At 69.5% G+C, this 56983-nt stretch carries 50 protein-coding genes; 26 read left to right on the top strand and 24 right to left on the bottom strand.

The features are described from left to right. The first annotated feature begins 82 nt into the window (after positions 1-82). The 6 genes from ACPEH1_RS12805 (at position 83) to ACPEH1_RS12780 (ending at position 4868) form a co-directional block, all read left to right on the top strand. Positions 83-1090: a zinc-binding alcohol dehydrogenase family protein gene (locus ACPEH1_RS12805; RefSeq protein ID WP_136006829.1), complete on the top strand. Its 1008-nt coding sequence runs from the start codon at positions 83-85 to the stop codon at positions 1088-1090. A 35-nt stretch (positions 1091-1125) separates the two neighbouring features. After that, entirely contained in the window at positions 1126-1779 is a 654-nt protein-coding gene (locus tag ACPEH1_RS12800) for an oxygen-insensitive NAD(P)H-dependent nitroreductase NfsB (protein WP_017355185.1), read from the top strand. Between the two features lie 91 nt (positions 1780-1870). Next, positions 1871-3454 carry a DNA recombination protein RmuC gene (rmuC, locus tag ACPEH1_RS12795; protein ID WP_017355186.1) on the top strand — a complete coding sequence of 528 codons (1584 nt, stop codon included), beginning with the start codon at positions 1871-1873 and terminating at the stop codon, positions 3452-3454. 11 nt (positions 3455-3465) lie between these two features. Then, complete coding sequence (locus ACPEH1_RS12790; protein ID WP_166473611.1) at positions 3466-3849, top strand: hypothetical protein; 384 nt, start codon at positions 3466-3468, stop codon at positions 3847-3849. Positions 3850-3904: 55 nt separating this feature from the next. Beyond that, entirely contained in the window at positions 3905-4465 is a 561-nt protein-coding gene (locus tag ACPEH1_RS12785) for a glutathione peroxidase (RefSeq protein ID WP_017355188.1), read from the top strand. A gap of 112 nt (positions 4466-4577) precedes the next feature. Next, on the top strand, positions 4578-4868 hold the full coding sequence (locus tag ACPEH1_RS12780) for a DUF6916 family protein (RefSeq protein WP_017355189.1): 291 nt from the start codon (positions 4578-4580) through the stop codon (positions 4866-4868). Here ACPEH1_RS12780 and ACPEH1_RS12775 read toward each other — a convergent pair. Genes ACPEH1_RS12775 through ACPEH1_RS12760 form a run of 4 tightly spaced genes read right to left on the bottom strand, consistent with a single transcriptional unit; the run spans position 4861 to position 7066 of the window. Next, entirely contained in the window at positions 4861-5412 is a 552-nt protein-coding gene (locus ACPEH1_RS12775; RefSeq protein WP_287252641.1) for a GNAT family N-acetyltransferase, read from the bottom strand. The genes ACPEH1_RS12780 and ACPEH1_RS12775 overlap by 8 nt on opposite strands. Beyond that, complete coding sequence (locus ACPEH1_RS12770; protein WP_017355191.1) at positions 5409-5942, bottom strand: phage tail protein; 534 nt, start codon at positions 5940-5942, stop codon at positions 5409-5411. Before ACPEH1_RS12770 ends, ACPEH1_RS12775 begins: the two co-directional genes overlap by 4 nt. 32 nt (positions 5943-5974) lie before the next feature. Then, entirely contained in the window at positions 5975-6505 is a 531-nt protein-coding gene (locus ACPEH1_RS12765) for a phage tail protein (RefSeq protein ID WP_017355192.1), read from the bottom strand. A 21-nt stretch (positions 6506-6526) separates the two neighbouring features. Continuing rightward, positions 6527-7066 carry a phage tail protein gene (locus tag ACPEH1_RS12760; RefSeq protein WP_136006839.1) on the bottom strand — a complete coding sequence of 180 codons (540 nt, stop codon included), beginning with the start codon at positions 7064-7066 and terminating at the stop codon, positions 6527-6529. Positions 7067-7357: 291 nt separating this feature from the next. Here ACPEH1_RS12760 and ACPEH1_RS12755 point away from each other — a divergent pair, with 291 nt between their 5' ends. Further along, entirely contained in the window at positions 7358-14275 is a 6918-nt protein-coding gene (locus tag ACPEH1_RS12755; RefSeq protein WP_423715878.1) for a putative Ig domain-containing protein, read from the top strand. 81 nt (positions 14276-14356) lie between these two features. Here ACPEH1_RS12755 and ACPEH1_RS12750 read toward each other — a convergent pair whose 3' ends face one another. The 6 genes from ACPEH1_RS12750 to ACPEH1_RS12725 all read right to left on the bottom strand — a co-directional run bounded on the left by ACPEH1_RS12750 (position 14357) and on the right by ACPEH1_RS12725 (position 18501). Further along, positions 14357-15373, bottom strand: a complete 1017-nt coding sequence (locus tag ACPEH1_RS12750; RefSeq protein WP_313243223.1) for an MlaA family lipoprotein — start codon at positions 15371-15373, stop codon at positions 14357-14359. 1 nt (position 15374) lies between these two features. Continuing rightward, on the bottom strand, positions 15375-15686 hold the full coding sequence (locus ACPEH1_RS12745) for an STAS domain-containing protein (RefSeq protein ID WP_287252653.1): 312 nt from the start codon (positions 15684-15686) through the stop codon (positions 15375-15377). After that, a complete protein-coding gene (locus tag ACPEH1_RS12740; RefSeq protein ID WP_136006851.1) occupies positions 15676-16338 on the bottom strand; it encodes an MlaC/ttg2D family ABC transporter substrate-binding protein in 663 nt (220 codons plus the stop codon). The genes ACPEH1_RS12745 and ACPEH1_RS12740 overlap by 11 nt, the downstream gene beginning before the upstream one ends. Next, entirely contained in the window at positions 16335-16862 is a 528-nt protein-coding gene (mlaD, locus tag ACPEH1_RS12735) for an outer membrane lipid asymmetry maintenance protein MlaD (RefSeq protein WP_136006853.1), read from the bottom strand. The genes ACPEH1_RS12740 and mlaD overlap by 4 nt, the downstream gene beginning before the upstream one ends. A 101-nt stretch (positions 16863-16963) precedes the next feature. Next, the gene (locus ACPEH1_RS12730; protein WP_136006855.1) at positions 16964-17713 is read right to left on the bottom strand and encodes an MlaE family lipid ABC transporter permease subunit; all 750 of its coding nucleotides are present in this window, start codon (positions 17711-17713) and stop codon (positions 16964-16966) included. Further along, positions 17713-18501, bottom strand: a complete 789-nt coding sequence (locus ACPEH1_RS12725) for an ABC transporter ATP-binding protein (protein WP_136006856.1) — start codon at positions 18499-18501, stop codon at positions 17713-17715. The genes ACPEH1_RS12730 and ACPEH1_RS12725 overlap by 1 nt, the downstream gene beginning before the upstream one ends. Positions 18502-18723: 222 nt before the next feature. Here ACPEH1_RS12725 and recC point away from each other — a divergent pair, with 222 nt between their 5' ends. From recC to recD, 3 genes are read left to right on the top strand one after another with little or no spacing between them, the layout of a single operon-like run. After that, entirely contained in the window at positions 18724-22071 is a 3348-nt protein-coding gene (recC, locus tag ACPEH1_RS12720) for an exodeoxyribonuclease V subunit gamma (protein ID WP_287252661.1), read from the top strand. Then, the gene (recB, locus tag ACPEH1_RS12715; RefSeq protein WP_423715877.1) at positions 22068-25712 is read left to right on the top strand and encodes an exodeoxyribonuclease V subunit beta; all 3645 of its coding nucleotides are present in this window, start codon (positions 22068-22070) and stop codon (positions 25710-25712) included. Before recC ends, recB begins: the two co-directional genes overlap by 4 nt. Next, a complete protein-coding gene (gene recD / locus ACPEH1_RS12710; protein ID WP_423715876.1) occupies positions 25709-27616 on the top strand; it encodes an exodeoxyribonuclease V subunit alpha in 1908 nt (635 codons plus the stop codon). Before recB ends, recD begins: the two co-directional genes overlap by 4 nt. A 9-nt stretch (positions 27617-27625) precedes the next feature. On the opposite strand, the gene ACPEH1_RS12705 is transcribed toward recD, so the two are convergent. Then, a complete protein-coding gene (locus ACPEH1_RS12705; protein WP_423715875.1) occupies positions 27626-28021 on the bottom strand; it encodes a hypothetical protein in 396 nt (131 codons plus the stop codon). Between the two features lie 479 nt (positions 28022-28500). Between ACPEH1_RS12705 and ACPEH1_RS12700 the strand changes: the two genes are divergently transcribed. The 7 genes from ACPEH1_RS12700 to ACPEH1_RS12670 all read left to right on the top strand — a co-directional run bounded on the left by ACPEH1_RS12700 (position 28501) and on the right by ACPEH1_RS12670 (position 32118). Continuing rightward, on the top strand, positions 28501-29088 hold the full coding sequence (locus tag ACPEH1_RS12700) for a helix-turn-helix transcriptional regulator (protein WP_017355686.1): 588 nt from the start codon (positions 28501-28503) through the stop codon (positions 29086-29088). A gap of 120 nt (positions 29089-29208) precedes the next feature. Then, positions 29209-29715 carry a DUF2589 domain-containing protein gene (locus ACPEH1_RS12695; RefSeq protein ID WP_423715874.1) on the top strand — a complete coding sequence of 169 codons (507 nt, stop codon included), beginning with the start codon at positions 29209-29211 and terminating at the stop codon, positions 29713-29715. Positions 29716-29747: 32 nt separating this feature from the next. After that, a complete protein-coding gene (locus ACPEH1_RS12690; RefSeq protein WP_017355688.1) occupies positions 29748-30380 on the top strand; it encodes a DUF2589 domain-containing protein in 633 nt (210 codons plus the stop codon). A gap of 89 nt (positions 30381-30469) precedes the next feature. Next, positions 30470-30727, top strand: coding sequence for a hypothetical protein (locus ACPEH1_RS12685; RefSeq protein WP_017355689.1), 258 nt, complete (start codon positions 30470-30472; stop codon positions 30725-30727). Between the two features lie 19 nt (positions 30728-30746). After that, the gene (locus ACPEH1_RS12680) at positions 30747-31169 is read left to right on the top strand and encodes a hypothetical protein (RefSeq protein WP_037591072.1); all 423 of its coding nucleotides are present in this window, start codon (positions 30747-30749) and stop codon (positions 31167-31169) included. A 2-nt stretch (positions 31170-31171) separates the two neighbouring features. Beyond that, a complete protein-coding gene (locus tag ACPEH1_RS12675) occupies positions 31172-31351 on the top strand; it encodes a hypothetical protein (RefSeq protein ID WP_136006864.1) in 180 nt (59 codons plus the stop codon). Between the two features lie 29 nt (positions 31352-31380). After that, complete coding sequence (locus ACPEH1_RS12670; protein WP_154081208.1) at positions 31381-32118, top strand: hypothetical protein; 738 nt, start codon at positions 31381-31383, stop codon at positions 32116-32118. Positions 32119-32166: 48 nt separating this feature from the next. On the opposite strand, the gene ACPEH1_RS12665 is transcribed toward ACPEH1_RS12670, so the two are convergent. From ACPEH1_RS12665 to ACPEH1_RS12625, 9 genes are all read right to left on the bottom strand, one after another. After that, positions 32167-32667 carry a lysozyme gene (locus ACPEH1_RS12665; RefSeq protein WP_017357512.1) on the bottom strand — a complete coding sequence of 167 codons (501 nt, stop codon included), beginning with the start codon at positions 32665-32667 and terminating at the stop codon, positions 32167-32169. Positions 32668-32728: 61 nt separating this feature from the next. Then, positions 32729-33814: a hypothetical protein gene (locus ACPEH1_RS12660; RefSeq protein WP_423715873.1), complete on the bottom strand. Its 1086-nt coding sequence runs from the start codon at positions 33812-33814 to the stop codon at positions 32729-32731. Between the two features lie 92 nt (positions 33815-33906). Next, complete coding sequence (locus ACPEH1_RS12655; protein WP_312706835.1) at positions 33907-34722, bottom strand: hypothetical protein; 816 nt, start codon at positions 34720-34722, stop codon at positions 33907-33909. Beyond that, positions 34719-35630 (bottom strand): 2OG-Fe dioxygenase family protein, encoded by a 912-nt coding sequence (locus tag ACPEH1_RS12650; protein WP_165699851.1) that lies wholly within the window; start codon positions 35628-35630, stop codon positions 34719-34721. Before ACPEH1_RS12650 ends, ACPEH1_RS12655 begins: the two co-directional genes overlap by 4 nt. A 135-nt stretch (positions 35631-35765) precedes the next feature. Further along, on the bottom strand, positions 35766-37811 hold the full coding sequence (locus tag ACPEH1_RS12645; RefSeq protein WP_312706831.1) for an FUSC family protein: 2046 nt from the start codon (positions 37809-37811) through the stop codon (positions 35766-35768). 3 nt (positions 37812-37814) lie between these two features. Beyond that, a complete protein-coding gene (locus ACPEH1_RS12640) occupies positions 37815-39284 on the bottom strand; it encodes an efflux transporter outer membrane subunit (protein WP_423715872.1) in 1470 nt (489 codons plus the stop codon). Beyond that, positions 39281-40189 (bottom strand): HlyD family secretion protein, encoded by a 909-nt coding sequence (locus tag ACPEH1_RS12635; protein WP_017354741.1) that lies wholly within the window; start codon positions 40187-40189, stop codon positions 39281-39283. Before ACPEH1_RS12635 ends, ACPEH1_RS12640 begins: the two co-directional genes overlap by 4 nt. Continuing rightward, a complete protein-coding gene (locus ACPEH1_RS12630) occupies positions 40186-40395 on the bottom strand; it encodes a DUF1656 domain-containing protein (RefSeq protein WP_423715871.1) in 210 nt (69 codons plus the stop codon). Before ACPEH1_RS12630 ends, ACPEH1_RS12635 begins: the two co-directional genes overlap by 4 nt. 85 nt (positions 40396-40480) lie before the next feature. Continuing rightward, positions 40481-40936, bottom strand: a complete 456-nt coding sequence (locus ACPEH1_RS12625; RefSeq protein WP_017354739.1) for a MarR family winged helix-turn-helix transcriptional regulator — start codon at positions 40934-40936, stop codon at positions 40481-40483. Between the two features lie 160 nt (positions 40937-41096). On the opposite strand from ACPEH1_RS12625, the gene folE reads away from it, so the two are divergent. From folE to ACPEH1_RS12605, 4 genes are all read left to right on the top strand, one after another. Beyond that, the gene (gene folE, locus ACPEH1_RS12620) at positions 41097-41699 is read left to right on the top strand and encodes a GTP cyclohydrolase I FolE (protein WP_017354738.1); all 603 of its coding nucleotides are present in this window, start codon (positions 41097-41099) and stop codon (positions 41697-41699) included. 94 nt (positions 41700-41793) lie between these two features. Next, positions 41794-43263, top strand: a complete 1470-nt coding sequence (locus tag ACPEH1_RS12615) for a DUF3375 domain-containing protein (RefSeq protein WP_017354737.1) — start codon at positions 41794-41796, stop codon at positions 43261-43263. Then, entirely contained in the window at positions 43250-43951 is a 702-nt protein-coding gene (locus ACPEH1_RS12610) for a DUF4194 domain-containing protein (RefSeq protein ID WP_017354736.1), read from the top strand. Before ACPEH1_RS12615 ends, ACPEH1_RS12610 begins: the two co-directional genes overlap by 14 nt. Positions 43952-43969: 18 nt before the next feature. Continuing rightward, entirely contained in the window at positions 43970-47341 is a 3372-nt protein-coding gene (locus ACPEH1_RS12605; RefSeq protein ID WP_017354735.1) for an ATP-binding protein, read from the top strand. A 79-nt stretch (positions 47342-47420) separates the two neighbouring features. Here the strand turns inward: ACPEH1_RS12605 and ACPEH1_RS12600 are convergent, their stop codons facing one another. Further along, positions 47421-48197: a sulfite exporter TauE/SafE family protein gene (locus ACPEH1_RS12600; protein WP_423715870.1), complete on the bottom strand. Its 777-nt coding sequence runs from the start codon at positions 48195-48197 to the stop codon at positions 47421-47423. A gap of 130 nt (positions 48198-48327) precedes the next feature. On the opposite strand from ACPEH1_RS12600, the gene ACPEH1_RS12595 reads away from it, so the two are divergent. Beyond that, entirely contained in the window at positions 48328-48717 is a 390-nt protein-coding gene (locus ACPEH1_RS12595) for a YchJ family metal-binding protein (protein WP_017354733.1), read from the top strand. On the opposite strand, the gene ACPEH1_RS12590 is transcribed toward ACPEH1_RS12595, so the two are convergent. Beyond that, positions 48696-50003 (bottom strand): GGDEF domain-containing protein, encoded by a 1308-nt coding sequence (locus tag ACPEH1_RS12590; protein ID WP_153165506.1) that lies wholly within the window; start codon positions 50001-50003, stop codon positions 48696-48698. The genes ACPEH1_RS12595 and ACPEH1_RS12590 overlap by 22 nt on opposite strands. Before the next feature lie 170 nt (positions 50004-50173). Between ACPEH1_RS12590 and egtB the strand changes: the two genes are divergently transcribed. The 4 genes from egtB (at position 50174) to ACPEH1_RS12570 (ending at position 55466) form a co-directional block, all read left to right on the top strand. After that, on the top strand, positions 50174-51457 hold the full coding sequence (gene egtB / locus ACPEH1_RS12585) for an ergothioneine biosynthesis protein EgtB (protein ID WP_017355104.1): 1284 nt from the start codon (positions 50174-50176) through the stop codon (positions 51455-51457). Next, positions 51454-52428, top strand: a complete 975-nt coding sequence (gene egtD, locus ACPEH1_RS12580; RefSeq protein ID WP_287255307.1) for an L-histidine N(alpha)-methyltransferase — start codon at positions 51454-51456, stop codon at positions 52426-52428. Before egtB ends, egtD begins: the two co-directional genes overlap by 4 nt. Before the next feature lie 87 nt (positions 52429-52515). After that, on the top strand, positions 52516-54663 hold the full coding sequence (locus ACPEH1_RS12575; protein WP_423715882.1) for a lytic murein transglycosylase: 2148 nt from the start codon (positions 52516-52518) through the stop codon (positions 54661-54663). Positions 54664-54719: 56 nt separating this feature from the next. Continuing rightward, a complete protein-coding gene (locus tag ACPEH1_RS12570) occupies positions 54720-55466 on the top strand; it encodes a GYF domain-containing protein (RefSeq protein WP_312711299.1) in 747 nt (248 codons plus the stop codon). 6 nt (positions 55467-55472) lie between these two features. On the opposite strand, the gene ACPEH1_RS12565 is transcribed toward ACPEH1_RS12570, so the two are convergent. Both ACPEH1_RS12565 and ACPEH1_RS12560 read right to left on the bottom strand, forming a co-directional pair. After that, positions 55473-56663 (bottom strand): benzoate/H(+) symporter BenE family transporter, encoded by a 1191-nt coding sequence (locus tag ACPEH1_RS12565; RefSeq protein ID WP_026070633.1) that lies wholly within the window; start codon positions 56661-56663, stop codon positions 55473-55475. Positions 56664-56695: 32 nt separating this feature from the next. After that, positions 56696-56983: hypothetical protein (locus ACPEH1_RS12560; protein WP_423715869.1), on the bottom strand; the 288-nt coding region annotated here is incomplete at its 5' end.

Raw genomic sequence — 56983 nt, 5'->3', positions numbered from 1 at the left:
AAAGTGCTGAACGATTTTGCGCCTTTTCCGGCGCGCCGGTGAAGCGCACGCTGTGCGCCTCTTTCCAACGGACCGCGCTTCGATGAAAGCCGTCGCCTACACCCAACATGGCCTGCCGATCAGCGACCCGCGCGCGCTGGTGGACATCACCCTGCCGCTGCCCGAGCCGGGGCCGCGCGATCTGCGCGTGCAGGTCCGTGCGATCTCGGTCAACCCGGTCGATACCAAGGTACGCAACGGCGTGGCCGTGGACGGGCCGCGGGTGCTCGGCTGGGACGCGGTCGGCATCGTCGACGCGGTCGGCAGCGAGGTCCGCCTGTTCCAGCCCGGCGACGCGGTCTTCTATGCCGGGGCGATCGGCCGGGCCGGCAGCAATGCCGAGTACCAGCTGGTGGACGAGCGCATCGTCGGCCGCAAGCCGGCCAGCCTGGACGATGCCGCCGCCGCGGCGCTGCCCCTGACCGCGATCACCGCCTGGGAGCTGCTGTTTGACCGCTTGCGCATCGCCGAGGGCGATGGCGAGGGCCAGACCCTGCTGGTGGTCGGCGCGGCCGGTGGCGTGGGCTCGATCCTGGTGCAGCTGGCGCGCCAGCTGACCCGGCTCACGGTGATCGGCACCGCCTCGCGACCGGATACCCAGGACTGGGTATATGCACTGGGCGCGCACCATGTGATCGACCACACCCAGCCGCTGACCGAGGGCCTGGCGCGACTGGGCATCGCGGCGGTGGACCATGTGGCCAGCCTCACCCATACCGACCAGCACTACGACCAGATCGTGGCCGCGCTGGCGCCGCAGGGCCAGCTGGCCCTGATCGACGACCCCGGCCAACTGGATGTGATGGCGCTCAAGCGCAAGAGCCTGTCGCTGCACTGGGAGTCGATGTTCACCCGGTCCAGCTTCACCACGCCCGATCTGGAGCGCCAGCATGCGCTGCTCGACCGCGTGGCCGACCTGGTGGATGCCGGCGTGCTGCGCACCACCCTCGGTGAGCACTACGGCCGCATCAATGCCGCCAACCTGCGCCGTGCCCATGCCCTGATCGAGAGCCACCGCGCGCGCGGCAAGCTGGTCCTCGAAGGCTTCTGACCCCCCTTGCCGACCCTGTACCGGACCCTGTTCCCATGACCCTCGCGTCTGTTGCCCTTCGCCGGCACACCACCAAGGCCTACGACCCCACCCGCACGCTGCCGCCGGCGGTGCTGGAAGACCTGCTCGAGGTGCTGCACCACGCGCCGTCGTCGGTGAACGCGCAGCCGTGGCACTTCCTGGTGGCGGGCAGCGCCGAGGCGCGCGCCCGCATCGCGCGCGCCACCCAGCCCAACCAGCCGTACAACACCGCCAAGATCACCGATGCCTCGCACGTGATCGTGTTCGCCACGCGCACCGCCATTGACGATGCGTACCTGGCGCAGGTGATCGAGCAGGAAGCCGCCGATGGCCGCTACCCGACGCCGCAGGCGCGCGAGGGCCAGCGCGGCGCGCTGCACCACTACGTGGACCTGCACCGCCACACGCTGGGCGATGTGCAGCACTGGATGCAGAAGCAGACCTACCTGGCGGTGGGCACGCTGCTGCTGGCGGCGGGGGTGCACGGCATCGACGCCACGCCGATGGAAGGGTTCGATGCGGCCGTGCTGGATGCCGAGCTCGGCCTGGCCGAACGCGGTCTGACCAGTGTGGTGCTGGTGGCGCTGGGATACGGCAGCGAGGCCAACTTCAACGCCCACCTGCCGAAGTCGCGGCTGCCCCGCGACCAGGTGATCACCCACCTGTAACCCGGCCGCGCCTGCGGTGACGGCTGCGGCCCGGTTCGCCGGGTCCGCAGCGGCGCAGCCATTGAGACCGGCACGGCCTACACTTGCCGGCATGCAAACCGAATTCCTTCTGCTTGGCGGCCTGCTGTGCGCCGTCCTCATCCTGCAGCTGATCCTCCTGCTGCGGCGTTCCCAGCACGGCGGCCTGGAGCAGGCCCTGCGCGATGAAGCCCGGGTCGGGCGTGGCGAGCTGCGCGAGCAGCTCGAAGGGCTGGGCCGGCAACAGGATGCGCGGCTGGAGAGCTTCGCCCGCGCGCTGACCGATCTGTCCACCCGCACCGACCAGCGCCTGGACCTGCTGCGCGACGCGCTGGGCGAAGACGCGCGCAAGGCGCGCGAGGAACATGGCCTGGCCCAGCAGCGCACCGGCGATCTGCTGGCGCAGCGGCTGCACGACGTGCGCCTGCAGCTGGAAGCGTTCGGCCAGCAGCAGCAGGCGCGCATCGACGCGTTCGGCCAGCAGCTGCTGGAGCTGACCACGCGCACCGATGGGCACATGGCCGCGCTGCGCCAGACCCTGGCCGAGGACGCGCGCAAGGGCCGTGAGGAGAACGTGCAGTCGCAGCAGCGCCTCGGCGACACCCTGGGCCAGCGCCTGCAGGACATGACCCAGCGCAACGAACAGCGCATCGGCGAAATGCGTGCCACCCTGGAGCAGCAGCTCAGGAGCCTGCAGACCGACAATGCCGAGAAGCTCGACCAGATGCGCGTGACCGTGGACGAGAAACTGCAGACCACGCTCGAAGCGCGCCTGGGCGCATCGTTCCAGCTGGTCTCCGACCGGCTCGAGCAGGTCCAGCGCGGGCTGGGCGAGATGCAGCAGCTGGCCACCGGCGTCGGCGATCTCAAGCGCGTGCTGACCAACGTCAAGAACCGCGGCAGCTGGGGCGAAGTGCAGCTGGACAACATCCTCGAGCAGACCCTCACCCAGGAGCAGTACGCGCGTGGGGTGAAGGTGCGTCCGGACAGCGGTGAGATGGTCGACATCGCCGTGCGCCTGCCCGGCCGTGGTCATGAGGACACCCCGGTGTGGCTGCCGATCGACTCCAAGTTCCCGCGTGAGGACTACGAGCGCCTGCTTGATGCCCAGGAGCAGGGCGATGCCGAGGGCGTGCGCGTGCAGGGCGCGCAGCTGGAACGCGCGATCCGGGTCCAGGCCAGGTCGATCTGCGACAAGTACATCGTGCCGCCGCATACCACCGACTTCGCGGTGATGTTCCTGCCCACCGAAGGGCTGTATGCGGAGGTGATCCGCCGCCCGGGCCTGGTGGACCTGCTGCAGCGCGAGCACCGCGTGGTGGTGGCCGGGCCGACCACGGTCACCGCGCTGCTCAACAGCCTGCAGATGGGCTTCCGCACGCTTGCCATCGAACAGCGCTCCAGCGAGGTGTGGAGCCTGCTGGGCGCGGTGAAGAGCGAGTTCGGCAAGTTCGCCGGCATCCTGGAAAAGGCCGAAAAGCAGATCAGTACGGTCGGGCGCAGCCTGGGCGAAGCCAGCCGCAAGACCCGCACCATCGAACGGCGACTGCGCGGCGTGGAATCGCTGGGCAGCGAGCAGACCGACCTGCTGCTGGCCGATGCGGCCGGTGATGACGACGACACCGGCGTGGACGACACCACGTCGGCACCGACATGAGGAATGCGCCGATGCGCAGTGTGTTGATGATGTTCCTGCTGTGGGTGCTGGCCGGGTGCAGCAGTGCGCCACATGCCGCCGGTTCCGGCGTGCCTGCGGCCAGCGTGGAGACCGCCGCGACGACCGCCCAGCGTGCCGAATGCGAGGCCGCCGGCGGTGACGCCAGACCGCTCGGCCGCCTGCAGCATGTCCACTGCGTGGTGCCCTATGCCGATGCCGGCAAGGCCTGCGGCGGCAAGGCCGACTGCAACGGCCAGTGCCTTGCCCCGGAGGGCGCCGGGCTGGTGGCCGGTGCCACCGCGCGCGGTGTCTGCCAGCGCGACATCAGCCAGAACTTCGGCTGCCACCAGCGCATCGACAACGGCGTGGCGCAGGGCACGATCTGCGTCGACTGACCCGTCGCCGGCACGGGTATGCTGTGCCGCCAACCTGCCATTGCAAGGATCTCCCGTGAGCCAGACCGTCTACGACATTCCCGTCACCACCATCGAAGGCCAGCCGTCCTCGCTGGCCGATTACCGCGGCAAGGTGCTGCTGGTGGTCAATGTCGCCTCCAAGTGCGGCCTGACCCCGCAGTACGAAGGCCTGCAGGCGCTGTATGCCGAGAAGCAGCCGGCCGGCCTGGAAGTGCTGGGTTTCCCGGCCAACAACTTCCTGGCCCAGGAGCCGGGCAGCGAGTCGGAAATCCAGCAGTTCTGCCAGCTGGAATACAACGTCGGCTTCCCGCTGTTTGCCAAGATCAGCGTCGCCGGTGATGACATCCACCCGCTGTACCAGCAGCTCACCGCCGCCCAGCCGGCTGCCACGGGCGAAGGCCCGATGCGCGAGAAGCTGCAGGGTGCCGTGGCCAAGTACCCGGATCTGGTGGTCAATCCGGCGCCGGCCGTGCTGTGGAACTTCGAGAAGTTCCTGATCGGCCGCGACGGCCAGGTCATCGCGCGCTTCGCCCCGGATGTGCCGGCCGATGACGCCCGTCTGGTGGCGGCGATCGACGCTGCGCTGGCCGCGTGATGCCCCTGCGTGCAGGCGCACCACGCGCCTGCACGCACCTTGCGCGCGGCACGCGCAGCAACGAGGATGATCGCCGCCGCGACGCGCGCGGTGTGCCGACAGGGGACAGGGCATGGAACTGCTGACGCTGGAACATTTTGCAGGCTGCGTGGATGAAACGTTCGCCGTGGACCTGCAGGGCATGCAGGTGGACTTCGTGCTGGTCGAGGCGCGGCCGCTGAAACACGCACGCCCCGATGCGCTGCGCGTGCCGTTCTCGCTGCTGTTCCGCAATGCGGCCCCGATCGTGTTCCCGCAACAGATCTTCGCGATGCGCCATGCGCGCGTGGGCGAGGTGGGCATCTTCCTGGTTCCGATCGCGCAGGAGCGCGCCGGCTTTCTTTACCAGGCCGTGTTCAACTGAGGCCGGACCAGCGCATCGCCACATGGGTCTGCTGGCCTGAATCGTCGCCGGCAACGAAGCCCAGCCGTTCGTAGAGTCGGCGTGCCGCCGGATTGTGGACCTGCACATGCAGGCGCAAGCCGCGTCCCCGCATCGCCGCGGCCTGCTGCAGCCGCCGGATCAGCGCCGTGCCCAGCCCGCGCCCACGCCAGGCCGGCAACAGGCTGATGTCCACCAGCAGATCATCCTCACCGCATTCGTCGAGATACACACGGCCCACGGCCTGCCCGTCGACGTCGATGGCCAGATAGTGCGCCTGCGGGTACTGGCCCAGGTAGTGCTGGTGCTGAGCCACGAACTGCTGGGCCAGAAACTGCTGCTTGACCGTCTCCGGCCAAGGCACGGGCTGCAGTTCCTGCGCGCGGGTGGTGGCGTACAGCGCCACCAGCCACGGCAGGTCGGCGCGGCCCAGCGCGCGCCAGGCCCACGTCGTGTCGCCGGCGACGCCGGCCAGTGCAGGGCGCCGTTCCGGCGGGAACGGCGCCAGGGTGTCCGCCTGGATCATTCGAAGTAGGGGAACTGGCCTTCAAGGGCGATGCAGAAATTGACCGCCAGATACGGCTGCCGGTTCTCGTGTGCGCCACCGCCGCCGCTGGGCGCCAGCATGTTGGGCGCCATTGACGTATTCGGCGGCGCACTGCTGAAGGACTTGATCGCGTTTGAGCCAGGCATCGACAACGCGCCGTTGGCGACCGGCGTCGCCACGCGCTTCGCCGCGGCCTGCGCGTAAGCGACCAGGTCATGCGTGTGGGCGGGCAGCTCGTTGAGCGTCAGGCTGACGCCGGCAACGCCGAACGCCTCGCCCATGTCGCGCTGGCTCAACCCGGGGCCGCTGCCCTGCGAGGTGGCCGCGCGGGTGGTCAGGTTGGGCAGTTGGAACGTGTTCTGCCCATCGCCGCCGAAGCGGGTGCCGATCAGGGAGTACAGGGCCGGATTCTGCCGGAGCGGTACCATCGCACCGTTGCAGAAGGCCCAGCCACTGGGGTTGTAGGGGAATCCGAACATCTGGATTTCGCCGAGGAAGCAATCGCTCATGGTGTGATCTCTGCGCCTTGCGAAGGAGGAAGTCAGCTCTGCGTCGGGTAGATGCCGAGGGTGGCGATGAAGTACTGCACGGTGAGGGTGGGCATGCAGTTCTCATGCGGCAGGTTGCCGCCTGCAGCGGTCACCGACGCTGGCGCCAGTGTCATTGCCAAGCCGCCGGTGGTATCGCTGACGTAATAGGTTTCGCCGCTGACAGAGCCGGGTACCACGGAGGGCGAGGGCAGGTCGGCGGTGGCGGCTGCGGTGGTCAACGACAACGCATGGGTATGCGCGGGCATCTGCGCCTGGGTCAGAGTGACCTGCTCGGCGCCGCCCACCTGGCCGATGGAACGGGGCGTGAGACCGACACCGGTTCCCTGATGGAGGGGCAGGCGGCCACGCAGGTCGGGCAGGGCGAAGTTGGTGGAACCGTTGCCGCCGTAAGTGGTGCCCAGCAGCGTGTACAGCACTTCATTGTCCGCGATGGACAGGACGCGGCCATCGCAGGGCAGCCATCCGGCAGGAACGCGGTTGAATCCGAACATACGGATTTCGCCGACAAAAGGCGTGGTCATCGGTGCGTGCTCCTGGAAAGATCAGCTGCGCGGCGGATAGATGCCCGCCTGCGCGCAGATGAAGAAGTTGATGACCGCGAACGGCTGCATGTTCGTGTGCGGCTGGGTGCTGCCGGCCAAGCCCACCGTTTCCGGGGCCTGCGCAACCCGCGTGTTGCCTGGCGCGGCATACAGCTTGGGGCCGGTACCGGTGCCGGCATAGACGCCGCCGGTCGGATTGCGGACGGTACCGGGGGCGTTCACACCAAGGACCGGGTGCGAATGGGCCGGCATCTGGGTCGAGAGCAGGGTGATGTTCTCCGCGCCGCCGCTATTGCCGGCCTGGAGAGGTTGCGGTTGCCAGGTGGCATCGACGGAAGGACCTGCCGACACCGGCACGCGGCCGCGAAGATCCGGCAGGCCGAAGGTCGTGCGTCCATCTCCCCCGTACTGGACGCCAAGCAGCGAGAACAGGGCCTGATTGGTCGAGATCGGCAGCAGCTGGCCGTTGCAGGGCAAAAAGGACCTCGGTGCAAAATTGAAGCCGGCCATGACAATCTGGCCCAGATAGTATTCGCCCATCTATTCCCCCTTGGATGGTGAGCGCGCGGCGCCGGACTGGCGCCCGCGTACTCTGAACGCCATTCAGGTTGTTCACAAGTCCCTGCCGTTGCAGCGATGCGACCGTACGTTGCACCTATCTTCCACGCCGGGAGTCTGTTCCAATGGCGCCAACGGGGGAGGCGTGGATGGCCTACCGCTGGCAGCGCCGGGGATCGGCAGGGGATTGGGTTCTCCGGAAGCACGCCAGTTGGGACGCGCACCTCGATGTTGTTCCGCATCCAGGTGGGATTCTTCTAAGGGGGAAGAGTCATGTCGTTCCTTTCCGGTACCGCGCGTTCCGCGCGTCTGTTCGCCTTTGTCTCGTTGTTGTCCTGCCTGGCCCTGTTCTGGCCCGGCGCGGCGCGCGCGGCCCATACCTCGCTGTTGTGCGGACCGCAGACGGTCCATGTGCCCAGCGGCGGCAGCGTGGCGATCAACGTCACCGCCTGTGCAGGCAGCAACATCTTTCTCGCCGGCGACGGTCCCGTGGACGGGCCAGCGCTGCCACAGCGCGGCAGCGCCATCCTGCGCATCGACGATCCCAACTGGTATGTGGACTACAGCCACAACGGGGTGGACACCCAGGGCGACATCTTCGAGTTCTCCGATACGGCCAACCGTATCGTCCGGGTGACGATGATCGTCGACCCTCCCGCGTCGTCGATCGTGATCAGCCCGGCGACGCTGAACCCGATGACCGCCGGCACGGCGTTTGCGCAGACCTTGTCCGCCAGCGGTGGAACTGCGCCTTACACCTACACCACCAACCCAGCCCTGCTCCCGCCGGGGCTGGTGCTCAGCTCGACAGGCACGCTGTCGGGTACCCCGACCCGACGCGGCGCCTTCAGCTTCACCGTGCGCGTCACCGACAACGGGGGCGACGTGGTGGACAAGGCGTACGCGCTGACGGTCCAGAACCCCAGCCTGTCGCTCAGTCAGAGCGCGGCCACCGCCGTACAGAACCAGCCGTTCTCGCTGACCCTGATCGGCCAGGGCGGCGTTGCACCCTACACCTTCACACTGGAGACCGGTTCGCTGCCCACCGGGATCACGCTCAACGGCACCACCGGCCTGCTGTCCGGCACACCGACCAGTGCAGTACAGGCCTATCCGGTCACCCTGCGCGTCACCGACAGCAGCGCAGGCGCTGCACCGTACTATGAGCTGGAGAATTTCACGCTGACCGTCAGCACGGCGCCTGCGGTGAGCATTACCGTCTCGCCGGCCAGCGTACTGGAAGGCAGTGGCGTGCCGATGGTGTACACCGTGACCAGCAGCGCCAGCGTGGCAAGCGCGCTGACCGTCAACCTGACAACCTCGGGGACCGCCACCAGCGGAATCGATTACACCGGCGGCGCGTCCAGCATCGTCATTCCGGCCAACGCGACCAGTGCTTCGCTGAGCATCCTGCCGGTCGACGACACCGTCGTGGAGGCCGACGAAACGGTGATCCTGACGGTAGCCCCGGGGGCCGGGTACACGGTGGGGACACCGTCCAGCGCTACCGGCACGATCCTCAACGATGACAGGCCCGTGGCCACCATCGCCGTCGCGCCTGCCACGGTCGATGAAGACAGCGGCACGCCGCTGGTCTTCACCGTGACCCTGGACCGCACCAATCCCACCCCGCTGTCGATCCCGATCTCCATTGGCGGCACGGCCAGCTTCGGCGTGGACTACACCGGCGTGCTCGCATCGGTGGCGATCCCGGCTGGCGCCACCACCGGCACACTGTCGTTGGTGCCCATCGCCGACACCACGGTGGAGCCCGACAAGACCGTGGTGGTTACCCTGTTGTCGGGTACCGGCTTCTCCGTCGGCTCCCCGGCCAGCGCCACCGGCACCATCCGCGACGACGACCTGCCTGCCCTGAGCGTCAGCGATGTCAGCCAGAACGAAGGCAACAGCGGTACCACTCTCTTCAACTTCGTCGTGTCGCTGAATGCTCCGGCCGGCCCAGGGGGCGTCACCTTCGACATCGCCACCGCGGACAACACGGCCAACGCCGGCTCGGACTATGTGGCACGCGGCCTTGTCAGCCAGACCATTCCCGCCGGCAGCCAGACCTACAGCTTCGCCGTGCAGGTCAACGGCGACATCGTCTATGAGTTGAACGAGACCTTTACCGTCAACGTAAGCAACGTGGTGGGTGCCACCGTCGCCAAGGGGCAGGGGGTGGGCACGATCGTCAACGACGACGCGATGCCCGCGCTGTCCATTGGCGATGTCTCGGTCAACGAGGGCAACTCGGGTACCACCCCGGTGGTGCTGACGGTGACGCTGTCGTCGCCCAGCTCGCAGCCCATCCAGGTCCAGTACGCCACCGTCAACGGCACGGCCACCGCGCCCAGCGACTACACTGCCGCCAGTGGCACGCTCAACTTCCTGCCCGGCGTCACCACGCGGACGATCACGGTGCTGGTCAACGGCGATACCCAGGTGGAGCCCGATGAAACCTTCCTGGTCAACCTGAGCACGCCGATCAACGCGGTGCTGGGCGATGCATCGGCCACGGTGACCATACTCAACGATGACCAGCCGATGGGGCTGCTGCCGACCGCCCTGACCCCGCCGAAGGCAGGCATGGTCTACACGCAGACGTTCTCGGCGTCCGGCGGGACCGCGCCCTACACCTATTCCATTACCGCAGGCAGCCTGCCCCCGGGCCTGGTGCTCAATACCGGTGCAGGCGTGCTGAGCGGCATGCCGACCGTGGTGGGCACCTATCCGGTGTCGGTGACGGCTACCGACAGCGGTTCAACCCCCAACACGGTCACCCAGATGTACACGGTGGTCGTTGCGGCACCGACACTGCTGCTGCCCAGCCCGGCGCTGCCGGCGGCCATTCGTGGCCAGGCCTTCTCCAGTGCCCGCGGGCCGGCCAGTGGAGGCACCGCGCCGTATATCTTCAGCATCACCGCTGGCGCGCTGCCGCCAGGGCTCACCTTGAGCCCGGCGGGCGTGATCAGTGGTACGCCCAGCCAGACCGGCCCGTACGCGTTCACTGTGACCGCACGGGACAGCACCCTGGGTACCGGGGCCCCGTTCGGTGTCAGCGAGAGCCTGTCGCTGACCGTGGCCGAGGCAGTGCCGCTGGCCGGCAACGTGTCGCTGACGACGGGCTACAACGCGCCGGCCGCGCCGGTCGCGCTTGCCTTGACCGGTGGCGCGGCCACCTCGGTTGCCGTGGCCACCGCCGCAGCGCATGGCACGGCGACCAACCTGGATGCGACCACCATCACCTACCAGCCGGCCGCCGGGTATGCCGGGCCGGACAGTTTCACCTACACCGCTACCGGTCCGGGCGGTACCTCCACCGCAGGCACGGTCACCATCACCGTGGACAACCCGACCATCACCGTGGCCGCCGGCGGCAGCCTGGCCGGTGTGGCCGGCACCTCGTACAGCCAGACCTTCACCTGGTCCGGTGGCGCGCTGCCGTACGGGAACTACCAGGTAACCAACCTGCCTGACGGTGTGGCGATCACCGCGACCACCGCCGACAGCGTGACCATTTCCGGCACGCCGACCCGTTCGGGGACCTTCCCGCTGGTGGCCACGGCCACCGACAGCAGTGGCGGCGTGGGTCCGTTCACCGTCGGCCAGACCTTTGCGCTGGTGCTGGCCAGCCCGACCTTGTCGGCGACCCCGGCCACACTGCCCGCCGCCACGGCCGGCAGCGCGTATCAGCAGACGATCACCGGCAGCGGCGGCATCGCGCCGTACCAGGTGGTGCTGACCGGCACACTGCCGGCCGGGATGAGCTTCGACGCCGGCACGGCCACCCTGTCCGGTACGCCCACGCAGTCGGGCGCGTTCACCTTGAACGCAACCCTCACCGACAGCACCGGTGGTACGCCGGCCAGCATCACCCAGAGCTACACCCTGGTGGTGGCCAGCCCGACGCTGTCGGCTACCCCGGCCACGCTGCCTGCCGCCACGGCGGGTAGCGCCTACCAGCAGGTGATCACCGCCAGCGGCGGTATCGCGCCGTACCAGGTGACGCTGTCGGGGAGCCTGCCGACCGGCATGAGCTTCAACCCGGCCACCGGCACATTGTCCGGTACGCCCAGCCAGTCCGGCACGTTCGGCCTGATCGTGACCCTCACCGACAGCACCACCGGCACGCCGGCCAGTGCCACCCAGGTCTACAGCCTGGTGGTGGCCAGCCCGACGCTGTCGGCCGCTCCGGCCACCCTGCCTGCCGCCACGGCAGGCAGTGCCTACCAGCAGGCGATCACCGCCAGTGGCGGCATCGCGCCGTACCAGGTGACCCTGTCGGGTGCCTTGCCGACCGGCGTGACCTTCGACGCCGCCACCGGCACGCTGTCCGGTACTCCGCTCCAGTCGGGCAGCTTCGCGCTCACCGCAACGATCACCGACAGCACTACCGGCATGCCGGCCAGCCTCACCCAGAGCTACAGCCTGGTAGTGGCCAGCCCGACGCTGTCGGCGACGCCGGCGGCATTGCCTGCCGGGACCGCAGGGACGGCCTATCAGCAGGCGATCACCGCGACCGGCGGCATCGCGCCGTACCAGGTGACGTTGAGCGGTGCGCTGCCCACGGGCATGACGTTCGACGCCGCCACCGGCGCATTGTCCGGCACCCCGACCCAGTCGGGCAGCTTCGCGCTCACCGCGACCATCACCGACAGTACCGGGGGCACACCGGCCAGCCTGACCCAGAGCTACAGCCTGGTGATCGCCAGCCCGGTGCTGGTCGCCACGCCGTCCGCCCTCGCCGGCGCAACGGCAGGCACGCCGTACCAGCAGCCGATCACTGCCACCGGCGGCATCGCGCCGTACCAGGTGGTGCTGAGCGGCGCGCTGCCGACCGGCGTCGTCTTCGATGCCGCCACCGGTACGCTGTCCGGCACGCCGACCCAGTCGGGCAGCTTCGCGCTCACCGCGACCATCACCGACAGCACCACCGGCACGCCGGCCAGCATTACCCGGAGCTACACCCTGTCCGTGGCCAGCCCGGTCCTGGTCACTCCGTTGTCGGTGTTGCCAGGCGGCACCGCCGGCAGTGTCTACCAGCAGGCGTTCACCGCCACCGGTGGCATCGCGCCTTACCACGTGGCACTTGCCGGCACGTTGCCAGCCGGCCTGTCCTTCGATGCCGCCACCGGTACGCTGGCTGGGACGCCGACCCAGTCGGGCAGCTTCCCGCTCACCGTCACCATCACCGACAGCACTGCCGGCACCCCGGCCAGCCTCACCCAGTCCTACAGCCTGGTGGTAGCCAGCCCCGCGCTGGTGGCGACCCCGGCCACGCTGGCACCGGCAACGGCAGGCACGCCTTACCAACAGGTGTTCTCGGCCACCGGCGGCATCGCGCCGTATCGCGTGGTGCTCACCGGGACGCTGCCGGCCGGCCTGGTCTTCGATGCCGGCACCGGCATGGTGTCCGGTACGCCCACCCAGTCGGGCACCTTTGCGCTGAGTGCGAGCATCACCGACAGCACCAGCGGGACGCCGGCCAGCGTGGTGCAGGCCTACTCGCTGGCCGTGGCCGCCCCGGCATTGACGCTGACGCCGGCGGCCGGCGCACTGCCGGGCGCCACCGCCGGCAGCAGCTATGCCGTGGACTTTGTCACCGAGGGCGGGCTGGCCCCGTACCGGTATGCCGTCAGTACCGGCAGCCTGCCGGCCGGCCTGGCGCTGGACGCCACCACCGGCCGTGTCTCGGGGACGCCCAGCGTTGCGGGCAGCTTCGCCTTCAGCGTCACCGTTGCCGATACCACCGCCGGTGGCGCCGGCGCGGTCACCCAGGCCTATACGGTCAACGTGTCCGCACCGGTGCTGGCACTGACGCCGTCCTCGTTGCCGGCCGGCGTGTTCGCCAGCCGCTACGAGCAGGCGCTCACCGCCACCGGGGGTACCGCGCCGTACCGCTATGCGGTCAGCGCCGGTGCACTGCCGACCGGCATGGCGCTGGACGCGGCAGGCATGCTTGCCGGTACGCCCACGGCCGCCGGGGCATTTGCCTTCACCGTGACCGTCACCGACGCGCTGGGCTTCACCGGCAGCCGCGACTACATCGTGCAGATCGCCGATCGTCCGGACCCCACCCGCGATCCGGAAGTGCGTGGCCTGCTGAGCGCGCAGCGCGATGCGGCGCGCCGGTTCGCCAACTCGCAGATCGAGAACTTCCAGCAGCGCATGCAGCGCCTGCACGGTGCGAGTGGCAACGACGGATTCAGCAACAACCTGAGCCTGTCCTACGCGCAGCGCCGTTGTGAACCGATGGTGGGCGCCGTGCCGGGCCAGGACTGCGATGCGCAGCGCCGCCAACCGTTCGATCGCGAGCCGTCCCTCGACGCGCCGGCAGCGGCGGCCACGTCGGCATCGCAGGCGCCGCTGGGTCTGTGGGTGGGCGGCACGATCCGCTCCGGGCGAAGCGATGGCGGCCAGCGCGCCGGCACCGACTTCGAAACCGATGGCGTCACCGTCGGCAGCGACCTGCGGATCAGCGACGCCTTCGCCGTCGGTGCGGGCCTTGGCTACGGCCGCGATCGCAGCGACGTCGGCGAAAGCGGCAGCCGCAGCGATGGCCAGGCCTACAGCATGGCGGTGTACGCCAGCTACAGCCCGGGCCGCAGCCTGTTCGTGGACGCCCTGCTGGGCCACCAGCTGCTGGACTACAGCCTGCGCCGCTACGTGACCGGCGACGGCGGCTTCGTGCATGCACGTCGCAACGGCAGCCAGTGGTTCGGTTCGCTCGCCTTCGGTGCCGATCTGGCCAAGGGCAGCTGGCAGTTCACCCCGTACGCACGCCTGGATGCATCGCAGGGCACGCTGGACAGCTATGTGGAGCAGGGCAGCGACCTGTTCGCGCTGCGCTATGGCGACCAGGACGTGGATGCCACCACCGGCAATGCCGGCCTGCGCATGGAAACGCGCCGGACCGCCACCTGGGGGGCATGGACGCCGCAGCTGCGTGTGGAATACCAGCACGACTTCAGCGGCAGCGGCCTGGCCACCCTGCAGTACGCCGATCTGGTCGACCTGCCGTTCTACCGCACGACGCTGGACGGGTTCGACCGCAGCCGCTGGATGCTCGGTGCCGGGGTGATGTTCGACTTCGGCCGCACCTGGGGCCTGCGCGTGGACTACCGCGGGCTGGTGGGCAGCGGCAACGACCGCGACCACGGCGTGCAGATCAGCCTGGACAAGCAGCTGTAATGGAGGGCGCGCCACCGCTGCGGCGGTGGCGCGATGCCGGGCAACAAAAAACCCCGCCGAGGCGGGGTTTTCTGTGTGCGGTCAGTTGCTCCAGTTCGGCATCGGCATCGCATCGACCGGGATCGGGGCGGTGTCGTCGGCATCCTTGCCGCGCGCATGCTTGCCGCGCAGGTCGTTCTCGATCTGGTAGTTGCGGCGCTGCAGCCAGGCATCCCGGGTCAGGGCGTACTCGTCCACCGCGTTGTCGCGGATGTCGTCCAGCGCCATCAGCTGCGAGCGCATGTCCACCAGCTGCAGACCCTGCAGGCCGATGCGGACCTTGTCCTCTTCGATCGTACGGATCGGCGAGAGCGGGATGTCGCCGGCCAGGCCGAACACATCGCGCACGGTACGCGGCCCGAAGAAGGGCAGCTCCACGTAGCGCGACCGGCGCCAGCCCCAGGCACCCAGGGTCTGGCCGAAGTCTTCGCTGCGACGTGGCACCAGCGCTTTGCTGGCCGGATCGAACAGGCCACCGATACCCAGCGTGGTGTTCATCAGGAAGCGGCCCAGGGTGTCCCACGCATCGTCCGCCCGCCCCTGCAGCAGCTGGTTGGTCATGGTGACCGGTGCACGCAGGTTGCTGAAGAAGTTGGTCACGCCGGTACGGGCGAAGCGCGGCACCACCTTGGTGTAGGCCGTGGCCAGCGGCCGGGCGACCGCGCGGTCGACCACGTTGTTGAAGCTGTGCACGCGGCGGTTGAACGGTTCCCACGGATCGTACGGCGCGCTGGCCGCCAAGGTGCCATCGGCGCTCGGCGCCGGGCCGCCGTACAGCGCGGCGAAGTCGTCTTCGGCATCGGTCGGGGCCGTGCCGCCCGCGCTGGCCGGCGACGTGCCGTCGGCTCCGGACTGCGCCGGATCCCCGACGGCATCGGCCGGCACCGGCGCCGGCACTTCGGATTGCGGCAGGGCGTCGGCGGGTGCGTCGAGCGCTGCATCGGCGGCGGTCGGTGTCACCGGCACGCTGGTCGGCGCACTGTCGCGCGCGGGCTTGCCGGCACACGCGGTCAGCGCCGTGGCGAGCACAAGGAGGGGAAGGGTGCGTAGGACGTTCATGTCAGCTCGCCGCAGAAGGGGCATTGAAATCCAGGGTGGGCGCCAGCCGGTAGGCGGCACACAGTTCGTTGAAGCCGGCCGGCGAACCGACGATGGTCGGCGCACCGCCGCGGTCGCGCAGACGCGCGGCCAGTTCGGCCAGCAGCGCCACACCGGCGCTGTCGACCCGCGTCACCGCGGTCAGATCCAGCTGCAGCACGCCGTCGAGCGAGGTCAGCGACGGCCACAGGGCCGTTGCCGCCGCGCGGTCGAGCACCCCGCTGAACACCAGCGCGGTGCCGTCGCGACGGGCGCTGGCCGCACTACTTGCCACGGGGCGCCTGTCCGGCCTGCATGGTGCCGTTGCGCAGTTCTGCAGCCACCTGCTGGATGGTCTTCTGGCGCAGCGGGGCGTCGAACTGGGTCTTGAACGTCTGCACGTAGGAGATGCCCTCGATCATCACGTCGAAGATCTTCCACTGGCCGCTCACGTTGCGCATCAGGTAGTCGACCGGGGTCGGCTCGCTGCCGGCGCGGATCAGCTCGGTGGACACGCGCACGCCGCGGTTGCCGGGCAACGGGGACTCGGACTTCAGGCGGAACGTCGGCTTGCCCTGGATTTCCAGCAGGGCCGAGCCGTAGCGCTGCATCAGGTTGTCGGCCATCGCGTCGGCAAACAGCTTCACATCGGCATCGGACGCGCCGCGGCCGTGCACGCCGAGGACCAGGCGCGCGGCATAGTCGCGGTCGAAGGTCTTGTTCAGCTCGCTGTTGATGAAACCGCGCAGCGCGGTCGGATTGCCGCGGAACTCGGTGCGGCGCGCCTGCAGCGTGGTCAGGATGCGGGTGCTGGCGTCGAGTACGGCGCTGCCGGCCTGGCCCTGCTGGGCGCCGGCGGCGGCCGGGGCGGCCTGGGCCATCGACAGCGACGGCAGCGAGGCGAGCAGGGCCGTGGCGAGCAGGGCGGGGATCAGTCTGGTTTTCATGGTTGCGGTTCCTTTGCAGGCGCCTGTGCGCCATTGCCCTCGTGGGAATCAGCGCCGCCGGCGTTGCCCGGGCCACTGAACATGTATTTGCCGACCAGTTGCAGCAGGTCTACCGCCGGCTGGGTGAAGACGATCTCATCGCCGGACTTGAGCACGTCCGGATCGCCGCCCGGCTGCAGACCGATATAGCTCTCGCCCAGCAAACCGCTGGTGAATATGCCGGCGGAGGTGTCGGCCGGCAGGTCCTTGAACTTGCCGTCCAGCGTCAGGGTGACGATCGAATCGAACTTGGTCGGATCCAGCTCGATCTGCGCGACCTGGCCGACGGTGACGCCGCCGATCTTGACCGGCGCCTGTTTGCGCAGCTGGCCGATCTGGGTGAAGCGCGCCTTCAGTTCGTAGCCGCTGCTGCCCAGCCCCCACCGCTGGTTGGTGGACGCCACGGCCAGCACCAGCAGCGAGGCCAGCGCCAGCAGCAGGAACGCGCCGACGGAAAATTCGAGTCTGGGACCGCGGATGGCCATGTCGTGTCTCACTGTTCTTTGTCAGGTGCCCGGACAGCTCGCCGGGCGGGAGGATCTGCATGCGTGAAGCAGTACCGGCCGGTTCAACGGCCGGTGGGTATCTACTGGAACATCATTGCCGACAGCACGAAGTTGAACATCAGCACCAGCAGCGAGGCGTTGACCACCGCACGCGTGGTGGCCACCGAAGTACCTTCGATGGTGGGCTCGGCGTTGAACCCCACGTACGAGGCCACCAGCGCCGCCGTGCCGCCGAAGATCGCCGACTTGAGCATCGCCACGCCGAAGTCGTCCCAGAAATCCACGCTGTTGCTCAGCGCCGACCAGAACACGCCGTTGTCCAGCCCGAGCACGTGCACGGCCTCGAAGTAGCTGGCGCTGATCGCCAGCGAACAGAAAATGCCGGTCAGCAGCGGCACGGTCAGCACCGCGGCCCAGAAGCGCGGCGCCACCGCCTTGGCAATCGGGTCGATGGCCATCAGCTCCAGCGCCTTGATCTGGTCGGTGGCACGCATCAGGCCCAGCTCGGCGGCGATGGAACTGCCCGCGCGGCCGATGAACAGCAGCGCGGTCAGCACCGGGGCCAGCTCGCGGTACAGCGACAGGCCGAGCAGCGTGGACAGCGCATCGGCGGCACCGAAGGTGGTCAGTGTGCGATAGCCCTGCAGGGTCAGCACCAGCCCGACGAAGGCGCCGCCCACGGCGATGATCGGCAGCGAACGCGCACCGATCTTGTAGATCTCGCGGGTCAGTTCGGCGAGGAAATCGGCGGTCGGCACCGAGCCGCGCAGTACCGTCAGGGAGAACAGGCCGGCGCGGCCGAGCGAACGGGTGGCTTCAACGAACGGCATCAGGCAACCCTCGCGCGCGGTGCGGCATCGAATGGAATCGGGCCATCCGGTTCGCCGTGCAGGAACTGGCGCAGCAGCGGGTCCTGGCTGGATTCCAGATCGGCCGGGCTGCCCTGGAACACGATCCCACCGTTGGCGATCGCGATCACCTGATCGCAGATCGGCAGGGTCTCGTGCACATGGTGGCTGACAATGATGCTGGTCAGCCCCAGGCTGTGGTTGAGGCGCTGGATCAGGCTCATGATCACCCCGCTGGCGATCGGGTCCAGCCCGGTCAGCGGCTCGTCGTAGATCATCAGCGGCGGATCCAGAGCCAGCGCGCGGGCCAGCGCGACGCGGCGCGCCATGCCGCCGGACAGCTCGCGCGGCCAGGCATCGGCGGCGGCCAGCAGGCCCACCGCGTGCAGCTTCATCTGCACCAGGCGGCGCAGCACCGGCGTCGGCAGGCGGGTATGGGTGCGCAGCGGCAGCGCGACGTTTTCGGCCACGGTCAGGTCGGTGAGCAGGCCATTGCCCTGCAGCAGCACGCCGACGCTGCGGCGCATCTCGCGCAGCGCGCTGCTGCCGGTGGGGATCGGCTTGCCGAACAGCGTGACGCTGCCGGCCACCGGACGCAGCTCACCGGTCAGCGCGGCCAGCAGGGTGGACTTGCCGCTGCCGGACGGGCCAAGCACGGCGGTGATGCTGCCACGGGGTACGGACATCGAGACGTCGCGCAGGATCGTGCGCCCGCCGCGGTCGATCCGCACGTTGGACAACTGCACCAGATCATCTTCGGAAGCCGTCATGGGCACCATTAACAAATTTCCAACGTTGTAAGATCGTGGTGAACGGCTGAACATAACCGAACTGGACCGTGCAGTATTGTCGCACGACCCCATGCCGGAACAACGGCCGTGGCCCTGACGGGCACTGCAACACACCGTGTCGGCCGGCGATGGGACACGCCATTCCTCCTCCGTGCGTGCCGCCGCGCTGCGTCGGTGCGCCCGCTGCGGCACACTCCTGCGATGACCCACGCTGTTTCCGATTTCCGCCTGTACCACTCCAACGCGCTCGATGTGCTGGCCGCCCTGCTGGCTGCCGAAGTGCGCACGCCGGTACCGGGCCAATCCGTGCTCGAACCGGAGGTGGTGCTGATCCCGCAGGTGGCCATGCGCCGCTGGCTGCAGTCCACGCTGGCGGCCGAGTATGGCATCGCCGCCAACCTGACCTTCCTCACCCCGGGTGAGTTCGTGGCGCGCGCGCTCAACGCCAACGTGCCGGGCGAACACGACGATCTCAACGCCGAAGGGCTGCGCTGGCGGCTGTACGCGGCGCTGCAGGACGCCACGCTGATGGCGCGCCCGCCGATGCGCGCGCTGCAGGCGTACCTGTCGGCGGCCGATCCGCTCAAGCCGTGGGCGCTGGCCGGCGAGCTGGCGGCGGTGTTCGAGAAGTACCAGGCCTGGCGTCGCGATTGGCTGCTGCGCTGGGAAGCCGGTGCCGAACCGAACGATCCGCAGGCCATCCTGTGGCGGCACATCGCCAGTGGCGAGCAGTACCGCGCGCGCCGCATCCACGCCTACCTGGAGCGGTTCGAGGGCGCAGGCAAGCCGGTGCCGCAGGGCCTGCCCGCGCGCGTGTTCGCCTTCGCCACGCTCAACATCTCGCCGGACGTGCTGCGGGTGATGGCGACCCAGGCGCGGGTCGGCACGATGCATTTCTACCTGCCCACGCCGACCCAGGCGTACTGGGGCGACCTTCAGACCCTGGGCGAGAAGCTGCGCAGCGGCGCGGCCGATCCGTTCGGCGGCAGCGCCGGCGAGAACCGCCTGCTGCAGGCGTGGGGTGCGGCAGGCCGCGACTTCATGGCCGTGCTGGGCAGCTACGAGGTGGTGCACCCGGCCGGTGAGATCGCCGCCTACGACGATCCCGAGGACGATACCGGCCCCACGCTGGACCAGGGCGGGCTGTCGGACAGCCTGCTGCATCGCCTGCAGCGCGACCTGTTCCACCGCCGCGGCGAACCGGCCGGCCCGCGTCGCCAGGCGCTGCGCCATGACGATCCCAGCCTGCAGGTGCATGCCTGCCATACGCGCCTGCGTGAACTGCAGGTGCTGCATGACCAGCTGCGCGGCCTGCTGCAGGACAACCGGTTCGATCCACCGCTGCAGGCCCGCGACATCGCGGTGCTGGCCCCGGACATCGACCCCTATGTGCCGTACCTGGAAGCGGTGTTCGGCGGGCGCAGCGGTGGCGAAGAGCACATTCCCTATGCGCTGGCCGATACCAGCCCGCTGGCCGGTGAGCCGCTGGCCGATGTGTTCGTGCACCTGCTCGGCCTGCCGGTGTCGCGCTTCGGGGTGAACGAAGTGCTCGACCTGCTCGCCAGCGCGCCGCTGGCCGACGCCGCCGGTCTGGACGCAGCGGCGTTCGACCGCCTGCACGACTGGCTGGACGCGGCGGGCGCGCGCTGGGGGCTGGATGCCGCGCACCGCCGCGAGCACCAGGCACCGGACGATGACGCCTTCACCTGGCAGTTCGCGCTCGACCGGCTGCTGCTCGGCCATGCCAGCGGCAGCGACGACGACATCGCCGGCGTGGCGCCGTGGCCGGAGCTGGAAGGCAGTGCGCTGGACGCGCTGGACCGGCTGCTTGGCCTGCTGCGCGTGCTGGCGCGCTATCAGAAGGCGCTGGGCCAGGCGCTGTCGCCGGCGCAGTGGCGCCAGCGGTTGCTGGCCATGCTGGATGCGCTGCTGCCCGACCCGCCGCAGGCGGCCAACAGCCAGCGCGCGCTGGAGCGCCTGCGCAAGCTGATCAACGACTTCGCCCGTGACGCGGCCACCGCCGGCTATCAGGGCGAGGTGCCGCCGGAGGTGGTGCGCGCGCACTTCGCCGGCGCGCTGGCCCAGGCCGATACCCGCGCACCGCTGCTGACCGGCGGCGTCAGCTTCGGCCGCATGGTGCCGATGCGTCTGCTGCCGTTCCGGGTGATCTGCGTGCTGGGATTGAACGACGGCGACTTCCCTCGGCGCGATCCGGCGGCCGGCCTCAACCAGCTCACCGCCGAACTGGGCACGGACAAGCGCCGGCATGGCGACCGATCGCTGCGCGAGGATGACCGTTTCCTGTTCCTGCAGCTGTTCGCCTCGGCGCAGGACGTTTTCTACCTGAGCTACCTTGGCGCCGACCCGCGTGATGGCAGCGTGCGCGAACCGTCGGTGCTGGTCAGCGAACTGATCGACGCGGCGGCCGAGTACCACCAGGCGCCGGCGACGGTGGCCCGGCAGATGACCGTGCGGCATTCGCTGCAGCCCTTCGCCCCGGCTGCCTTCGGCGGCGGCGATGAGCCCCGGCGCTTCAGCTACCGCCAGCAGTGGCACCCCGCGGCCGGGTCGCTGGGCGGTACCCGCCGCGCGCTGGCGCCGTGGTTCGCCCAGGCGCTGCCGCCGTCGGAGACCGCAGGCCTGGAAGCCGACCTGGGCCTGGACGCGCTGCGCCGCTTCCTCACCGATCCGGCCAGCCAGTTCCTGTCCCAGCGCCTTGGCCTGCGCCTGCCCGACGAGGTGGGCAGTGCCGACGACGTCGAGCCGCTGGTGATGGCGTCGCGTGGCCACGACAAGGTCCACCTGCAGCACGCGGTGATCGCCGCCACGCTGGCCGGGGACGAAGCGCCGTTGTATCCCCGCCTGCGCGCCCGCGCTCTGGTGCCGTCCGGCGCGCTGGGCGAGCGCCAGTTCGCGGCGCTGCAGGCGCAGACCGAACCCTATGCAGATGCGTTGGCGGCCTGGCAGGCCGGCAGCGTGGCCGACAGCCGCCGCTACGAGGTGGACATTGATGGCGTGCGCCTGCACGGGCGCGTGGATGACGTGTACCCGCATGGGCTGGCGCGCCTGCGCGCGGATCGCCTGAACGGTCGCGCGGCCATCCGCCAGGGACTGGACTGGCTGCTTGCCAACGCGGCGGGCGATGCGTTGCCGCTGGTCCAGTTCCACGATGCCGGCGACGAGGGGCTGGGCCCGCACGTGCTGGCGCCGCTGCCTGCCGACCAGGCACGCGCCGCCCTGCGCCGCCTGCTGCAGCTGCGCAGTGAGGGCCTGCGTGCGCCGTTGCTGTACGGCCCGTCCACCGGCTGGGCGCTGTACACCGCCGCGGAGGCCAAGCGTGCCACCGAGGGCTATGCCAAGTGGCATGGCAGCGAGCGCAGTTGGGCCGAATCCAGCGGCGCCAGCTACCAGCTGGCCCTGCGCGGCCGCGATCCGTTCGCCACCGCCGACAGTTACCGCCAACTGCTGCACACCAGCTTCGTGGTGTTCACCGCGGTGCGCGAAGGCCGGGTCTTCCCGGGCTTCGATGAGGAAGGAGCCGCGCAATGACCGACCACACCCTGCTCGATGATCCCTACCTGGCGCTGCCGCTGGACGGCGTGCGCCTGATCGAGGCCAGTGCCGGCACCGGCAAGACCTTCACCCTGGCCACGCTGTTCACCCGCCTGGTGGTGGAGAAGGGCTGGCGCATCGGCCAGATCCTGGCGGTGACCTTCACCGATGCGGCCACCCAGGAACTGCGCAAGCGCATCCGCGAGCGGCTGGCCTTGGCGGCGCAACTGGTCGAGCGCGCGCCATCCCCCGACGACGGCCCCGACGTGGTGCTGACCCGCGCCCTCCTGCAGCGCCAGCTGGCGCGCGGCGAGGAAACCCCGGCCGCACTCGCGCGGCGGCTGCAGACCGCGGCCGACGAAATCGACCTCGCCGCGATCTTCACCATCCACGGCTTCTGCACCCGTGTGCTGCGCGAGCACGCCCTGGAGAGCGGACACACCTTCGACCCACCGACGCTGCTGCCGAGCGAACGCGAGCTGCACGACGAACTGGCGGCCGACCTGTGGCGCGTCCATGCCAACGACCCGGCCACCGTCGAGGCGCTGACCTGGCTGTGGTCCACGCCCGATGCGCTGGCCGGCGATCTGGCGACCCTGATCAAACCGTTGCCGCTGCTGCCGGCGGCACCGACCCAGACCTGCCCCGATCCCGCGCCGCAGCTGGACGCCGCGGCCGCCGCGCTGGCCGAGGCGATCCCGGCGCATGCAGACGACGCGCAGGCGCAGATCGCGAGCGCCTTCGACCGCAAGGTGTTTGATGGCCGCCGCGCGAAACGGCCGAGCTTCGACAAGGCCTTCGGCGAGCTGTTCGCCGGCGTGGCCACGCAGCACTGGGCCCGCGGCGACAAGACCCACCTGGGCAAGCTGCTGCCGGTGAACCTGCTGGCGTTCTGCCGGGACGCCGAGCAGGGGCAGTGCCCCAGCTCGCCCCTGTTCGACGCGCTGCAGCGCTGGTGGCATGCCGCCGATGCCCGTGAACAGTGGCTGCGGCAGGCGGCCATCGTGTTCCTGCACGCGTTGCGCGCCGAGGCGCGCGCGCGCCTGGCCGAGCTCAAGCGGATCGGCCGCGTGCAGACCTACGACGATCTGATCGAGGGCGTGGCCGATGCGCTCGACGGCCCGCACCGCGCCACGCTGGTGCGGCAGCTGCGGGCGCAGTACGCGATCGCGCTGGTGGACGAATTCCAGGATACCGACGATCGCCAGTGGGGCATCTTCCAGCGGGTGTTCGGCCGCTCCGAGGAGACGGAGGACGCCGGACTGGCCCCGGCGCTGTTCCTGATCGGCGATCCGAAGCAGGCCATCTACGGGTTCCGCGGCGGCGATATCCACACCTACCTCAAGGCCAAGCGACAGGCGGACGCCGCCCCCGCGCTGGACCGCAACTTCCGCTCGCGTCCGGCCGTGCTGCATGCGATCGAAGCGCTGTACGCCCATGCCGGCGAGCGCGCGTTCCTGGAAGAGGACATCGCCTTCGAACCGGTGCACCCGGGCAACACCCGCAGCGACGACGACTTCCTGCGTGACGGCGCGCCCGCACCGGGCCTGACCGTGCGCGTGCTGCACAACCCCGACGGTGGCGCGCTCAAGGCCGATGCGTCGCGCCAGCAGGCCAGCGATGCCTGCGTGGCCGAGATCCACCGCATTCTCGTCCAGGCGCGGCAGGGCCGCGCGCTGCTGCGTGGGCATCCGGTACAGCCCGGCGACATCGCCGTACTGGTGCGCTCGCACAAGGAAGCCACGCGCATCCAGCAGGCGCTGGGCGCGGTTGGTATTCCTGCCGTGGCCGCCGGCAAGCAGAGCCTGTACGCCACCGACGAGGCCCACGAACTGCGCCTGCTGCTGCTCGCGCTGCTGCAACCTGCCGATGAAGGGCGCCTGCGCGCGGCGCTCTCCACTGTGCTGCTGGGCGAAGACGCGCAGGCCATCGACGCGATGGAACGCGAGGGTGAGTCGCAGCGCACCTTCCAGCTGCGCCTGCTGCTGTGGCGCGAGCGCTGGCAGCGCGGCGGCCCGTTCGCGGTGATCGCCGATCTGTGCGCCGAGCACGCCGAGCGTCTGCTCGGCCTGCTCGATGGCGAGCGTCGCCTGACCAATTACCTGCAGCTGGGCGAACTGCTGCAGCAGGCGGCCGGGCACACCCTGGGCATGCATGGCCTGCTGGACTGGCTGCAGGTCCAGATGGCGCACGCCGACCAGAACGACGAGCAGCAGCTGCTGCGGCTCGAATCGGATGCGCGCCGCGTGCAGATCATCACCCTGCACAAGAGCAAGGGCCTGGAGTATCCGCTGGTGTTCCTGCCGTTCGTGGGCATCGACGGCGGTGGCAACCGTGCCGATTCCAACTGCACCGTGCACGCCAACGGCCGCCGCGAGCTGCACTGGAAACTGGACCGCGACGAGGCGTGGAACGCGGCCGTCGAGCGCGCCGCGCTGGAGCAGAACGCCGAAGACGCGCGGCTGCTGTACGTGGGTCTGACCCGGGCCGAACACGCGCTGTGGATCGCCGCCGGCGACCTCACCGGCCTGGCCAGAACCCGCCTGGCAACGATGCTGTCGGACCTGGATGCGCTACGTTCGCACCCGGACATCGCTGTGGTCGAGGGACCCGCCGAGCCGCGCCCGGCCCAGCTTGCGTTCGTTGCCGAGGGCGAACTGCCGCCGGTGCGCGCGCTGACCCGGCGCGTGCCGCACGATTGGTGGGTGTACAGCTTCACCCAGTTGGCGCACGCTGACGCCGGGCACGACACCGAAGCCGCCGCGACCGAAGCGCCGGCGCCTGCGGCAGACGAACCGGCCGGCATCGACCCGGCGGTCGAGGCCGGGCCGGACACCGTCGCCGGCGCGGACCCGGTCGACCCGCGCTTCACGGGCAGCCGCTTCGGCAATGTCCTGCACGATGCGCTGGAGAACACCGACTTCGCGCGCTGGGCGGGCTGGCAGCCCGGGCAACCGGCGCCGGAAGAACAGGCGCAGGTATTGCGCGATGCCCTGGCGCAGGAAGGCTATGCCGACGAAGACCTCGACGATGGCGTGGACATGCTGACGGCACTGGTGGGGCAGACGTTGACCGTGGCCCTGCCCGAGGGGGGCGCGCTGCACGACGTGCCTGCCGACGCGCGCCGCGCCGAAATCGAGTTCCACTTCGCCATGCAGCCCACCGCCGTGCCGGCACTGCTCGACCTGCTGCACGCGCACGGCCTGGTGCGCGAGCGGCGGGGCTTCGGCACGCGGCGCCGGCTGGAGGGCCTGATGACCGGCAAGATCGATCTCACCTACGTGCGCGATGGTCGCTGGTACGTGCTCGACTACAAATCCAACCGGCTGCCCGGCTACGACCCGGCACGGCTGGCCACCGCCATGCAGCACAGCGAGTACGACCTGCAGGCGCTGATCTACACCGTGGCGCTGCACCGGTGGCTGCGCTTCCGGCTGGGCGCGGAGTATGACCTGGCGCGCGACATGGGCGGCATCCGCTACCTGTTCTGCCGTGGCCTGGATGCCACCCGCGCCGACAGCCCCGGGGTGTATGCGCACCGATTCGACCCGGTGCTGGTCGATGCGATGGACGCCCTGTTCGCCGGGGGCGAGCATGCCCAGGCACGCATGGCCGCACGCGCACGGGGGGAGGCATGAGCCTGCTCGCCGCGCTCTACCGCAGCAACGCGCTGCGTACCCTCGACCATGCATTGGCGAACAGCCTGCGCCGGCTGCGTCCGGACACCCCGGACAGCGTCCTGGCGGCGGCCGCGCTGGCCTCGCTGGCGGTGTCGCAGGGCCACGCCGGCTTCGACCCTTGCTGTCCGCAGCGGCTGGTGGACACGCCCGCCGATTGGCCCCCCGCAGCGGCATGGCTGGCGCAGCTGCGCGCCTCGCCTTGGGTGGAGGTGCCCGACACGGCCGATGCCGACGCGGGCGATGTTCCGCTGGTGCTGGAGAATGGGTTGCTCTACCTGCGCCGCTACCGCGAGTACGAGCGCCGCCTGGCCACCGGCCTGCAGCGCATCGCCTCGCACACGCTGGCCACGGACGGACCGGCCGCGCTCGCGGCGCTGTTTGCCCAGCTGTTCCCGCAGGCGCACGATGGCATCGACCACCAGGCGCGCGCCGCCGCCATCGCGCTGCGCCACCCGCTGGTACTGGTCACCGGTGGACCCGGTACCGGCAAGACCACCACCATCGCGCGGCTGCTGGTGCTGCTTGCCGCACAGGCCGTGCAGGCTGATCGACCGGTGCCGCGCGTGGCCCTGGCGGCACCGACCGGGCGCGCCGCCGAGCGCATGGCCGAGAGCCTGCGGCTGGCCGTGCAGCGCCTGCGCCTGGTCGGCATCGCACCGGCCCTGTGCGACGCCATGCCCGCGACCGGCACCACCCTGCATCGCCTGCTCGGCGTGATCCCCGATTCGCCGCGCTTCCGCCACCACCGCGACAATCCGCTGCCGTTCGACGTGGTGGTGGTCGACGAAGCGTCGATGATCGATCTGCCGTTGATGACCAAGCTGGTCGACGCGGTGGCCTCCGGCACCCGGCTGGTGCTGCTCGGCGATCCGGACCAGCTGCCCTCGGTGGAAGCCGGCGATGTGCTCAGCGCGATCCTGCGTGCCAGCGGCGATGGCCTGGGCACCCAGGCCGACGATGCGCAGGCCCTGCGCACGCTGCTGGCACCGGCCGCCCTGCAACCGCTGGCGGCGGCCACGCCGTTTGCCGGCCGCCGCGTGCAGCTGCAGCGCGGCTACCGTCAGACCGACGCGCTTGACCTGGCACCGCTGGCACATGCCGTGCGCGAGGGCGACAGCGCCACCGCCGTGGCGCTGCTGCGCGGCCGCGCGCTGGCCGGCGTGCACTTCCACGACGACCAGAGCGATCCCCTGCAGCACCACCGCGAGCACCTGCTGGCGCATTGGCGCGGGCTGGGTGAGGCGGCCGACCCCGGCCAGGCGCTGGCCAATGCCGGTCGCATCCGCCTGTTGACCGCAGTGCGTGAGGGGCCGCAGGGCGCACGCGGGCTCAACGCGCGCATCGAAGCGATGCTGGCCGGCGTGCCGCGCCCGGGCGCGGCGCCCGGCTACTTCCACGGCCGCCTGCTGCTCATTACCGAGAACAGCTATCGCCACCGTCTGTTCAACGGCGACATCGGCATCTGCCTGGGCGACCGGCATGGCGCGGTGACGGCCTGGTTCCCCGGCGAGACCGCCGACCAGCCACGCGGCTTCCATCCCGGTGCGCTGCCGGCGCACGAGAGCGCTTTTGCGATGACCGTGCACAAGGCGCAGGGCTCGGAGTTCGACGAGGTCTGGCTGCAGCTGCCGCGCCGCGACAACCGCGTGCTCTCGCGCGAGCTGATCTACACCGGCATGACCCGCGCACGTCACGCCCTGCACGTGCTGGGCAGCGCGGAGGTCATGGAGGCCGCACTGGCGCGGCATGCCAGCCGCCTGTCGGGGCTGGCAATGCGGTTGCAGGGAGAGAACACCGATACGGCGGCGGTGCCACCGGGACAGCATGCCGAGCCGCCGCCGTCACAAGGCGCGTTGTTCTAGACCGACGGCTTACGCCGGGATCAGGGTGGTGCCATCGGGATACACGATGGCACCGTCGCCACTCACGTCGAAGAAGCCCAGGCCGTGCTGGTAGGCAAGTTCCTGCACCCGGCCGTGCGCATGCTCGGCCACCGAGTGCGCGAAGGCGGCGTAGATCACCTGGCGGCCGACGCTGTAGTCGGTGACCTGCGGCCGATCGTCGTCGTCATCGACGAGCGGTCCGTTCATCGGCGGATACTCGGTGGTGATATCGGCGTACCACGCCTGCAGCGCCGGAGCACTGACCGACGCGTCGTCGTAGTCGTGGTCTTCATTCCACTCGGCCTGGCGCTCGAACCAGGCGATGAAGGCGGCCACCTCGCGCGGGGCGGCTGCGGGATCAAAAACCATCACGTCATAACTCATGGGGCGTCCTTCACATCGGAGAATTCGGCGGCGTTGGTCCGCCGCCGCGCAAGCCTAGCTGACGGCGGCGCCTGCGCCCATCGTGCGCTGCAGTGATGCCTTCACAACGCCTGCGATCACGCGAGGCGCGCCCCTCTTCACAGAAGCAAATGTGCTGAAATGCGCACTTCACAGGTGCTCTGCATCACAAATGATGTCAGGGCCTCGCGATGCAGATACCCAAAGCCGATCCAGTATCGCGGCGGATCTGCCGATAAAGAAGCGCCTGCAACGATCTGACAAGTATCTGCAACGCGTCGCCAAATCTGCGAACGCCGCTCCGGTTACACCGGTACTCAAGGAACTGCGATGTCGTTTTCGACGCACTCGCAGTGGGGATCCCGCGTAGTCGCGCATGCCCGGACGCGCCATCGGCCGCCCGTGAGCGGGGTCCGTCGATACACCGGCCCGGCTTATCAGCAGAAGGAAGCGGCAATTCTATGGACGTGATCGAGCGTGGATTGAATCTCCCCGACAGCAGCGCGACGCCCGGTGCCGGGTACGTGGACGGGGCCGATGATGGGGATGGTCATCTGCTGGCGTGGAGCCTGGCGCTGCTGACCCGCATGCGGCACTGCAGTTGCCACGGCACGTTGGGCGAAGGCGTGGGAGGCAGTCGCGAAGAGGTGTTGGCGCGTGCACGGATCCGGCCGCAGGGCGCTGCGGCCTCGCGCCTGGTCGAGCGCGCCCGCGACTGGATCGAACGCCACATCGATGATGAAGACCTGTCGGTGGACCGGCTTGCCTTCGCGCTGAACATGTCGCGCACCAGCCTGCATCGCAAGCTGGTGGCGAGCATCGGCCATCCGCCGGGAGAGTTGATCCGGCTGGTGCGTCTGCAGCTGGCGCACCGGCTGCTGCGCGATGGCGAGGGCAATGTATCGGAGGTGGCCTACGCGGTGGGCTTTGTGAGCCTGTCCGGTTTCAGCCGCGCCTATCGCCATCACTACGGTGAGCCGCCCTCCAGCATGCGCGGCGGCTGCTGCGCGCGACCGGCACCGCGTCGCGCCGTTGCAACGGACGGTTGAACCCCCGCAACACCGCGCCGCGCGTGAGCGCGGCCTGCCCGCTATCAATAACCCTGTGGCTTCGCACTGCCATCGCATCACCGCGGTGGGCAGTGCGCCACGACCAGGAGCAGAGGCGAAATGAGCCGGACCATGTCGTTCCACACATTGATCGAAGCGCTGGCCGGGGCCGTCATCGAGGCCCAGGACAGCGTGGAGATGCATCAGATTTCCCATCTGCGCCATTACTTCGACGAAGACAACCGGCCCCGGAGCGTCACCATCCGCCTGCCCTCGCTGCACCCGCAGGCCGAGGAAGGCGATGAAGACCTGTACCGCGCACCGCTGTTGCCGCTGGTCTCCACCAACACCCTGCGCATCCGGGAAGTGGAGATCAGTTTCGACGCGGACCTCGCGGACCTGGGCCACGAGGACCCTGAAGCGCCTGCGCCGGGCGCGACGGAGGCCTGGGAGTCGCCGCGGCCGGCGGCGCGACACGTTGGACTGGATACCGGCCGTGGCAGGGGCGTGGGCAACGTACACGTGCAGCTGCGTGTCGAAGGAACCGAACCGACCGATGGCGCGGCGCGGTTGATCAACCACCTGGCGCAGTGCCAGGGGGTGTTCAAGACCATCAAAGCCACTTGACCCACACCGCCAACCAACAGGAGTAATCCGCAATGAGCGACCTGGTCAATATTTCCAGTCAGTTCAAGGGCCTGCCGATGGGCGATCTCATCGGCGGCCCGCTTACCGCCGCCTGCGATTCGCAGATCAAGCTCGCCCAGGCCACCGCCAGCTTCATCCGCTCCGTCGGCTTCCTGCCGCCGGACCCGGCCAACACCGATCCCAACGCAGTGGGGGCCACCCGCACCGCGCTGTTCCGCTTCAAGCGTCCGGTCGACAACCTGGACCCGGCCACCAAAGCCGCCCAGCCGTTCGCCGAGGAAGAAGTGGAACTGGAAGTGCCGCTGCTGGCGATCGTCAAGGTGCCCAACCTGAGCATCCAGAAAGTGGACATCAACTTCGAGATGGAAGTGAAGTCCTCGTTCTCGACCAAGGAATCCAGCGACTACGCGGCCAGCATGCAGGCCGAGATGAAGGTCGGCTGGGGCATCTTCTCGGCCAAGGTGAACATCCAGGGCTCGGTGGCCGCGCACAAGGAAACCGCGCGTGCCTCGGACAACTCGGCCAAGTACACCGTGTCGGTGCTGGCCGAGGATCGCGGCATGCCCGAAGGCCTGGCCCGGGTGATGGACATCCTGCAGACCGCGTCGGCACCGCGCAAGGTGGGCGCTCCGGTTCCGGTGTGAGGCCGGCGTCGCCCCGCATGGCAGCGTCATGGCCCGTCGTGTCGCGATGATGCGGCGGGTCCGTTTGTTCCATCGCAGCGGAGTCTTCCATGTTCGACCTCAACGACGTCAAGTTCGTCAAACGCATCGTGGTGGGCAGCAACAACCCGACCCAGATGCTCACCGACGATGACCTGGCCAGCGCCCAGGACCTGCTCAACCGCTGCCTGAGCGACACGCCCAAGGGGGCCATCCTCGGCATCGAGCGCAGCTTCACCATCCTGCAGATCGGCGAGCACCAGGTGGTGCTGCAGTGGCTGGCCTACCACGTGGGTTTCCCGCGCAAACCGATCTGGATGGTTGACTGACCCTACCTGGAGCATGCGCATGGCCGACCACCGGCTGGATGATCTGATCGAGACCCTGGCCCACGCCCTGGCCCGCACCCGCGGACGCTGCGCGCGCGAGCACCTGCACCGCCTGCAGCAGCGCTGGGGCGCACGCGGCCTGGACGTGGCGACCCTCGTCGATGGGCACTGGGAGCAACGCACGCTGCCGCTGGCCGACCTGGTCAAACCGCGCGGCATCATGGCGATGGCGCTGGAAGTCCAGATCGACTGCCGCATCGAAGAACTGCGCGGCACGCGCGGCCAGCCGCCCGGGCTTGCCCTGTGCCCGTGCAGCGACCGGGCCGACCACCGCCTCACCATCTGTCTGCAGGGCGGCAACCCGATGCATGGGCAACTGCTGCTGGACGGGCAACCGCTGCGGACCTTCAGCGTGCCCCTGGATACCGGCGGGGCGGCCTGACCGTGGCCCGCCGCGACCGGGTGCGCCTGCTGCTTTCCGCTGACGACACCCAACAGGTGCAGCAGTGGCTCGGCCCGCTGCTGGCGCGCCGCCGTGCCGCCGCCCGGCGCCGCCGCCAGCGCCTGCTGGCCACCTTGTGGCTGACCGCGCTGGCGGTGGCGCTGCTGACCCGCGGCTTCTGAGCCGCCGTCCCTTCACCCTGGAGCACCTGATGAACACAGTTCTTTCCTCACGCGTGTGCGGCCTGCTGGCACTGCTGGCCCCCGCGCTGGTCACGGCGCAATCATCCTCGCCCCCTCCACTGACCTGGGTCGGCACCGATCTGGTGGACGGGCGGCCGTCGTCGGTGCGCTTCACTGCGGCCGATGCCGCCGCGCCGACACTGATCGCGTTCGGTGCCGGGCGCGCGTGCCGCCTCGAGGCACGCTTCGTCACCCACGATGGCAACCAGTTCCACTACGACGTGACGGCCGGCAACGGCGGCTGGTGCGACCGGTTCCAGCCGGGACGCGTAGTGCTGCGGGTTGACGGCCGGAAGGCGACGCTGCAGGTGCGAACCCAGGGCGCGCCCCTGCAGGTGGCGATGTGGCCGGTGGGCGATGCCACGCGCGCGCCACCGCCGCGCGGTACGTGGACCGGTCTGGCCAATCCGGCCGATCCGGACGCGTCGCTGGCGTCGCTGCAACTGGCCGACCACGATCCCGGCGACACCCGCAGCCGCCTGGTGTTCGGCAGCCCGGACAGTTGCCGGCTCAGCCTGCGCTACGAAGGCGCCACCCCCGCCGGTGCGTGGTACGCGCCGTTGCCGGGCAATGGCGGCGCCCGCTGCGATCGCCTGCTGGATCAGTGGGTGGTCGTGCGCGAGGCCGGGGATGCCGCCACCGTCCATGTCGAACCGACACCCGGCGACTGTGCCGACGGCTGTCGCTGGACGCGGTCGTCGCGTTGAGGTCGCGTGCCGCCACGGTCGCGTATGACCGTGGCGGCACGCAGGGCCTCACCAGTGCGCGTAGCTGCCGCTGTCGTACATGCGCCATTCGGCGGCGCGCCGGTTGACCAGGCCCTGCATCACCTTGCCCTGCGAGCGGGTCCAGGCCATCCACGCGGCCTGCAGGCTTGCGTAGGACGTCGGGGCCTGCGGGCGGTTGATCATCCGCACCACCGAAGACGCCTTGAAGCTGCCGCCGCCGATGTTGAAGCACAGGATGGTCAACGCATCGAACTGGCATTGGGTCAGCGTGGTGCCGATGCAGCCGCGCACGGTCGCCTCGAACGGCGCCAGGTCCTGGCGCAGCAATGCCTCTGCTTCCTCGAGCGTGATCACCCTGCCGAGCGTCTTCCATTCGGTTGCCACGATCAGATGGCCGTAGCCCACGGTGGCGCCGGGTACCCAGGCGGTGATCGCCTTTCCGGTCTGGTCGTCATAGGGTTGCAGGCGTTGGCCTTCCACCCGCTTGAGCCAGTCGATTCCCTGCTGGCTGAGTGTCATCGTGTTCATCGTGGATCCTCGTGTGGTCTGGGTGCATCCAGGGGGAGGGGCCACGCCGGGGGGCGCGGGCTCATGTGCGGTCGGGGAACTTGAAGCCGATGTAGGTGCCCGAGCTCAGGCCCATCAGCCCCAGCAGCGTCGGGCTCAGCTCGGGCATGCTCAGGTTGTTGTAGACGTCGGCGATGAAGATCACGCCCAGAATCAAGGTGAACGCAAAGATCTGGAAGCGATCGAAGCGGTAGCCCTGCGTGTCCGAGAGCAGGTCGTGCAGCAGCCCCTGCGAGCGGGCCGGCGGTGGTGTCGGCACCGGCGCTGCCGCGGGCGGATCGGCAGCAGGGTCGGTGTGCTGTGCTGACCGGCGCTGCGCGCTGCCGGCATCGATCATCGCCTCGCTGAGCGCGGTGCCGGCACTGATGCCCAGCAGAGCCAGCAGCGAGGCGTGGATGGTGTCGGTGGCGTCGGTGACCAGCCAGATCGCGGTGTAGGACACGTAGATCAGGAAGAACCAGACGGCCATCTGGAAGCGCCCGAGGTCGTAGGGCTGGTGCGGGCCCGGGCCCGGCTTGCGGATGATGCTGGTGGTGCGCGCCAGGTGCACGAAGACCGCCAGCATCAGCACCACCAGCACCAGCGCGATGGTGCCGTACACCGGGGAGATCACCGTCAGCAGCACGCGCTGGCTGGCATCGTGGTGAGTGTCGAACGGCGAGCCATCCACACGTCCCACACTGAACGTCACCGGGCGCCGCAGTCCGGCCGGCGAGCCGAGCAGGTCCATCCACACCGCGCGGTTGTCATCGGTGATGCGCAGGTGGAACAGCAGCCGCCCGTGCGCCAGGTCGATTGCCTCGGGCGCGTTGCCGGGCAGGGCGCGTCCATCGATATACGGCACCAGGTGGCGCGGGTCGTTGTGCTCGGCCCACGCCGCCAGGTTGTCCACGTGTACTTCCACGGTGTAGTCCAGCTCCAGGTGGCCATGCAGGCGGGTGACGCGGGGCAGGTCGTCGGCGTGGGCCGGCGCGGGCGGCGCGCACAACCCGAGCAGGACCGCGCACAACAGCGCGGCGATGCGTACCAGCGCCATCCGCACGAACGCGCGCCGCCGGCGCACAGCATCCAGGGTGTCGGCGGGCGTCGGGTTGGCGGGCAATGGCATCGCGGCACTCCTTGCGGAAACGGATTCGGTGCGCCTGGCGTGCGCCAGCACAGATATAGGGCGCCGCCCAGCGCCGCGCCGGTCGTCGTGTTTCAGGGGTTTGCCGCGTCGTTCCAGCGGCGTGCGCGACGGGGCGTCGGCGTGCTCGGGGCGGGCATGGACCGCGCCGGCCGGCTGTCGGAGAGGATCACCACACTGGCCGCGCTGTACGGAAACACGCCCAGGTCGGAGATCTCGTCCGGGCCGGACTCGGGAAACACCTGGCGGCGTCGCCCGGCGATGATGCGCTCGACGGTGATCTGGTCGGCCATTGCGCCCATCTGCAGCGGCTGGGTGAACACTTCCACGGTGATGCCCAGCCGTCCGTGGCCCTGCACCGGCTGGGCGAACACCAGGTCCACCGAACGCCCCGGGTCGATGACGTGCCAGCCCGACGACTCCGCACCGAACGCGAAACGCGCGCTGCGCCCATCCCGCCCCGCTTCCAGGTGGAAGGGACGCAGTCCGATCGGCAGTGCGCCGGGTGTTTCCTGCAGCAGCGTGTTCTGCAGCCACGGCGCCTGCATGCCCTCGGCCAGCAGCAACCCGATCTGCACATCAAGCACCGCAAAGCTCAGCTCGCCCACGTTGCTGATGGTGATGGTGTGGCGGGTGTCGATCCCGGTGGCGTCCTCGGCCTCCAGTTCGCTGGCGATCGACAGCGACGCCAGCGCGCGCTGGTGCTCCCACAGCACCGGCCGCGCCGCCAACCATGCGTCGAGCGCGATCACGAACGAGACGCCGGCGATGGTCAGCGGCAGCGCCTGTTCGGCGACCAGATGCACCAGCCGCAGCAGCCGCGCGCGCCAGACCGACGGCGTGCGCCCGCGCCGCCCGGATGGCGGCCTCGCACGGCGCGGCGCGCTCATGCAGTCGCGTCGGGCAGGAGGTGGGCATCCACCCCGAGGATCATCCGATAGCCCTCGAACGCAGCCGCATCGGCATGGATCGTGCTGACCTCGTGCCACCAGGGCGAGCGCGTGTCCGGCTGGAAAATGCCTTCGCCTTCGGCCAGCGCGCGTTCCAGGTGCACCGGGCCGGTCGGACCGCGGCGCACCCGCGACACCCCGCCGTGAATGCCGCGCCGGCGCACCACCAGCGCCGACACGATGAAGTCCGCCCCGTCCTGGTGGATGCCTTCGGGGGCGGGTTCGGTGCCGCCGGCGAGGCCGGCGACCGTCAGCATCTGGTGCACCACCAACCGCAGCCGGGTGGCGGCGCGGCGGGCATGCACGGTTTCGGCGACGCAGGCGAGCAGCCGCAGCAGGCCCGGATGGTTGCTCAGCACGGGCGAGAGCGGTGCGAACTGCCGGCGCGCGATGCGATCGGCATTGCCGGGTTGCTCGAAGACCGTGTCGGGCAGAGGTTGCAGCCACCAGCTGCCGTCCACACGGCGGTCGGCCAGATACGTGCGCATGGCCCGTCGCCGGTGCGGTGCGACGCGGCGCAGGGCGTCGGCGAGGATGCCCGGCAACCCGTCCAGCAGGACCGGCCAGGCCGGGTGGCCGGCATCGCCATCGCAGGCATCAAGCAGGTCGCGCTGCGGCGCGGCCAGAATGCAGCGGTAGCGCTGCAGGACACGGCGCCGCCGCACCTGTACGTCGTAGGGATCCCAGCACAGGCTGTCGGCGTGGCTGGCGACGTCATCCAGAAACGAAGCGGGCAGGCCGAGCGTGTCCAGGGTGAACAGCTGTGGGCCCGGCGCGGCCGGCAAAGGCGCGGCCAGGCAATGCGCCGCGCGCAGCGGCGGGGGAGCGGGAAGCGGGACGGCGTGCATGCGCAGGTCTCCGGAAAGAGTCGCATCGCAGGCAGCGCGGTGCCCGATGCACCTGCTGTATAGCCAGCCCACGGCAGCGCCGGCGGGCAGGGCGTTGCACGCCGTTGTCGGCATCTGCCAACCCGGGCCGGTGACTCAGCGTGCGGCGGGTACCGCGCCCACCGGCGGCGGGGCCGGCACCGGCATGCGTTCGGGGAACAGGCCGTAGCGCAGGCCCAGCACGCCCATCAGTGCCTCGTCGCGGGCCTTGCCCGGGTCCACGGTCTGCACGCGCTTGAGCGAGGCATCCAGGCGCGCCTGCAGGCCTTCCGGCGCCGGCAGCGGACGCCGCTGCGCCACCTGCGCGCGGTAGTGCGCGGCCACATCGTCCAGGATCGCCTCGATCGCCTGCGCGCTCGCCTCGGGCAGGCCATGCCGGGCGCGGCGCAGCTGCAGGATGTTCAGGCCGACGCGCGCTTCGGTGAGCATATCCACCGAGGCGATGTCGCTGCCCTCCGGCGTGGCGGCCAGGCGCGGGGCGAGCAGGCCCAGCAGGTCCAGCATGCGTGCGGCAAACTGCTGGCGGTCCTGCTGGCCGCGCCCTTCGGCCGCTTCGGCCAACGTACTCCAGCCCTGGCGGACCAGTCGTCGTGCGGTCCATTCGGCACCGACGGAGCGGAACAGGCGGGTCATCACCACCGCGAACCCGATGCCGATGAACATCGCCACCGAAGAGTTGATGAAACTCTGGATGTTGGCGTTGTAGGTGTTCTGCACATTGAGCAGCGCCACCAGGTTGACCGTCAGCGGCAGCCCGATCAGGGCCGTCTGCGGCCGGTGCAGCAGCAGCCCCAATGGCAGGAAAATCACCGCCAGCACCAGGGCCAGGCTGCCGAAGTCGTGCACCGCGGGGAAGATGCCGAACAGGTACACGCCGGCGACCAGGCTGGCCACGATCGCCCACAGCAGGAAGGACAGCATGCTCGGCGCGGGGTCGTCCTGCGCGGCGAAGAAGGCGGCGGCCACCGCGGCCATCATCGCGCCGTTGCCACCGCCCTCCCAGCCCAGGCCGATCCACAGCGCGCAGTAGGTCATCAGCGCCACCCCGGCGCTGGCGGCCGAGAACAGCGCCATGCCGTAATCGACATGGCGCGCATCGCCGCCACGGCGCGCACGGATGCGGTAGTGGGTGGCGTCGCGCGGCGCGCTGCCCGCTTCGATTGCCTGCTGCAGGGACGTGCAGTCCTGCCACAGGTCCACCAGCTCCTCCAGCCGCAGCAGCAGCGTGACCAGCAGCAGGTGGTCCAGTTCGCCGTCCACCGCCGGCTTCAGCGCGCGGATGCGCTCGCGCAGCGCCGCATACCCGCTGGCGCTGGAGCGCCCGGGGTGTTCCAGCCACTGCGCGATGTCGTCCACCAGCGGTTCCAGGCCCGGCGGCAGCGCGCGCCCGCCGGCGCGCAACGCGCCCAGCCGGTCGGCGATGGATGACAGCACCGGCAGCATCAGCAGCATGCGCTCGCGCAGGCGCTCCATCGACACGGCAGCCCCCGCGTGGCGCGGGTCATCGCGGCGCAGGAACTCGATCAGCGCCTCGAACTGCACCAGGTCAGCCGCCAGCCGGTTGCGTGGCGCATGCGCGTGCCCCCGGGTGAGGATCTGGCGGCACCACTGCGCCGCATCGCCCATCCAGTTGCCGATCCGCGAGCGCAGCATCGGCCGCACCGACGTCGGGAAGAACAGCGAAGCGAACAGCACCGCCACCACCGTGCCCAGGATGATCTCCTCGCTGCGCGCCACCACGGTGTCGAAGATGGTGTCCGGCGAGGTCACCGCCGGAAAACCGATGAACGCCGTGGTGTAGCCGGCCAGCAGGAACGCGTAGCCGCGCGGGCCCCGGTTGAGCAGGGCGATGAACAGGCAGGCCGACAGCCACAACGACATCGCCGCGCTCAGCAGCAGCGGCGTCTCCACCAGGTGCGGCAGCATCCACAGCGTGGCCGCGCCGGCGATCAGCGTGCCGACGATGCGGTACACGCCCTTGGCACGCGTTGGCCCGAGCATCGGCTGGGTCACGATGTACACCGTGGCCATCGCCCAGTACGGGCGCGACAGATTGCCGGCCAGGCCGATATAGAGCGCGGCGAGTGCGGCCAGGAAGGTCTTTACCGAGAACAGCCAGGCTTGGCGGTCGAGCAGCAGCATGGGTCAGTCCTGCCGACCAGCAACCGGCGCCTGGGCTACCGCATCGGCGTTCCAGCCGCCACCGAGGACCAGGAACAGCTGGATCTGGTCGCGCGAGACCTGCGCCTGCTGCTGTGCGAGCGTGGCGTCGGCCGAAACCAGGGTGCGGTCGGCGTCCAGGCTGGACAGGTACGGCGTGCGCCCGCCCTGGTACAGCCGGCGGTTCTGCTCGGCGGCCAGCGCCGCCTGGGCCTGCGCCTGCTGCAGCGACTGCAGGCGCTGCAGGTCGTGTGCGTAGCGGCTCAACGCGGTCTGGGTTTCGCGCAGCGCCTGCAGCACGCTGTGGTCGAACTCGGCCAGCGCCGCATCTGCCCCGGCTTCGGTGGCGTGGATGCGCGCGTGGGTACCCGAGGACGGCAGCGTCCACGAGATCAGGGGGCCGAACGACCACTGCCGGGTCAGCGGCTCGCCGACATCAGCGAGCAGGCCGGCCGCGCCAAGCGACGCGCCCAGGCGGATGTCCGGGTACAGCTCGGCGGTGGCCACGCCGATCCGCGCGGTGGCCGCTGCCAGCTTCCGTTCGGCCTGGCGGATGTCGGGGCGGCGCTGCAGCAGCGCGCGGCCATCGCCCACCGGCAGCGGCTGGGCCAGGGTCGGGGCGTGGTCGCACGCGTCCACGCCCTCGGGCAGCTGGCCCGGGGTGCGGCCGAGCAGGGCGGCCAGCTGATACTCCGAGGCCTGGCGGTGCGCGCGCAGCGGCGGCAGCGCCGCCTCCAGCATCGCGACCTGTGCGTTGGCGCGGGCCAGCTCCGGCGGCGTGCCGCGCCCGGCGCTCATCAGCCGCTGGGTCACCTCGCGGCTGCGCTGCTGCAGCTGCAGGGAATGTTCGGCCACGTGCAGTTCGTGGTTGGCGTGGCAGATCTCCACGTAGCTGCCGGCGACCTGGGCCACCAGCGAGACCCGTGCCAGGTCCATCGCCGCGGCCACCGACTGCTCATCGGCCCGCGCCGCTTCGGAGGCGCGCTTGAGCTTGCCGAACAGGTCGAACTGGTAGGACACCGCGAATGTGCCATCGGCCAGGTTGATCGGCGGCAGCTCGTGCTCGAGCAGGAACGATTCCGCCGACAGCTGCGCGCGGCTCACCCCGGCCTCGGCTTCGTACTCGAAACCACCGGCATCCAGCGCCTGCTCGTACACGGCCGCAGCGCGGCGCAGGTTGGCATCGGCGACCTTCAGTTCCACGTTGTCGCGCAGCGCCTGTTCCACCAGTCCATTGAGCGTGGCGTCCTTGTACAGCTCCCACCAGCGTGCCGGCAACTCGGCGCCAGGGGCCACCTGCGGGTTGGCGGTGTCGATGAACGCTGCATTGGCCTCGGGGCGCTGGAAAGCCGAACCGGCCGGTACCGCGTAATCCGGGCCGACCGTGCGGCATGCCGCCAGGCTGCTGGTCAGCGCCAGGGCGAAGGCGATGCGGTGCAGGGCCGGGCGGTTCACAGTGCCGCCCGTGCCGGTTGCGCCGGGGTGGGAGTGGCGACGTCCGGCTCGATGGTCACCGTGGCGGTGCGCCCGGCGATCAGGTTCACGCCGGCCGGCACGCGGTCGATATGGATGCGCACCGGGATGCGCTGGGCCAGGCGTACCCAGTCGAACGCCGGGGTGACGTTCGGCAGCAGGCTGCTGCCTTCGCTGCGGTAACGGTCCTCGATGCCGGCGGCGATGCTCTGCACGTGGCCCTGCAGTGGCTGTGCCTCGCCCATCAGGCGGATATCGACCTTCTGCCCGGCATGCACGCCGCGCAGGCGGGTTTCCTCGAAGTAGCCGTCGATGCGGAAGGATCCGGTGTCCAGTACCGCCATCACCGGTCGCCCGGCAGTCACGTAGTCGCCGGCGCGCACGGTGCGGTCGTTGACGTGCCCGTCGCTCGGGCTGCGCACCTCGGTCCGGGCCAGGTTGAGCCGGGCCAGGTCGACGGCGGCCTGCGCGGTGGCCATCGACGCCTGCGCGGCCTGCAGCCTGGCGCGGCGCACTTCGGCGTCCTCGGCGGCCACCAGGTCGGCCAGGCTGCGGTCGCGGGCGATCTCGCGGCGCAGCTGTTCCAGCGTCGCGCGGCGTTCGCCGAGCGCGGCCTGCGCCTGTTCCAGCGCGATCCGGTAGCGCGCCTGGTCAACCACGAACAACACCTCGCCGCGCTTTACCGGCTGGTTGTCGGCCACCTTCACCGCTTCCACCAGCCCGGACACGTCCGGGGCTACCTGCACCACATCGGCGCTGACGTGCGCATCGCGCGTCCACGGCTCATCCATGTAGTACGCCCACAGATGGCGCAGCACCAGCACGGCGGCGAGCACCGCCACAACGGTCAGCACGACCGGGAAAGCACGCTTGAGGGTCTTGTTCACGATTGCATCCAACGCATCAGGGAGAACAACCCGCCAAGCACGATCACGTACACGGCCAGGTTGAACAGGGCGGGGTGCCAGATGTGGCGGTAGGCGCCGGTGTGCTGCAGAACCAGGCGCAGCCCGCTCTTGAGCAGGTAGGCCAGCAGCATCAGCCCGAGCAGAGTCGGGACGAACACACCATAGAGACTGAATTCACCGTACATCGAGGCAAGGGATTCGCAGGGAGAGCGGAAAGGGGATTGCCCGGCGTCGCAGGACGGCACCGGGCGGCACAACGGGGAAAGCGGCTTACGTCACGCGTTCGGCGGCATCGGCCAGCAGCTGCCAGAGCTTCAGCACGGTGCGCAGTTCGTCCATCGACAGCGCACCGAACACGTCCTCGCGCAACCCGATCAGCTGCGACTCCAGCTCGCTGACCAGGGCCTCGCCCTTGTCGGTCAGCCACAGCAGGTTGGCGCGGCGGTCGCTGGCATCGCATTCGCGGCGCACCAGATCGCTGGCTGCGAGTTTGTCCAGCAGACGCACCAGTGACGGGCCTTCCATGCCCAGTTGCTGGGCCAGCGTCACCTGGCGGATACCCCCACCGGCGCGCCCGATCATCAGCAGCGGCATGGTGCACGCGGCGGAAATGCCATAGCTGCCCAAGGCCTGGTCGGCCAGACGCTGCCACTGCCGCCCTGCGTAGAGCAGGCCGGAGCTGAGCTGCATCTGCAGCTGGGTACGTTCGTCGAGGATGCGTTTCATGGCAGATAGATAGGATACTACTAATTTCCATCCTATCAATAGCCGTGCCCCAACCGCCGCCCAACGGCAGCCCACCGGAACCGGGCGCCGGCGGCATGGCGGGGGACGCCCGAGGGGTCTCTCGGGTACGATGCTCGCCCCCCTTCGGGTGCTGTATGTAATGAGCGAAAAAGACAACGACGCCACCCCGGTCACCCAGGCCGATGCCGAATCGGCCGTGCGGACGCTGCTGCGCTGGGCCGGTGAAGACCCCACCCGCGAAGGCCTGCTGGATACGCCGCGGCGTGTCGCCGAGGCCTATGGCGACTGGTTCAGCGGCTACCGCGACGACCCGCGCGCCTACATGGAGCGTACCTTCGAGGAAGTGGCCGGCTACGACGAACTGATCGTGCTGCGCGACATCGAGTACGAAAGCCACTGTGAACACCACATGGCGCCGATCATCGGCCGCGTGCACGTCGGCTACCTGCCGGCGGGCAAGGTGGTGGGCATCAGCAAGCTGGCCCGCGTGGTCGAGGCGTATGCGCGCCGCTTCCAGGTCCAGGAAAAGATGACCGCGCAGATCGCCCAGTGCATCCAGGACGTGCTGCAGCCGGTCGGCGTGGGCGTGGTGGTGGAAGGTGCGCACGAGTGCATGACCACCCGCGGCATCCACAAGCGCGGCGTCAGCATGGTCACCTCCAAGATGCTGGGCAGCTTCCGCGAGGACGCGCGCACCCGCGCCGAGTTCCTGCGCTTCATCGAAGTGGGCGGCAAGCGCTGAACCTGCCGCGCGCCCGGCACCTTGGTGCCGGGCCGGTACCCTTCCTGCTGCGCGGCGTCTGGCTGCGCGGTGTTCTTCCGGATGTCCTGGCTGCATGAAGCACCGCGAACGCATCACCCGTTACCGCGCCCTGCGCGAACAGCCCCAGTGGAAGCTGCTGGCCGCTGCCAACGCCCCGGAGATCATCGGCCTGCTGCAGAGCCTGCTGATGGACGGCGAACGCACCCTGCCGGCGGCCGCACTGCATGAACGCCTGCAGCGCGCGCTGGACCAGCTCAACGGCGAGGAGCTGTCGCGCGAGCTGCCGCGTACCGCCCAGGCCTACATCGCCCATTGGCTTGCCCAGGGCTGGCTGGAGCGGCGCCTGCCCGACGGCGCCGACCAGGAGCAGTACGAACTGTCCACGCAGGCACTGCAGGCGATCCGCTTCGCCGACAGCCTGGAACAAAGCCGCGTGGCGGCCACCGAAAGTCGCCTGGCGCTGGTGATCGAGCAGCTCTCGCAGCTGGCCGCCCAGACCGAATCCAATCCCGATGCGCGCCTGTCGGCGCTGCGCGACGAACGCGACCGCATCGATGCGGAGATCGCACGGGTGGGTGAGGGCCGGGTAGTGGCCCTGGACGGCAAGCGCGCGCTGGAACGTGCGCGCCAGATCATCGGCCTGGCCGACGATCTCACCGAGGACTTCCGCCGCGTCCGCGATGATTTCGAGCGCCTCAACCGCGAGTTCCGCGAACGCATCATCGACGATGAAAGCGAGCGTGGCGACGTGCTCTCCAAGCTGTTCGAGGGCGTGGATGTGATCGGCGACAGTGATGCCGGGCGCAGTTTCCAGGCCTTCTGGCGGCTGCTCAACGACGCCGAGCAGAGCGCCCAGCTCGATGCCGCGCTGGAGGCGGTGCTGGCACGCGGCTTTGCCCGCAAGCTGGACCGCAACGAGCGCGCCTTCCTGCGCGGCTTCACCGGCACCATGCTCGACCGCGGCGGCCAGGTCCACGATGTGCTGCAGCATTTCGCGCGCAGTCTGCGCGGGTTCGTACAGAGCCGTGGCTACCTCGAGCAGCGCCGCCTCAACCAGCTGCTGAAGCAGGCGCAATCGGAGGCCCTGGCGCTGCGCGATGATTTCGCCGCCCAGCGCCCGATCGGCCGCGATCTGCAGCTCACCACCAGCCGCCTGCGCTCGTGGTCGCAATGGAAGCTGCACGACCCGCGCAGCGCGCAGGTGGACGGCAGCGTGCAGCGCAACGACGCGGCCAGCATCAGTCTGGAAAGCGTCGGTGACCTGGTGGCGTCGTCGGAAATCGACTTCCGCACCCTGCGTCGCGACCTGCACGAACTGCTTGGCGCGCAGCCGCGGCTCAGCATCGCCCAGGCCCTGTCGCAGCGCGAGGCGCCGCAAGGGCTGGGCAGCGTGATCGGCTACCTGTCGCTGGGCACCCGCCACGGCACCGTGGTGCACGGCGAACAGGAAACCGCCCATTGGCGTGGCGGCGATGGACAGTGGCGACGCGCCCGCATCCCGCTGGTTTGGTTCACCCAGGAGAAACGCCATGAACTGGCATGAAGATTCCCATGACGTCGCCCCCATCGACGGGGCCGCAGACGATCACGATGCCGAACCGGTGGTGGTGACGCCGCTGCCGCGGCGAAGCAATGACGTGTTCTACATGGGCGACACCGGGCGTCTGCCGCTGGATGGGCGCCGCGCGCTGTGCCAGCTGCTGATCGGCCCGAGCATCGACCAGCTGCGCCACGCCAAGCTGTGGCCGGCGCTGATCCGCAATGAGGCCGCGATCCGCTCGGCGCTGTCGGACCTGTTCCTGGAACTGGTGCTGGATCGCGACAGCGGCGTGGCCTTCACCCGGCAGGCCGACACCGAGGACATCGATGCACCGGTGCTTCTGCGCAGCTCGCCGTTGACCTTCATCGACTCGGTGCTGCTGCTGTACCTGCGCCAGCAGCTGGCCGAGGCCGATGCGCGCGGCAACCGCGCGGTGGTGGCCGACAACGAGATGGCCGAGGCTCTGGCCATCTACGAAAAGAACCTGTCCACCGATCGCGCCGGCTTCAATCGACGCGTGGCCGCGGCGGTGCAGAAGATGAAGGAGAACCACATCCTGACCCGCCTCGCCGGACAGGACGACCGCCACGAAGTGTCGCCGGCATTGAAACTGCTGTTCTCCGCCGAAGACGTCTCCGCGCTGTCCCATGTGTACCGCCAGTTGCGCGACACCCCCGCAGCAAAAGCCTGAACGGACCACCGATAACGCATGGCCATTTCCAAGCACACCCCCGCCCTGTTCAATGACGGGCTGCCCGATCCGCGGCTGCAGCAGTTCCGCATGCGGCGCCTGCAGGTGCACAACTGGGGCACCTTCAACGGCCTGACCGAAGTGCCGATCGCCGAGCGCGGTTTCCTGTTCGTGGGCCGGTCCGGCTCGGGCAAGTCGACCTTGCTCGATGCCATGTCGGCGATGCTGGTGCCGCCGTCGATCGTCGACTTCAACGCCGCCGCGCGCGAAGCCGAACGCAGTGGCCGCGACCGCAATCTGGTGTCCTACGTGCGTGGCGCGTGGGCCGACCAGCAGGACCGCGGCACCGGTGAAATCGCCACGCAGTACCTGCGCAAGGGCGCCACCTGGACCGCCCTGGTGCTGGAGTACCGCGCCGGTGATGGCCGCGTGGTCAGCCTGGTGCGCCTGTTCTGGATCGCCGGCAACGGCGCCGCCGCCGCCGACGTGCGCAAGCACTACCTGATCGCCGAACGGCCGTTCGACATCGCCAAGGACCTGGGGGGCTTCGACCTGGACCTGCGCAAGCTCAAGCAGCGCCTGGGCGACGTGCACCACTTCGACAGCTTCACCGGCTATGCCGAACGCTTCCGCCACCTGCTCGGCATCGACAACGACATGGCGCTGCGGCTGCTGCACAAGACGCAGTCGGCCAAGAACCTGGGCGATCTGAACGTCTTCCTGCGCGATTTCATGCTGGATACGCCTCGGACTTTTGATGCCGCCGAGCGCCTGGTCAGCGACTTCGCCGAGCTGGACGGCGCCCACAAGTCAGTCGTCACCGCCCGGCGCCAGGTCGAAACCCTCCTGCCGGCACGTGCCCTGTACGCCGAGCTGAAGGCCATGAACCTGCAGCGTGCCGATGAGGAAACGCTCAAGCTCGGCCTGGACAGCTTCCGCGAATCGCGACTGCAGCAGCTGCTGGAAAAGCGCCTGCAGGCCATCGACGTGCGCCACCGCGGACTGCTGGGAGAAGAAACCCAGCGCCGCCAGGCGCTGGCGAACCACGAGGAGCACCTGGCCGGCCTGGAACTCCAACGTCGCCAGCAGGGCGGCGAGCGCATCGAGGAGCTGGAACGCGAGCATGGCCGCGCCCAGGCCGAGCGCGACCGGCGCCAGGCCAAGCGCGGGCAGGCGCAGCAGGCAGCCGAAGCGCTGCAGGCCGTCGTGCCCGATGACGCCCACGGCTTCGCACAGCTGATCGCCCGCGCACAGGCTGAGCTGGACAATCGCCAGCAGGCGGCGGCCGCGCTGGATGATGCCATCACCGAACGCCTGGCCGGCAAGCAGGACGACACCCGCCGCTTCGGCGAGGTCCGCGCCGAACTGGAGGCGATGGAGCGCAATCCGTCGAGCATCCCCGCGCCACTGCAGAAGCTGCGCAGCCGACTGGCCGAGGAAACCGGCGTGCCCGAGGCGGCGCTGCCGTTTGTGGGCGAACTGATCCAGGTCCGCCAGGAGCAGGGCGCCTGGCAGGGCGCGATCGAGCGCGTGCTGTTCGGCTTCGCGCAGTCGCTGCTGGTGGAAGACAAGCACTACAACGAGGTCAACGCATGGGTGAACCGCACCCAGCTTGGCATGCGGCTTACCTATTACCGGGTGCGCCGCAACGACGACGCGATCGCCCGCGAGCCCTCCGCGCGCTCGCTGCTGCACAAGCTGGAGTTCCGCGACAGCGTGTTCGAGCCGTGGCTGCGCCGTGAGCTGGGCAAGCGCTACGACTACGAGTGCGTGGACGCGAAGCAGCTGCGTGATGTGGACCGTGGCATTTCCCGCGAAGGCCAGGTCAAGCATCCGGGCGACCGGTTTGAAAAGGACGACCGCAACGCCATCAGCGACCGCCGGCGCTGGCTGCTCGGCTTCAGCAACAGCGACAAGCTGGCGCTGTTCCGCAAGGAAGCGCAGGCGCTGGCGCAGCGCATCGCCGAATGCGACGAGGATATCGCGCGGCTGCGCAGCCAGCGCGACCGCGACAACGACCGCCGCCTGGCCTGCAACCAGCTGGTCAACTTCGTGTGGGAGGAAGTGGACGTCGCCACGGCACTCCAGCGCCTGGACGACATCGCCTCCTCGCTGCGCGAACTGAAGGAAGGCAACGCCGATCTGGCCCGCCTGGCGCAGCAGATCGACCAGGCCCGCGCGGACATCGCGCAGGCCCGCCGCACCTACGAAGACACCCGCGTCGAACTCATCCAGCTCTCCCGCGAACGCGACAAGCTCGATGCCCAGCGCCAGCGCAGCCGCGCCCTGGTACTGCCGGCGCTCGGCGCCACGCAGGAAGCAGGGCTGCAGCAGCGCCTGGACCTGCTGGGTGGGCTCAGCCTGGAGACCCTCGAAGCGCACATGCGCGAGATCAGCAAGGGCATCAACGAAAGCCTGGCCGCCTCGCAGCACGAGGTGCATCGTGTCGAGACCCAACTGGTGGCCTGCTTCCGGCGCTTCGCCCAGGCGTGGCCGGAGGAATCGGGCGACTTCACCGCGTCGGTCGCCTCGGCCGACGACTTTCTGGCCCGCCTGCAGCGCCTGGAGCGCGACGGCCTGCCGCAGCACGAAGAGCGTTTCTTCGACCTGCTGCAGAACCAGAGCAAGAACAACCTGCTGGCCCTGCAGCGGCACAGTGCCGAGGCCCGCAAGTCGATCGGCCAGCGCCTGGACGAGGTCAACGCCTCGCTGGAGCAGGTGCCCTTCAACCGCGGCACCCTGCTGACCATCGAACTCAGTGACCGCCGCCTGCCGGAAGTGCTGGAGTTCCACCAGCAGCTGCGTGAAGTGCTCTCGCACCACCAGACCGAAGAGCGCGAGGTGGCCGAGGCACAGTTCGCCGTCCTGCGTGAGCTGGTCAAACGCCTTGGTTCACAGGAGGGCGAGGACCGGCGCTGGCGCGAGAACGTGCTCGACGTGCGCCTGCACGTGGAGTTCATCGGCGTCGAGCTGGACGCGGCCACCCGCCAGCAGGTGGAGATCTACCGCAGTGGCGCCGGCAAGTCCGGTGGCCAGCGGCAGAAGCTGGCCACCACCTGCCTGGCGGCCGCGCTGCGCTACCAGCTGGGTGGTGCCGAGAGCCAACTGCCCAGCTATGCCGCCGTGGTCCTGGACGAAGCATTCGACAAGGCCGACAACGAGTTCACCGCCCTGGCGATGAACATCTTCGAGAACTTCGGCTTCCAGATGGTGGTGGCCACGCCGCTGAAGTCGGTGATGACGCTGGAGCCGTTCATCGGCGGCGCCTGCTTCGTCGAGATCAGCGGCCGCCACGACTCCGGCGTGCTGCTGATCGAGTACGACGAAGAGGCCAAGCGGCTGAAGCTGCCCGAACGCAGCCGCCAGCAGGACGCCGAACCGGTCGCCTGACCGGCCGGCCACGCCCGCGCACCCCGGGGAGAGCCGACCGATGGGAGGCTCCAACCGGGCGGCGCCCCGCGCGACGGGGTTATCCGCCGAAGGTATCCCAGCCCATCCGGGCGATCAGCACCACTACCAGGCCGACGAACAGCTTGCGGATGAACGGCGTGCCGCCGCGCAGCGCCAGCCGCGTACCGACCACCGAGCCGACGATGTTGGCGGCGGCCATCGGCACCGCGAACAGCCACAGGATGTTGCCGGTGGGCACGAAGAACGAAATGGCCGCCAGGTTGGTGGCCAGATTGACCACCTTCGACGCGGCCGAAGCGCGCAGAAAGTCCAGCCCGAAGAAGCGCACGAACAGGAAGATCAGGAAGCTGCCGGTGCCCGGTCCGAAGAAGCCGTCGTAGAAGCCGATCACCGCGCCGATGGCCAATGCGGCGGCCAGCTCCCTGCGGCCGATTTCGCGCGGCCGGTGCAGTGACCCGAAGTCCTTCTTCCACAATGTATAGCCCAGCATCGCCACCAGCAGCACCAGCACCAGCGGGCGCACCGCATCCTTGGGCAGCAGGCTGACCGCTGTGGCCCCGGCAAACGAAAACACGAAGGCGGTGCCTGCCGCGAACAGCACCGGTCGCCACGGGAAGCGCACATTGCGCGCATAACGCACGGCCGCGGCCGCGGTGCCGAACATCGAACTGAACTTGTTGGTGCCAAACAGCATCGCCGGTGTCTGCTGCGGCAGCACCGTGAACAGGCCCGGCAGCTGCACCAGCCCGCCGCCACCGACGGCGGCATCGACCAGACCGGCGATGAAGGCAATCGCCACCAACCACAACAATTCAGGGGGAACCAGCTCGAACACGGCAGGGCATCGTGGCGTAAAGCGCGCCAGCATACGCCCGGCAGGACCCCGCAGGTAGAGCCGGTCGTTGGTCGGCAGCTCACCGGCGATGACGGTGGTCGACGCAACAGCGTCGCGTCACAATGCCCGCATGACCCATTCCGACCCCTGTCCCTGCGGCCGACCACTGGCGTATGCCGCCTGCTGCGGCCGCGTCCACGCCGGTGAGGCCGCAGCGGATGCCGAAGCGCTGATGCGCTCGCGCTACAGCGCCTATGTAAAGCAGTTGCCGGACTACCTGCTTGCCAGCTGGCACCCCGATACCCGCCCCCCCACGTTGTCGCTGGACGACGCGGACGGCCAACGCACCCGCTGGCTGGGCCTGACCGTCCACGAGCACACCGTATCGGACCCGGACCACGCCCGGGTACGTTTCACCGCACGCTACAAGGTGGGTGGCGGCAGCGCGGTCAAGATGCTCGAACACAGCCGTTTCGTCCGCGAGGACGGCCGCTGGTACTACCTCGACGCGCTGCCCTGAGCCGCCTCGCTGCTGCGTACCGCCACGGGGCGCTGCTGGCCGTGCGCGCGCACGCAGTTGCGGCCGGCGTCCTTGGCCGCATACAGCGCCTGGTCGGCGGCCTTGATCACGGCCTGCGGGCTGTCGCCAACGCGGCTGTCGGCCACGCCGATGCTGACCGTCACCTGCACCACTTCGCCACCGCCGCCACGGCCGCGCTGCAGGCGGCCCACCGCGTCGTCGCGGGTCCGCGCCGCGCGGTCGCGCAGTGTCATGCGGGCGTCTTCCACTGTCGCCCGGATCGCCTCCACCGCTGCCACGCAGGCCGGGGCAGTGCGGTCCAGGAACACCAGCGCGAATTCTTCGCCGCCGTAGCGGAAGGCCCGCCCGCCGCCGCCCACACCTGCCAGCCGCGCCGCGACCAGCCGCAGCACGTCATCGCCGATGTCATGGCCGTGGGTGTCATTGAAGCGCTTGAAGTGGTCCACATCGACCATCGCGATCGTGTACGTGGCGCCCACGCGCTGCAGGCATTCGTTCAGCGCCCGCCGGCCGGGCAGGCCGGTCAGCTCGTCGCGGAAGGCCATGTGGAACGATTCCTGCACCATCGCCGATACCAGTGCCAGCAGCGCCACGCTGGTCAGCGCGGGCAGCAGCGCCGGCGACAGGAAGATCCGCGGCAGCATTGCCCACACTGCCAGCAGCGCCAGCAGCATCGCGGTATGCAGGGCGCGTGGTGCGCGCACGGCCTGCACCGACAGCGTGATGGCAGCGACCACGAAGGCCAGCGTCGGCAGTTGCGCCAGTCGGCTCAAGCCGGTCGGCAGCCACGCCCAATGGCGGTTGGACAGCAGATCGTGCATGCCCTGCGGCCCCTGCGCGGCCAACAGCGCGAAGATGCCCAACGCCAGGCCGCTCAGCACCGCGCGCAGCAGCAGGTCCTGGCGCAGGCGTCCGCGCTCGGGCCAGAGTCCATGCAGCACAAACAGAACGGGCAACCACAACGCGACCGCATGGAAGGTCAGCGGCGTGGTGGCAGAGACCACGCCATCGCGCAGGAAGCCGGCCACCAGACCATGCAGCAACGCGAAGGCCAGCGCGATGGCCAGCAGCAGGCACAGCGCCCGCACCCGGTTGTAGACCAGGGCCACGCCCACGCCAAGGCAGGTCAGCAGCAGGGGCAGCAGGCGGTGCACCGGGCTGCCGACCTCCTGCGCCGGGGTGGCCGACCACAGCACCAGCCCGGCAAGCACGGCGGGCAGTACGAACAGATAGTGGCTGGGCTGGCGTAGCAGGTGATTCCGCAAGGACGGTTCCACAGAGCGGGCCGGCGCGCCGTGGCTGCATCGTGCAAACCGGACCACACAGGCGATGGTCCTCCCGGTAGCGGCCGATGCGCATTCAACTTGAGCTGCGTAACGCGGCGTGAGCCGTGCCATGACGTTGCGCTCACCCGCGCTGTTCGATCCTGATCGCGATGAATACCGCCGTCGCCCCACCGCCGCCGACCACCGACCCATTGGCCGCGGCACTGGCCGCCCGCTACGCCGGCATCCGTGCCCGCAGCGTCGCGCTGGCCGCACCGCTCAGCGCCGAAGATGCGATGGTGCAGAGCATGCCGGACGCCAGCCCGACCAAGTGGCACCTGGCCCACACCACCTGGTTCTTCGAGCGCTTTGTGCTGGCCAACCGCCCGGGCTATGCGCCGTTCAACCCCGACTGGCACTACCTGTTCAACAGCTACTACCAGAGCATCGGCCCGGCGCACGCGCGCCCGCAGCGCGGCCTGCTCTCGCGCCCGTCGCTGCAGGAGGTGCTGCACTACCGTGCCGAGGTCGACCAGCAGGTGATCGCTCTGGTGCAGGCTGGTGTGCTCGATGCCACCACACACCATCAGCTGCTGCTCGGCCTGCAGCACGAACAACAGCATCAGGAGCTGCTGCTGACCGACATCAAGCACGCGCTGTGGTGCAACCCGCTGCAACCGGCCTACCGTGATGATCTCGCCTGTTCGCCCAGCACGGCCGTGCCGCTGCGCTGGCAGGAAAGCCCCGAGCAGATCGTGGAGATCGGCGCCCCGGCATGGCCAGCCCACGCCGGGTTCGCCTACGACAATGAGTCGCCCGTGCACCGGGTGCTGGTGCCCGCCCACGCGCTGGCCAACCGGCCGGTGAGCAACGACGAGTACCGCCAGTTCGTGGCGGCCGGTGGCTATCGAGAGCCGGCGCACTGGATGAGCGAGGGCTGGGCGCTGTGCCAGGCCGAGCACTGGCAGCATCCGCTGTATTGGGACGATGCCCTGCAGCGCGAGTTCACCCTGGGCGGCTGGCGTGCGCTCGACCCGCACGCGCCGGTCTGCCACCTCAGTTATTACGAAGCCGATGCCTACGCGCGCTGGCGGGGCCTGCGCCTGCCCACCGAGTTCGAATGGGAGGCCGCCGCCGCGGGTCAGCCGGTCGACGGTCACTTCGCCGACGCCGATCGACTGCACCCTGCCGGCGGCCGCGAGGCCCCGCTGCAGCAGCTGTTCGGTGATGTTTGGGAATGGACCAGCAGCGCATATGGCGCCTATCCCGGCTTCCGCCCCTTCGCGGGCCATCTCGGCGAATACAACGGTAAATTCATGAACGGTCAATGGATCCTGCGCGGCGGCAGCTGCGCCACACCGGCCGGACACGTCCGCGCCAGTTACCGCAACTTCTTCGCCCCCTCGGCGCGCTGGCAGTTCGCCGGCCTGCGCCTGGCCCGGGACGCCGCATGAGCACGGTCAGCGACGCACTCGAAGCGCTCACCGACCTGCAGCCCGACCGCGCCCGCATCACCGCCGATATCGTGCAGGGCCTCTCCATCCGGCCGCGCCAGTTGCCGTCCAAGTACTTCTACGACGCCCGTGGCTCGGCGCTGTTCGAGCAGATCACCCGCCAGCCCGAGTACTACCCGACACGCACCGAGCTGAAACTGCTGCAGGACTGCGCGCACGACATCGCCAAGGTGGTCGGCCCGCGCCTGCATGTGGTCGAGCTGGGCAGCGGCAGCGGCCGCAAGACCGAACTGCTGCTGCACGCGCTCACCGATCCGGTCGCCTATACCCCGATCGAAATCTCGCGTGCCGCCCTGCTGGCCAGCATCACGCGGCTTGCCCAGGCCTTGCCGGACATCGAGATGCTGCCGGTCTGCGCCGACTTCACCCGCCCGGTGCAGGTGCCGGCGCCGCAGCGCCCGCCGGCCCGTCGGCTGCTGTTCTTCCCCGGCTCCACGCTGGGCAATTTCGCCCACGCCGATGCCGTGGCGCTGCTGCGGGCCATGCGCCAGACAATGGGCGCTGATGGCCTGGCCCTGATCGGCATCGACCTGCACAAGGACCCGGTGCTGATCGAATCGGCCTACAACGATGCCGCGGGTGTCACCGCCGACTTCACCCTCAACCTGCTGCGCCGGCTCAACCGCGAGATCGGCAGCGACTTCGACCTCGACGGCTTCCGCCACCGGGCCCGTTACAGCGTGCCGCGCCTGCGCATCGAGACCGAACTGGTCAGCACCCGCGCCCAGACCGTGCACGTCGACGGCCGTGCGTTCGACTTCGCCGACGGCGAGGCGATGACGGTCGAGTACAGCCACAAGTACACCGATGCGTCATTTGCGTCATTGGTCGCCGAGGCCGGCCTGCGCGCGAGCGCGGCGTGGAACGCGTTTGAGCCGGCCTTCGGCCTGCGACTGCTGCAGCCGGCTTGAACTGCGCGCGCACCGTTATGATGCAGGTCCACTTGGCTGCAAGGATTTCCGCCAATGAGGCTCTACACCGGCTGGCTGCTGGGCGCGATGTGCCTGGCCAGCGCCTCGGTTGCCGCCGCGCCGCAGGACGATCTGGACCGCTGCCTGGCCACACTGGAACCGCAGGCGCTCAAACAGGGCATCAGCGCTGACGGATTCACACGCCTCACCTCCGGTCTCACCCCGGACCTGAGCGTGTTGCCGCTCCTGGATGCCCAGCCCGAGTTCACCACGCCGCTGTGGGACTACCTCGCCGCGCTGGTGGACACCCAGCGCGTGGACGATGGCCGTGCGCGTCTCTCCCTGCATCGCGATCTGCTCGCCACGGTATCGGCGCAGTACGGTGTCGATCCCGCCACCATCGTGGCCGTGTGGGGGGTGGAAAGCGACTACGGTCGCGTCTTCGGCAAGCGCCCGCTGCTGCAGTCGCTGGCCACGCTGTCCTGCAACGGCCGTCGGCAACCGTTCTTCCGCGGCGAGCTGCTGGCCCTGCTCAGGCTGCTCGACGCCGGTGAGCTCCAGGCAGAGGGACTCACCGGCTCCTGGGCCGGTGCGTTCGGGCATACCCAGTTCATGCCGTCCACCTACGCTCGCATCGCGGTGGACGGTGATGGCGACGGTCGCCGCGATCTGGTCGCCAGCATCCCCGATGCCCTGGCCTCCACCGCCAACTACCTGGCCAAGGCCGGCTGGCGGACCGGCCAGCCCTGGGGCCTGGAGGTCAAACTCCCGACCGGCTTCAACGCATCGCTGGCCGGCCGCACCCAGCGCAAGCCACTGGCCGCCTGGCGCGCGCTGGGCATCGTCCCCGTGGCCGGCGGCGCGCTTGCCCCGGACGGCCTGCCCGCCGACAGCAACGCCGCCCTGCTGCTGCCGACCGGCGCCACGGGACCGGCCTGGCTGGTGTTCCGCAACTACGACGCGATCTACGCCTACAACGCCGCAGAGAGCTATGCCCTGGCCATCGCCACCCTGTCCGACCGTCTGCGCGGCGGGCCGGGCATCGTCGCGGCCTGGCCCACTGACGATCCCGGCATCGGCCGCAGCGAGCGCCGTGAGCTGCAGAGCCTGCTGCTCGCGCGTGGCCACGACATCGGCGCCGCCGATGGCATGATCGGCACCGCCACCCGCCGCGCCATCCAGATCGAACAGCAGCACCTGGGCTGGACCACCACCGACGGTCGCGCCGGCCAACGCATCCTCACTGCATTGCGCAGTGCGCCTCCCCTTCCGATTCCTTCGACCACCACCATGCCCGCATCCACTGTGTTCACCCTCCCGCCCAACCACGCCCGCCTGGTGCAGTCTCCGGCCGGCCCTGGCGCCGCCCTGCCCAAGGTCGAGGGCCTGAGCCTGGGCACCGTGCAGGGCTTCCCCGTCTGGAAGGTGGACACCCCGTTTGCCAGCGCCGCCATATCGGTGTTCGGCGGGCAACTGCTGTCCTATGTTCCCAAGGGCGGCCAGGATCTCCTGTGGCTGTCACCCAGCGCGCAGCCGATGCCCACTCCGATCCGGGGCGGCAGCCCGGTGTGCTGGCCGTACTTCGGCCGCCAGGGGCAGGGCACCGACGTGCCCTCGCATGGGTTCGTGCGCAACGTGGCGTGGACGCTCAAAGAGGCGCGCCGCGAAGCCGACGGCACCGTACTGCTCACCTTGACCCCGCCGCCGCTGGACAACCTGGCGCTGCGCCTGACCATGCAGTTGCGCATCGGCCGCACGCTGGAGCAGCGCCTGATCACCGAGAACAGCGGCAGCCAGCCGGTCAGCTTCACCCAGGCCCTGCACAATTACTTCCGGGTGGACGACGCCACGGCCGTGGACGTGCAGGGGCTGGATGGCCTCACCTATCTGGACAAGTTCGAGAACTACGCCACCCCGCGCGTGCAGCAGGGCGACTGGAACCTGCGCGACCCGCGCGATCCCGGCCGCAGCGACCGCATCTATACCGGCGCTGGCGGCCGCTACGTGCTCAAGGACCCCGGGCTGAAGCGGCGCATCGAAATCACCACCCAGGGCAGCCGCTCGCTGGTGGCCTGGAACCCGGGCCAGGCGGGGGCGGCAGGCATGGCCGACGTCGGGGCAGGCTGGCGCAACTATGTGTGTCTGGAGGTCGCCAACGCCGGTCCGGATGTCATCACCCTGCCGGCCGGCGCCAGCCACACGCTCACCCAGACCTTCCGCGTGCTGCCCCTGTAATCCCCCAGCCGACGCCCGGACGGGCGAACCGGTGCTTCTCCCTCCAGGAACGAGTCATGTCCGATACCCCGTGGTACTACGCCGATCACCAGCAACAGCGGCACGGACCGCTGCCCGCTGTGCAGCTCCAGCACCTGCTGGGGCAGGGCCAGATCACCGCCGACACCCTGGTCTGGCGGCAAGGCATGCCGCAATGGGAGCCCCTGCACAGCGTGGCCGAGCTGGCGATGACCGCGCCGACGCCGGTCGAGCCGTCCCAGGATCCCTATGCTGCGCCGGCATCTGCCGTCGATGCCCGCGCCATGCCGGCGCACGCACCACTGGTGGACGGGCAGCAGGCGTATGCCGCCTTCGTCGGCAGCAACTTCCCGGTATACCGCCGCAAATGGCGGCTGGACCTGGCGCCCCACGGTCAGGCGGCCAGCGCCACCGCCTGGAGCTGGCCGGCCTTCCTGTTTGGCGCGTTCTGGATGTTGTATCGCCGCATGTACGCGCAGGCCGCCATGTGGATCGGCGCGCTCACCGTCCTGTCCATTCTGGAAACCCTGGCCGGGGCCAGCGACAGCGTATCGCTGGTGGTCACCGTGGCGACCAGCGTCGCGGCCGGTTCCGTGGGCAATTACCTGTATCTGCGGCATGCCCAGCGGATGATCGCGTTGGCCCAGGCACGTCATCCCGGTGACGCGACGGCCCAGCACGCCGCACTGGCTGGCCTGGGCGGCACCCGCTGGTCGGCGGTGTTCGTTGGCATGGCCATTTATGTGGTGCTGATCGGCGCGTTGACCTTCCTGCTGGATCCCTGATCCGGCTCAGCCGCGCGCTGCGGACGGCCGCAGCACCAGCAAGCAGATACCCCCGGCCACCAGTCCCCAGAAGGCCGAACCGATGCCGGCCAATGACAGCCCCGACGCGGTGACCAGGAACGTCACCAGGGCCGCTTCGCGGTCGGCCTCCTCCCGCAGCGCCATCGACAGGCTGTTGGCGATCGTGCCGAACAGGGCAATGCCGGCCACGCAGGCCACCAGCTCCTTGGGGAAGGCCGCGAACACCGCCGCCACCGTCGCACCGAACAGGCCCACCAGAATATAGAAGCCGCCGGCGGCCACCGCGGCGGTATACCGGCGCGCGGGATCCTCATGCGCCTCCCGGCCCATGCAGATCGCGGCGGTGATCGCCGCCAGGTTGAGTCCGTAAGCACCGAAGGGCGCCAGCAGCGTGTTCACCACGCCGATCCAGCCGATCACCGGCGACACCGGCGTGTCGTAGCCGGATGCGCGGATGACGGCCACGCCGGGAATGTTCTGCGAAGCCATCGTCACCACGAACAGGGGCAGCGCAACGCCGATCACCGCCGCCCACGACAACGTGGGCCAGGTGAACACCGGCGTGGCCAGTTGCAGGCGGACATCCTGCAACTGCAGCAGTCCTTGGCCGGCAGCCACGGCAATACCCACGCCCAGCGTGGCGATCACGGCATAGCGCGGGAACAGCCGGCGCCCGATCAACCAGGTGGCGAACATGGCCAGTGCCATGCCCAGCTGCGTCTGCATGGACACGAACACATCCAGCCCAAAGCGCAGCAGTACACCGGCCAGCATGCCTGCGGCCAACGCCATCGGTACCCGCTGCATCAGCCGCGCGAAGATCCCCGAGAAGCCGGCGATCATGCCCAGCACCGCTGCCAGCACGAAGGCACCGATCGCATCGCTGTAGCCCACCGCACCGGCACCGACCACCAGCATGGCCGCGCCTGGCGTCGACCATGCTGTCACCACGGGCACGCGGTAGCGCAGCGACAGGCCAATACAGGTGATGCCCATGCCCAGTCCAAGCGCCCACATCCACGAGGCGATCTGCGCCTGCGATGCGCCCATCGCGCGCGCGGCCTGGAACACGATCACCGCCGAGCTAGCAAAGCCCACCAACACCGTAATGAAGCCGGCCATCACCGCAGGCAACGACATATCGCGCAACAACGAACGCTTGGCTACCGCAGACATCGCATGCATCCCTGACGACAAGACATGCATTGTTAGCAAGCCTGCGGCAGCACGCGCAACGCGCGTGCTGCCGCGGCTGCAGATGAGCAGCACGCATTGATGACGCGTCGATGAAAAAGATCGAAGAAAAGCCTTGACGAATTTTCAGAAGTCTTTAGTATTCGCTCCCTCGCTGCGACGCGGTCTTCACCCCGGTGAACACCCAACCAAGGCGGCGGCAACATCCTTCGAAAGAAGGTGTTGACGGAAACGAAAAGCCTGACATAATAGGCGGCTCGCTTCGACGAAAAGACCTCCGGGTCGCACGACGAAGCAGCATC

The organism is Stenotrophomonas sp. NPDC077421, from assembly GCF_049545505.1.
Taxonomy (GTDB): domain Bacteria; phylum Pseudomonadota; class Gammaproteobacteria; order Xanthomonadales; family Xanthomonadaceae; genus Stenotrophomonas; species Stenotrophomonas nematodicola.
The sequence above is the reverse complement of the archived record's forward strand: the minus strand, read 5'-3'. Positions and strand labels throughout refer to the sequence as shown.

Excerpts from the sequence above, each read along its gene's own strand:
- ACPEH1_RS12730 (WP_136006855.1), bottom strand. The coding sequence starts at position 17,713 with ATGCCGTTCGTTGAAGCCACCCGTTCGCTCGGCCGCGCCGGCCTGTTC.
- ACPEH1_RS12725 (WP_136006856.1), bottom strand. The coding sequence starts at position 18,501 with ATGACGGCTTCCGAAGATGATCTGGTGCAGTTGTCCAACGTGCGGATC.
- ACPEH1_RS12570 (WP_312711299.1), top strand. The coding sequence starts at position 54,720 with ATGTCCGATACCCCGTGGTACTACGCCGATCACCAGCAACAGCGGCAC.
- ACPEH1_RS12575 (WP_423715882.1), top strand. The coding sequence starts at position 52,516 with ATGTGCCTGGCCAGCGCCTCGGTTGCCGCCGCGCCGCAGGACGATCTG.
- ACPEH1_RS12700 (WP_017355686.1), top strand. The coding sequence starts at position 28,501 with ATGGACGTGATCGAGCGTGGATTGAATCTCCCCGACAGCAGCGCGACG.
- ACPEH1_RS12660 (WP_423715873.1), bottom strand. The coding sequence starts at position 33,814 with ATGCCATTGCCCGCCAACCCGACGCCCGCCGACACCCTGGATGCTGTG.
- ACPEH1_RS12630 (WP_423715871.1), bottom strand. The coding sequence starts at position 40,395 with ATGTACGGTGAATTCAGTCTCTATGGTGTGTTCGTCCCGACTCTGCTC.
- recC (WP_287252661.1), top strand. The coding sequence starts at position 18,724 with ATGACCCACGCTGTTTCCGATTTCCGCCTGTACCACTCCAACGCGCTC.
- ACPEH1_RS12645 (WP_312706831.1), bottom strand. The coding sequence starts at position 37,811 with ATGCTGCTGCTCGACCGCCAAGCCTGGCTGTTCTCGGTAAAGACCTTC.
- ACPEH1_RS12800 (WP_017355185.1), top strand. The coding sequence starts at position 1,126 with ATGACCCTCGCGTCTGTTGCCCTTCGCCGGCACACCACCAAGGCCTAC.
- ACPEH1_RS12740 (WP_136006851.1), bottom strand. The coding sequence starts at position 16,338 with ATGAAAACCAGACTGATCCCCGCCCTGCTCGCCACGGCCCTGCTCGCC.
- egtB (WP_017355104.1), top strand. The coding sequence starts at position 50,174 with ATGAATACCGCCGTCGCCCCACCGCCGCCGACCACCGACCCATTGGCC.
- recD (WP_423715876.1), top strand. The coding sequence starts at position 25,709 with ATGAGCCTGCTCGCCGCGCTCTACCGCAGCAACGCGCTGCGTACCCTC.
- ACPEH1_RS12690 (WP_017355688.1), top strand. The coding sequence starts at position 29,748 with ATGAGCGACCTGGTCAATATTTCCAGTCAGTTCAAGGGCCTGCCGATG.
- ACPEH1_RS12695 (WP_423715874.1), top strand. The coding sequence starts at position 29,209 with ATGAGCCGGACCATGTCGTTCCACACATTGATCGAAGCGCTGGCCGGG.
- mlaD (WP_136006853.1), bottom strand. The coding sequence starts at position 16,862 with ATGGCCATCCGCGGTCCCAGACTCGAATTTTCCGTCGGCGCGTTCCTG.
- ACPEH1_RS12665 (WP_017357512.1), bottom strand. The coding sequence starts at position 32,667 with ATGAACACGATGACACTCAGCCAGCAGGGAATCGACTGGCTCAAGCGG.
- egtD (WP_287255307.1), top strand. The coding sequence starts at position 51,454 with ATGAGCACGGTCAGCGACGCACTCGAAGCGCTCACCGACCTGCAGCCC.
- ACPEH1_RS12770 (WP_017355191.1), bottom strand. The coding sequence starts at position 5,942 with ATGAGCGATTGCTTCCTCGGCGAAATCCAGATGTTCGGATTCCCCTAC.
- rmuC (WP_017355186.1), top strand. The coding sequence starts at position 1,871 with ATGCAAACCGAATTCCTTCTGCTTGGCGGCCTGCTGTGCGCCGTCCTC.
- ACPEH1_RS12755 (WP_423715878.1), top strand. The coding sequence starts at position 7,358 with ATGTCGTTCCTTTCCGGTACCGCGCGTTCCGCGCGTCTGTTCGCCTTT.
- ACPEH1_RS12615 (WP_017354737.1), top strand. The coding sequence starts at position 41,794 with ATGAAGCACCGCGAACGCATCACCCGTTACCGCGCCCTGCGCGAACAG.
- ACPEH1_RS12655 (WP_312706835.1), bottom strand. The coding sequence starts at position 34,722 with ATGAGCGCGCCGCGCCGTGCGAGGCCGCCATCCGGGCGGCGCGGGCGC.
- ACPEH1_RS12565 (WP_026070633.1), bottom strand. The coding sequence starts at position 56,663 with ATGTCTGCGGTAGCCAAGCGTTCGTTGTTGCGCGATATGTCGTTGCCT.
- ACPEH1_RS12805 (WP_136006829.1), top strand. The coding sequence starts at position 83 with ATGAAAGCCGTCGCCTACACCCAACATGGCCTGCCGATCAGCGACCCG.
- ACPEH1_RS12680 (WP_037591072.1), top strand. The coding sequence starts at position 30,747 with ATGGCCGACCACCGGCTGGATGATCTGATCGAGACCCTGGCCCACGCC.
- ACPEH1_RS12650 (WP_165699851.1), bottom strand. The coding sequence starts at position 35,630 with ATGCACGCCGTCCCGCTTCCCGCTCCCCCGCCGCTGCGCGCGGCGCAT.
- ACPEH1_RS12605 (WP_017354735.1), top strand. The coding sequence starts at position 43,970 with ATGGCCATTTCCAAGCACACCCCCGCCCTGTTCAATGACGGGCTGCCC.
- ACPEH1_RS12595 (WP_017354733.1), top strand. The coding sequence starts at position 48,328 with ATGACCCATTCCGACCCCTGTCCCTGCGGCCGACCACTGGCGTATGCC.
- ACPEH1_RS12780 (WP_017355189.1), top strand. The coding sequence starts at position 4,578 with ATGGAACTGCTGACGCTGGAACATTTTGCAGGCTGCGTGGATGAAACG.
- ACPEH1_RS12750 (WP_313243223.1), bottom strand. The coding sequence starts at position 15,373 with ATGAACGTCCTACGCACCCTTCCCCTCCTTGTGCTCGCCACGGCGCTG.
- ACPEH1_RS12790 (WP_166473611.1), top strand. The coding sequence starts at position 3,466 with ATGCGCAGTGTGTTGATGATGTTCCTGCTGTGGGTGCTGGCCGGGTGC.
- ACPEH1_RS12625 (WP_017354739.1), bottom strand. The coding sequence starts at position 40,936 with ATGAAACGCATCCTCGACGAACGTACCCAGCTGCAGATGCAGCTCAGC.
- folE (WP_017354738.1), top strand. The coding sequence starts at position 41,097 with ATGAGCGAAAAAGACAACGACGCCACCCCGGTCACCCAGGCCGATGCC.
- ACPEH1_RS12765 (WP_017355192.1), bottom strand. The coding sequence starts at position 6,505 with ATGACCACGCCTTTTGTCGGCGAAATCCGTATGTTCGGATTCAACCGC.
- ACPEH1_RS12705 (WP_423715875.1), bottom strand. The coding sequence starts at position 28,021 with ATGAGTTATGACGTGATGGTTTTTGATCCCGCAGCCGCCCCGCGCGAG.
- ACPEH1_RS12685 (WP_017355689.1), top strand. The coding sequence starts at position 30,470 with ATGTTCGACCTCAACGACGTCAAGTTCGTCAAACGCATCGTGGTGGGC.
- recB (WP_423715877.1), top strand. The coding sequence starts at position 22,068 with ATGACCGACCACACCCTGCTCGATGATCCCTACCTGGCGCTGCCGCTG.
- ACPEH1_RS12610 (WP_017354736.1), top strand. The coding sequence starts at position 43,250 with ATGAACTGGCATGAAGATTCCCATGACGTCGCCCCCATCGACGGGGCC.
- ACPEH1_RS12670 (WP_154081208.1), top strand. The coding sequence starts at position 31,381 with ATGAACACAGTTCTTTCCTCACGCGTGTGCGGCCTGCTGGCACTGCTG.
- ACPEH1_RS12760 (WP_136006839.1), bottom strand. The coding sequence starts at position 7,066 with ATGGGCGAATACTATCTGGGCCAGATTGTCATGGCCGGCTTCAATTTT.
- ACPEH1_RS12775 (WP_287252641.1), bottom strand. The coding sequence starts at position 5,412 with ATGATCCAGGCGGACACCCTGGCGCCGTTCCCGCCGGAACGGCGCCCT.